A 57,671-nucleotide genomic window follows, 5' to 3' on the forward strand; every position below is an offset into this window, starting at 1 on the left:
AAGCCAACCTTTGGTTGGGTTCCCCAGTGGCCCGCCAGCGCCATGAGTACACTTTCCCATTTAGGGCCAATGACCCGCACAGCGGCCGACAGTGCGCTAATGCTTAGCGTGATGGCGCAGCCAGATGCCAGGGATGGTTACTCCGGCAATCCCCTTGGGCCAGACTGGCTAACGCCGCCTCCTGCTAACCTAAAGGGCTGGCGCATCGCCTATAGTGCAGATCTTGGCTACGTAGAAGTAGCCTCAGACATTGCTCGAAAGGTAGAGGAAGCCATTGCTTATTTCGAAGAGCTGGGCGCCACAGTAACTCGCGTTGATCCTGGCTTTAGCGATCCAATCAAGACGTTTAACACCCTCTGGTTTGCAGGTGCTACCCAAGCGCTAGAAAAACTGGACGAACAACAGCAGGCATCACTCGACCCAGGGTTTCTCGATATTGCCCGACGCGGACAGGATGTATCGCTTTCCGACTATCTCGCCGCACGGCGTCAGCGTAGTGAATTAACCGCTCAAATGGCAGCCTTTCATGAACGCTATGACTTGTTGGTTACACCCACGATGCCCATCTCCCCCTTTGCAGCGGGCCATAACGTACCACCAGGGGGAACCTACCGAGACTGGATGGACTGGACGCCGTTCAGCTACCCCTTCAATCTCACCCAGCAGCCCGCTGCATCCCTTCCTTGCGGTTTGGATAATCAAGGGCTGCCAGTAGGCCTTCATTTAGTAGCGGGCAAATATCAAGACCTCAAGGTGCTGCATGCCGCCCAATTACTTGAGCGCTACTTGCCACCGCTGACACCACCCGCGATTGCCCAAACAGTGTGAAATATGGCTTATAGTACGACGTCATACCCCTCAAACTTAGGTGGGCCAAGATAGATACCTTCCGGCGCCTTGGCGTTAGCATGAGCCTTGCGGAACGCTTCTGACTTGGTCCAGGCGCGGAAGGCTTCTTCTGATTCCCACACACTGTGGGAGATAAACACGGTGTGGTCTTCCTGGCTTTCGCCCTGCAGCATTTGGAATTGTGTAAAACCCGGCACTTCATCCAAATGAGAGTCGCGGTTGCGCCACACCTCTAAAAAATCCTCTTCGCGGCCTGGGGCAATCCGAAAACGGTTCATGGCGATATACATGCACTCTCTCCTATTGAGTTTGTCTAACACGCTAGCGTAGCGGCCTGCCGCTTACGACGTCTATCCCTTGATGGTAACGTCATGGTTTTATGACGAATAAGCTGTATGGCAAATAAGTTCTATGGCAAATAGGCGTTACGCCGAGCAAACCCCAACCATCAGGATACGGCATGGCTAAGGCACCCATCCAGGTCGTTTGGTTCAAACGCGATATGCGCATTCATGATCATGCGCCGCTTTCCAGTGCATCGGCGGCTGGCCCTGTGCTGCCTGTTTTTGCGATTGAACCTAGCCAGTGGCAAACACCTGATAGCGCCCTGCGCCACTGGCAGTTTGCCGCTGACGCTCTAATCGACCTTTCCAACGCATTGGAGACCATTGGCCTACCGCTATGTATTTGGCAAGGTGATATTGTCGATTTGCTGAACGCCCTAAAAGCTCACTACGGCCACATTGCCCTTCACTCTCATCAGGAAACGGGCAACGCCTGGAGCTTTGAGCGGGATAAACAGGTGCATGCTTGGTGCCAAACCAACGGTGTAGCTTGGCGGGAAGCCCTCCAGCACGGTGTAGTACGAGGACTTAGCAGCCGCTCTGGGCACCAAACCCGTTGGGAGAGCCACTGGGAAACGCTGATGTCTGCCTCGACCTGCCACGCGCCGCAAAACGCCCAAGCAGCCCCAGGCTGGGAAGCCTTTCACCACCTTAACGTTCAGCAACTACCTACCTTAACGCTGGGATTTGATACCACACCCTGCCCCCAGCGCCAGCGGGGCGGGCGCAACGAAGGCCGCGCACTGTGGCGTAGTTTTGTGCAAGCACGCGGGCGGCGTTATCGCGGCTCGCTGTCTAAGCCGCTGTTAGCGTGGGAGTTTGGCTCACGGATTTCACCGCATTTGGCCTGGGGCACGCTTTCCATGCGCGAAGTTGTCCAGTCGTTACGCCGTCAGCGGCAGAAGCATGCCGATGATACCGCCTGGGCCCGCTCACTACGCGCCTTCACCTCGCGACTTTACTGGCACTGCCACTTTATTCAGAAGTTGGAAAGTGAGCCAAGCATCGAGCATCAAACGCTGCACCCGGCGCTGCGCGGCCTGCGGGAGCGCGATCCCAACCACCCCAACCTCATTGCCTGGAAGAACGGCCAAACCGGCGTGCCGCTAGTCGATGCCTGTATGCGCAGTCTTATCGCTACCGGCTGGCTTAACTTTCGCATGCGCGCCATGCTGATCTCCCACGCCACCTTCGGCCTGGGGCTGCACTGGTATGAACCCGCGCTGCACTTGGCACGTCTGTTTACCGACTTCGAACCGGGCATTCACTACCCCCAGGTGCAGATGCAAGCAGGTGCCAACGGCACTAACGCGCTGCGGGTGTATAACCCGATTAAACAAGCGGAGGATAACGACCCCACAGGCGAGTTCGTCGCCCGCTGGGTGCCAGAACTAGCGCCCCTGCCCTTCGAATGGCGCGCCAAGCCCTGGGCACTCCCCGAAAGCCTACGCCAGAGGTTCGGCTTTCAACCCGGCGAGCACTATCCGCTACCCCACGATTTTGAAGCCGAAGCGCGGCACTGGAAAAAGATGCTATACGAACTAAGACGCACGCCAGAGGCCAGGGAATCCAGCCAAGCCATTGTGGATAAGCTCGCCAGTCAGCGACGACCTCCCGCTAAGCGCGCTAAAAAAGCAAAACCCGCCAATCGCCAGCAGCTTTCGCTGTTTTGCGATGACGGGCTGGGTGATGCCTAGAAGGACGGTTTAGCTAAGCGCTTCTAGAGACTCCTCGATAATGCTCAAGCCCTCTTCCAGCACTGCAGAAGAGACCGTCAGCGGCACCAGAATGCGGATGCTGTTGCCGTAGAAACCACAGGAGAGCAGGATCAGACCTTTCTCGCGAGCTTTGGCACAAAGGGCACCGGTGAGTGCTGTATCTGGCTTACCTTCGCTATTGAGCAGTTCAAAAGCAGCCATGGCGCCTAACTGGCGGCCGTGGGCAACGGCGGGGAAGCGCGCTTCCCACACCGCAAAACGCTCGGCCAGCATCTTGCCCATCTGTTCGCTGCGCGCCAGGATATCTTCTTCTTCGATTACCTCGATGACCGCCAGCGCCGCTGCGCAGGAGAGCGGGTTGCCGCTGTAAGTGCCACCCAGGGAGTTGGGGCCAGAGGCGTCCATCACTTTGGCACTACCCACAACCGCCGATAGCGGCATGCCGTTCGCCAGGCTCTTGGCGGTGGTCAGGATGTCCGCTTCAATACCGCTATGTTCGAGCGCAAACAGCTTGCCGGTACGGGCAAAGCCAGACTGCACTTCATCGGCGATCAGCAGAATACCGTGCTCATCACACAGCGCACGTAGCGCTTTCAGGTAATCCGGTGAGGCGATGTAGAAACCGCCCTCGCCCTGTACCGGCTCAATCACGATAGCCGCCGTGCGATACGGGGCAATATCGGTTTTGAACAGCGTACGAATGGCGTCTAACGACGCTTCTTCGCTGATGCCGTGCAGCGGGTTGGGGAACGGTGCGCGGAAAACATCACCCGGCATAGGGCCGAAGTCGTTCTTATAGGGCAGTACCTTACCGGTCATGGCCAGCGTCATCATGGTACGGCCGTGGAAAGCACCGTCGAACGTGATAATGCCTGTACGACCAGTCGCCGCGCGGGCGATCTTCACGGCGTTTTCCAGCGCTTCCGCACCGGTATTAACCAGCATTGCTTTACGCTCGGGGCCACGCACCGGCGTCAGTTCACAAAGTTTTTGGCACAGCTGCACGTAAGGGGCGTAGGAGATCACCGCCGCGCTGGTGTGCATGACTTTCTTGAGCTGCGCTTCAACTGCCGCGACAATTTTCGGGTGGCGGTGGCCCAGGTTTAATACGCCAATCCCCCCCGCAAAATCGATCCAACGGTTGCCATCGGCATCCCATAACTCGGCGTTTTCAGCGCGCTCGGCAAACTGGGTGGTAGGCGTGGCGGCACCGTTGGCCACATAGCGATTTTTCAGTTCGTTCAATTCTTGGTTATTCATCATCGTTTTCCTTATAGACCGCCAACGCAGACGTATTTCAGTTCAGTAAACTCATCTAACCCGTGGTGGGAACCTTCGCGCCCCAACCCAGACTCTTTCACGCCGCCAAACGGCGCCAGCTCGGTAGAAATCAGGCCTTCATTGACACCAACCATGCCGTATTCCAACTGCTCCATGGTGTGCCAGATACGGCGGTAACCCGTGGCGTAGAAGTAGGCCGCCAAGCCAAACGGGGTATCGTTGGCCATGGCGATCGCTTCTTCATCACGCTGGAAACGGAACACTGGCGCGACGGGTCCGAAGGTTTCTTCATCGGCCACCGCCATCTGGGTGGTTACGTCAGCAAGCACCGTGGGTGTAAAGAAGCGCTCGCCTGCGGCGTGGGGCTTGCCACCGCAGAGCAGTCGCGCACCATGATTCACCGCGTCGTCAACGTGACGCTGTACTTTTTCCACCGCCGCTTGGTTAATCAGCGGGCCGATGGAGCAGCCTTCCGTTAAACCATCGCCGACCTTCAGCGCGCTAACTCGCTCGGTCAGCTTGCTGACGAACGCATCGTAAACACCGTCCTGCACCAGGAAACGGTTGGTACACACGCAAGTTTGCCCGGCGTTACGGAATTTTGAGGCAATCGCCCCCTCCACGGCGGCGTCCACATCAGCGTCATCAAAGACGATAAACGGTGCGTTGCCGCCCAGTTCCATGGCGGTTTTCTTCACTGTGCTAGCGCACTGAGCGAGCAGGTGTTTACCCACTGGGGTCGAGCCAGTAAACGAGACTTTACGCACCCGAGAGTCGGTAGTGAGCACTTCACCCACCGCTGCCGGTTTTGAGGCGGTAATCACGTTAATGGTGCCGGCTGGCAAGCCCGCTTCAAGCGCCAAGTAGGCCGTTGCCAACGCGGTTAACGGCGTGGCTTCGGCGGGCTTAATCACCACGGTGCAGCCTGCGGCCAAGGCCGGGGCGCACTTGCGGGTAATCATCGCCAGGGGGAAGTTCCACGGGGTAATTGCTGCCACTACGCCGACCGGCTCACGCAGCACCATTAGGCGCTTATCCGCGCCGTGACTGGGTAGGGTTTCCCCAGCCATACGCTTGGCTTCTTCAGCGAAAAACTCAATAAATGAGGCGCCGTAAGTCACTTCGCCCTTGGCTTCTGCTAGCGGCTTGCCCTGCTCCAAGGTCATCAAGCGGGCTAAGTCATCGGCGTGTTCATTGATCAGCTCAAACCAGCGGCGCAGCAATGCCGAGCGCTGTTTCACTGGTGTTGCGCGCCACGCGGGCCCGGCGGCATACGCTGCGGCCACTGCGTCGCGGGCGTCATCAGCGCCTAAGTCGGCAACCCGGGCAATCGTCTCGCCGGTTGCGGGGTTATCGACGGCAAAGGTCTGTTGCCCCTTGCGCCACTCGCCACCCACCAGGGTGGGTACTGCATCGTGTAACCACTGTTCGATAAAGCTCATGATCTTCTCCTGATCTGCAACATGGTATGCACGCTAGCAGTAATGCGCTGGTGAACGAATGCACCACTTTCGCGTTCAACCAGACCACTTTTCTGTTTTACTATCTAAACGGGGAGCATCATGACAATAAGAGGATGTGAATGGACCGCCAGGACGTGTTACAGCAGCTTGTAAAACACTATGCGCAGCAACCTGAGCGTTTAAGCAAACAAGTACGACTGGAGCAGGCATTGAGGCAGGCGGTTACTAAGGCGTGGCCGAACCAAACTCGATTGCCGTCGCACCGTCAGTTGGCATTAACGTTGGGCGTTGCCCGACATACGCTAGCGGTGGCGGTTTCGACACTTGTTGAAGAGGGACTGCTAACGACATTTCATGGCAAGGGCACCTGGAGTTGTAAGAAAGAGGCTTCTGTCGCTCCCACGTCACAGAGTGTTCAGCTTTCAAAACGTGCTCAGCAAGTATTGCGTTGGCCTGGCGCCAGCACCGTGCAAAGCGGTGCCTTTGTGCCTGGCATACCGGATATCGCCCAGTTTCCAATGCGCAAGTGGCGTCAGCTGTATGCCAGCGTCACCGTGCCACAAAATGCCTTATTGCTCTCTTACTCTACCGGTGGCTATGGGCCGCTTAAGCGCGCAATCCGGGAGTTTCTGGCGCGCTGGCGTAATATTCATTGTGATATCGAACAGATCATCATCACCGATGGTACCCATAACGGTATTGAGCTATGCGCCATGGCATTGGCCGATGTAGGCGATACCGTGGCGATGGAGTCGCCCTGTTATTGGGGGGCGCGCAACGTATTCACAGCCACAGGGCTTTCGATTGAGATGCTGCCTTGGTTTTCCGATAGTGGGCATGTGTTTCCGCAGACGACCGGTAATATTGCGCTCGCGTATTTGACCGGCTCTCATCACTATCCTCTTAGCGTGCCCACACGCGCTGCTCATAAGCAGCAGCTCTGTGATGCTTTATCGCCCACCTATGTAGTAGAGGATGACTACGAATTCACCCGAGACGATCACACTAACCTGCTGTTTGATCCCAACTCGGAACGCCATTTACTGGTAGGCTCGTTCTCTAAGATGATGTTTCCCGGCCTGCGGCTTGGCTATTTGGTGGTGCCACGCCATTTGGCAGGGCCAATGAACCGCTTACGCAGCGAGTTATTTCGCGAAGGCCGTATGCTTGATCAAGCGGTATTGGCGCAATTTATTTTTGATGGTGACTTAGACGTCTGGTGTCGCCGCATCCAGCGCGACTATTTAGGCCGCCAGCAGGTGCTGCACGACCAGCTCAGCTCACTACCCAAAGTACGCAATGTGTCCCCCCCGACTAGCGCGATTAGCTTGTGCGTTGAGTTTGAAGCAGGGGTTAATGATGTAGCACTTGCCCAAGCATTGCTCAAAGAACACTTGATTGTTCGCCCGCTAAGCCCCGTGTGCGCTGACAAGGACTCACGGACAGGATTGGTAATGGGCGTGGGCATGCTATCGGGAGAGACATTAGTGCGTGAAGCCCAACGGCTGCGCCGCTGTTTAGAGTTACTACTTCGCTAGGCGGGGTAGGCTTAGAACGTGTTCAGCATCACACTGTATGCCTAGTTACAAAAACTTATTCACAAGGATTTTGCCATGCGCCACCCTGTTGATAATTCGGTGCTCTTCTCAACGCTTCGCCTATTGATAGCGCTGTGCGCTGTACTGGTTGTTTCAGGCTGCGCAACCTTTGCTCCTAACCCGCCTGAAGATCAGAGCAATATTTGTGAAATCTTTCGTGAGCAGCCGAGCTGGTATGACTATGCCCGGGAATCAGAAGAGAAATGGGGCACACCTATTGCCACACAGATGTCATTCATTCAGCAGGAATCTTCATTTCGCAGCCATGTGCGCCCGGACCGCAAATATTACCTAGGCTTTATCCCCGGCCCACGCCCCTCCTCCGCCAAAGGCTATGCCCAGGCCCAAGATCCCGTTTGGGAGGAGTATGAGGATCAAGCGGGCAGCCTGTTTGCCCGCAGAACCCATATGAAGCACGCTACGGATTTTATTGGCTGGTATAACCGCCGCTCACAGCAGCAGGCAGGTATCTCGCTGAGTAACCCTGAACACCTTTACTACGCTTACCATGAAGGCGCAGGTGGCTACCAGCGAGGCTCCTACCGCAGCAAACCCCACGTGCTGCGTGCAGGCAGCCAAGTGTCTGCCCGCGCTAACCGTTATCAAGCGCAGCTCAACGCTTGCGAAGCAGAGTTTCAGTGCCGCAAGTTTTATCAGGTCTGGCCGTTTTGTCGTAGTTAAGAGCCCCGCTCATGTGTCTAATGAGCGGTTTGGCAGGGGTGTTAGTGAGTGGTGTGTTTTGAATATCACTGCTGTCTGGCGTGTTTGGCATGGTCAAACAATAAACGGTAGCCATGCCAGTAATATCAGAACGCCTTACCGGGCGTAGCGCAGCTAATTATCTTGCAGGGGGCATCACTAATATTTCGGAAACGATGCGGAACGCTTGTCTTGAAATAATAAGACTCCCCCGGCCCTAAGCGCCTGGCGGTGCTGCCAACAATGATTTCAATCTCGCCTTCTACGACAAAGCCAGCCTCTTCACCGTAGTGAGTAATCATGGCTTGCCCAGTGTCCGCACCCGGCAGATATCGCTCCACCATAAACGCCAGCGCACGGTTAGGCCGATTTGCCCCGACAAGTTTGAAGGAAATATCGCCGGATGCGATATCAACCAAGTCATCCGCCGAATAGAAAATCTGCTCCTGACTATCAAGATCCATCGTAAAAAAATCACCGACGCTCATAGAGAATGCGTTTAGGATTTTCTTCAGGGAACTGACTGATGGGCTAACTTTTCCTTGCTCTATTAGCGAAAGACTTGAGTGGGTGACCCCACACAACTTTGCCAGTTCACGCTGCGAAATCCCTCGCTGCTTGCGCAAGGAGCGCAAGCTCGCACCCACGTCATCCGACATGCTTTTTTCACTCCCTATCAATAAGTAAATTAAATTACGTTGGCGGTCTATTGATGGGCACATAATAGCGCAAAAAAAACCCCACGGCTGTGGGGCAAACTCTCAATTAACGTGGCGTTTTGAAAAATAATCGTTTTAATCAGCTTCAGCCATTCTGTTCCGTTCAGGCGCTACGAACTCCCGCTAATCCCGAGTCGCCACTTACCGTTTTCGGCCCATCTTCATAGGCGATACGGAAGCCGGTAAAGCCATAAATAATCGCGAACATCGGACTCAGCAGCGCCAGAAAGGCGTAGGGCGCATAGCTAAAGGCACTGACCCCAAGCGTGGCAAACATAAAGGCACCGCAGGTATTCCAGGGCACCAGTGGTGATGTCATGGTGCCTGCATCTTCCACTGTGCGAGACAGGTTTTTCAGTTTGAGCGAGCGACGCTTGTACTCGCTGGCATACATACGGGCAGGCAGAATAATACTGAGATACTGATCGCAACCTACGACGTTAGCGGCCATCGATGTTGCTACCGTGGTAGCAATCAGGCTGCCAGTGGTCTTGGCCAGTTTGAGCAGACTTTCCACGATGGTGCGAAAGAACCCTGCTGACTCAAGAATCCCGCCAAAGCTCATCGCGATAATGATCAGCGAAACCGTCCACATCATGGCGCTAACGCCGCCGTTAGTTAGCAGGTCGTCCACCGTAACGTTTCCAGTATCTACCGCGTAGCCTTCCACAAAAATAGTAAAGCTATCGCCTAACGGGACGCCCTGAACCACAATCGCACAGACAATCCCCATCAGCGAGCCAACAGAAAGCGCGGGAATGGCGGGTACTTTCTTGATCATCATTACGATGACGGCCGCTGGCACCAGTAGCAGCCAGGGGCTAATGATAAACAGCTCATTGAGGCTCTGCTGTAACTCGGCTACCTGTGCCGCGCCATCACCGGAAGGCGTCATGTTCAGGCCGATAATGGTGTAAAGCACCAGAGCAACCGCTAGCGCAGGAACCGTGGTGTAGAGCATATAGCGAATGTGTTCAAACAGATCAACACCGACCACACCTGGCGCCATATTGGTGGTTTCGGAAAGCGGAGAAATCTTGTCGCCAAAATATACGCCGGAGATCACGGCTCCCGCGACCATTGCTGGATTAAGGCCTAGCCCTTCACCAACGCCCATCAAGGCGATACCAATAGTGCCAGCCGCCGTCCAGGCATTGCCACCAGCCAACGATACCAAACAGCAGATTAAGCACGCCGCGACCAAAAAGTAATCCGGTGCCAGAATACTCAGGCCGTAATAGATCATCGTGGGCACAATCCCACCGGCAATCCAGTAGCCAATAATGGTGCCGATAATGATCAGAATGACAATCGCCTGAGTCGTCAGGCCAATAGAGCGCATGATACCCGCTTCAAGCTTTTTCCAGCGGCTACCCGTCGCAATGGCCACCGCCGTTGCCACAATCGCACTTAAAAACAGCGGCAAGTGCGGATCCGTTTCGAAGTAGCCAATAAATACGCCCAAAGATGCTGCCATAAACACAATGGGGATCATGGTCGCTTTTAAACTTGGCCGTGGTATTTCCTGATCTTCCTTAACAGTGGTGTCGGTCGACATAATGTCCTCACTCAGCATTTGCTTGTTGTTGGTGTTGATAGTGATGTAACCGCGTTAGAAGCCGTTGTGCTGGTCATCGCTGAGACCATTGCAGAGACCATCGCAGAGATTGTTATTACCTTTCTGATACGGCGCTCAGGCACAGGGAAGCCATGGCCAGAGCCACCGTTTATACGGCGGCGTCTGGCGCTGTGGATGACTCAAATCAATACGTGGTGATGCCTTTAATCGCTGTTCGCGGGTCACGAACAAAAATGTTTTAAGGGCTAAGCGACATCCATACCGTCTTCACTTCACAGTATTTCTCCTGTGCGTGAAGCGATTTATCGCGTCCATTGCCCGACTGCTTAACACCGCCGAAAGGAACGGTCTGATCGATACCGGCCCAGTTATTCACATATACCTGGCCGGATTGCAGCCGCCGAGAGACCCGCATGATGCGGTCAATATCTTGACTCCAAACGCCGGCAGCCAGGCCGTAGTCGCTGTCATTGGCCAGAGCAATCGCTTGCTCTTCGCTGTCGAACCCAAACACACTCAGCACAGGGCCAAATATTTCTTCGCGGCCAATGCGCATTTCGGGAGTCACATCATCGAAGACCGTAGGCGGCAGGAAGTACCCATTGGAATCGCTAGGTTCGCCGCCCAGTTTCAGGGTGGCACCTTCGCTTTCGCCTTGGCGAATATACTCCAGTACTCGTTGGTACTGCGCTTCATCAACCATGGCACCCATGAAGCTACCTGGATCGAGCGGATCTCCCGGCTGCATATGCTCAGCAGCTTTCACTACCCGAGCCACAAAATCTTTGCGAATGCTGTTTTCCACCAGCAGGCGCGAACCGGCAATACAGACTTCGCCTTGGTTGTGGAAAATAGCTTCCGCAGCGCTTTGGGCGACGGCATCTAGGTGCTGGCAGTCAGCAAAAACGATATTGGGGCTTTTGCCACCGCACTCCAGAAACACGCGTTTCAAGTTGGATTGTCCGGCGTACTGCATCAGCTGTTTACCCACGCCAGTGGAGCCGGTGAACGCCAGACCATCAACCTGCATGGAAAGTGCCAGAGCCTTGCCCACCGTATGGCCGTACCCTGGCAGCACCTGAAAGACGCCATCGGGAATACCCGCTTCCTTGGCAAGGTGGGCCAAGCGCAGCGCTGACAAAGGTGATTTTTCCGACGGCTTGAGAATGACGCTGTTGCCCGCCGCCAGTGCCGGAGCAATCTTCCACGACGTCATCATTAGTGGGAAATTCCACGGCACAATGGCAGCGATAACGCCCATTGGCTCGCGCAGCACCAGCCCTAGCGCACGATCGCCAGTAGGAGCCACTTCACCGTAAAGCTTGTCGATACACTCCGCTTGATAGCGCAGACAGGCGACGGTGCCTGCCAAATCCCCTAGCGAACTGGAAATCGGCTTGCCCATGTCCAACGTATCTAACAGCGCCAGTTCATCGCGGTGTGTCTCTACCAACTCGGCTAAACGCAGTAGCACCCGTTTGCGCTTACTTGGGTGGCAACGTGACCAGACACCACTTTCAAAGGTTGCACGGGCTGCTTGCGTCGCAAGCTCAGCATCTTGCGCATCGCAGCTGGCTACCTCAGCAAGAACATGTCCGGTGGCAGGGTTGATACTGCTCAGCGTGCTGCCATCAGCGGCAGCGACAAACTCACCATTAATGAAAGCGCGCGTTTCAAAGCTCAGTGATGCGGCTTTTGATTGCCAGTCGGCGAGGGTTTTCGGTGTATCTGCCGCCATTATGCACTCTCCATAGGGTGTGTTATCGCCAGCTTTTCAGCGGTTTTATCCAACGCCAAACGCGCCTTACTGACCAATTCATCGATTTCATCGCGGGTGATAATTAGCGGCGGAGACATCACCATCGTATCGCCCACTGAGCGCATCACCAGGCCATGCTCAAAGCACAAATCACGACACAAGTTGCCCGCGGAAAGAGACTTATCGAAGCGTTCACCGGTGCTCTTGTCGGCGACCAGTTCTAGTGCCCCAATCAAGCCCAACGAACGGGCTTCACCCACCAGCGGATGCTCAGCCAGTTCCTGCCAACGCTTAGCCAGATAGGGCCCCAATTCATCGCGGACTTTCTCGACTACCCGTTCACTTTCCAGCAATTCGAGGTTTTTAAGCGCAACCGCTGCACAGACCGGGTGACCAGAGTAAGTAAAACCGTGGAAGAACTCACCGCCGTCTTCGATCAGCGTATCGGCCACTCGATCTCCCACCAGCACCGCGCCAATGGGCAGATAGCCCGACGACAATCCCTTAGCAATCGGCATCAGGTCAGGCTTTAACCCATAGTGAGTACTGCCAAACCACTCGCCTAAACGCCCGAACCCGCAAATCACTTCATCGGCAATCAACAGAATGTCGTACTTGGCCAACACCTCTTTCACCGCAGGCCAATAGCTGTCCGGCGGAATGATCGCACCGCCTGCGCCCTGCACCGGCTCAGCAATAAACGCCGCCACCTTGTCTTCACCCAACGCCAGAATTTGCTCTTCCAACGCTTTGGCACACTGCTTGCCAAAGGCTTCCTGGCTCATATCGCGCCCTTCACCAAACCAGTAAGGCTGGCAAATATGGCTAATCCCCGGCACACACGGGCCGCCTTGATCATGCATCGGCGCCATGCCGCCAAGGCTCATGCCCGCGACAGTTGAGCCGTGATAACCATTTTCACGCGAGATGACCCATTGCTTCTCCGGCTTGCCTTTGATCGCCCAATAGCGCCGCACCATGCGCAGCACGGTATCATTGGCTTCAGACCCGGAACCCGTGAAAAACACATGATTGATATGCTCGGGTGCCAGCTCACTCAGTTTGGCGGCTAGCTTTACCGCCGGAGGATGGGTGGTTTTAAAGAAGTTGTTGTAATACGGCAGTTGCTGCATCTGCTCGCTGGCGGCATCAACCAACTCCTGTCGCCCGTAACCGAGATTGACACACCAAAGTCCCGCCATACCATCAAGAATACGATTGCCTTGGCTGTCGTAAATGTATACCCCATCGGCGTGGGTGATGATGCGGCTACCCTCTTCGCCAAGTGATTTAAAGTCAGTGAATGGATGAAGGTGGTGTTGGCGATCCAACGCCTGATAGTCCTGGGTCTGCATAGGTCGGCTCCTGTTCAAGTCGTTGCAACAAGCATTCAGCTATTAACTGGCTGGGCGGCGCGTTGGGTACGATGCTGACGGCAGGCCGCCGCAAACCCCTGAAATAGTGCGTCATAGAAAGGATGTTCTTTAGGACGCCACTCGGGGTGCCACTGCACAGCCAGGGCGAAAGCAGCAGCGTCGCGCACAGAAATTGCTTCAACTAATCCATCAGGTGCCCAGGCTTCTGCATCCAGACCTGGTGCAAGCTGATCAATCCCCTGCTGGTGCAGTGAATTCACCTCAGCATGCTCGCTGCTATAGAGCGCCGCCAGGGCGCCATCCGGGCGGATCTTTACCGTATGAGAGGGCGCATAATGGCCCGCCATGTCGTCAGCGGGCGGCTCACGATGATCGAGCATGCCTGGTAGCGTTTGAACTGCCTGATGCAGGGTGCCTCCAAAGGCGACATTCATTTCCTGAAAGCCGCGACAAATGCCAAATAGAGGCAACGCCTGACGTAACGCCTCGTGCACCCAGCAAAGCGCCGCCTCATCGCGCCGTGCGTCAGCACGGGTATTCTCTGGGGCGCGTTCAGCCCCATAGCGGTCAGGAGCGACGTTGGTATAACTGCCAGTTAGCAGCAAGCCATCCAGGCTGCCCAACAGAGCAATGGCCTGTTCAGCATGCTGCTCGGGCGTCAACGTATCGGCGGCTAACACAGGAAGAATCACCGGCGTGATGCCGTAGTGGTAAAGCGCCTGCAGGAATTTATCGGTCACTATCTGCGCGGGATGGCCTTCCACTTCTCGGCAGCAGGCGATAACACCCACCAGTGGGCGTGGGGAATGCGTTGCTTGCATAGTCAAACCACTTTGTCAGTTGTTATGTTTTATTCAACAGTCACTTCAACATAGCGTGGCTTGTTTTATTTTCCAATAGCAAAATAGCATTTTTATGAAAAAACATATTAAACTATTGATAAACAAAGAATTAAAAAACACATCCGTTACCGACAAAAAATAATGACACTATTTTTGTTATTAAATATTTGACACAGGCGGCTGCCGAAGCAAGGATACTGTTAGCAGAAACACAACTAAAACGGCATAAAAATAAGGTACAACGTATGTCCTCTGCCAATAACACAGACGCTCAAAACGTAGCCTCGGACTTTCTTGACAGTCACCCAGAGATCACCAGCATTGACCTGTTAATCAGTGATCTTAACGGTGTCATTCGTGGTAAACGCATCCCTAGCGATAACCTTGGCAAAGTGTTTGAAAAAGGCATCTATTTGCCTGCTTCGGTATTTGCGTTGGACATCAATGGCAACACCGTTGAAGAGACGGGGCTGGGGCTTTCCAGCGGCGACGGCGACCGCGTATGTCGCGCCATTCCCGGTACGCTCAATCCGGTCACCTGGATGAATAACAACCAGTATGGCCAGCTATTGATGACCATGGAGGAGATGGACGGCGCGCCATTTTTTGCCGATCCTCGCCAGATTCTGCGACGCATTCTTGAGCAGTTCTCCGAGCGTGGTTTAACCCCTGTCGTCGCCCTTGAGTTAGAGTTTTATCTGGTTGATCGTTTACGCGACGAAGAAAACTTGATTCAGCCACCGCAGTCTCCCTGCAGCGGCGAGCGGGCCACTCAAAGTCAGCTGTATTCGGTGCTTGAGCTAGACGAGTACGCTGAGTTTATCAATGACTTGCAGAGTGCCGCCCAGGCGCAAGGCTTGCCGCTGGATACGGTATTGAAAGAGTGTGCACCCGGCCAGTTTGAAGCCAATCTGATTCACACAGATGATGCGTTAAGCGCCTGCGACCACTCGGTACTACTCAAGCGATTGATCAAGGGCGTTGCATTAAAGCACGGTTTTGAAGCTACCTTTATGGCCAAGCCTTACGGCTTAGAAGCGGGTAGCGGCACCCATGTTCACGTCAGCTTGGTAGATAGCAACGGACACAATATCTTTGCCGAAAACGGCGACGATCCGCTGGAGAGCACCGCACTGCAACACGCCGTAGGAGGACTGCTGGAGCTGATGCCAGACTCCATGGCACTGCTGGCTCCCAACCTCAACTCGTTCCGCCGTTTTCAGGAAGGACTCTATGTGCCCTTGGCACCTACCTGGGGATACGATAACCGCTCTGTGGCCATACGCGTTCCCGCCGGGCCAAAAGAAGCGCGGCGCATAGAACACCGCGTAGCGGGTGCCGATGTTAATCCCTACCTGTTACTGGCCACCGTACTGGCCTCTATCCACCATGGCCTAACTCAGCAGACTACACCTGCGGAGCCAATCATCGGCAACGCCTATGACCAAATCGCACCTCAGCTAACTAACAGCTGGACCCAAGCGCTGCACCTGTTGAACAACAACCGCGTACTTGGCGAACAGCTTGGCGAAGACTTTATTGAAGTGTTCATTGCCAACCGCCAAGCAGAGCGCGCCGAAACCATGCGCGAAGTTAGCGCCATGGAGTATGACTGGTACCTGCGCCACGTATAAGCTGATAAACCACCAATAGAACCCACCAAGAGAATAGAGAGAGGCGCTGCTCGGCGTCTCTCTTTTATTGCTTCTGCCTATCTTATGCTGCTATCCCCGTCCTTCTATTAGCTTTTTATTCCGTGTTATCCGTGAGCATCCGTGGCAAATAAAAACGGGCTGACGAACGTATTCGCCAGCCCGCTTCCAAGCAATCCTCAAACTAATCAGCGCTAAACTGCCAGCCGGTCACGCATGGCGTAAAACCACGCTCCCATCGCGGAAAGCGGAACACGTAACAACCGTCCACCGGGCATTGGCAGATGGGAAATCTGCGCAAAAGCTTCAAAACGCGTCTCTTCACCGCTAATCGTTTCTGCCACTAACTTGCCAGCCAGATGAGAGCACGTTACCCCGTGGCCAGAGTACCCCTGGGCGTAGTAAACGTTGCTATTAATGCGGCCAAACTGCGGCAGGCGGTTGAGTGTCAGCAAAAAGTTACCGCTCCAGGCGTAATCGACGCGGACATCGCCAAGCTCTGGAAAAGTAGCCAGCATTTTCGGTCGAATAGCTGCCTCAATACTGGCGGACTCCTGCCCGCCATAGTTCACTCCGCCGCCATATAGCAAACGGTTATCGGCGGTCAGGCGGTAGTAATCCAAGAGATAATTACAATCCTCTACCGCTTTATCGTTAGGTAGTAATCGTGCTGCTAACTCTGCAGACAGCGGCTCAGTGGTAATGATCTGGGTGCCGCACGGCATCGCCTTGCTTTCCAGCTTGGGTAGCAACCCTTGCAAATAGGCATTGCCAGCCATAACGACCCGTTGAGCGGTCACGCGCCCCTTGGGGGTATGCAGCGTCACCGGTTCACCGTGCTCTACGCGAGTCACAGGGGAGTGCTCAAAAATCTTGCCACCCAACGACTCCAACGCCGCCGCCTGCCCCAGCACCAAATTGAGAGGGTGAAGATGCCCACCAGAGTGATCTACCAATGCCCCCACATAACGATCGCTGCCTATTTCTCGTCTAACCTCTTCACCTTCCAACAGCTCAAGTTTCTGATGGCCGTAGCGCTCCCATAAGGCTTTTTGCTCCTTTAAGCCTTCCCACTGCTTCTTGTTACAAGCGGCAAACAAGTTGCCTTCTTTTAGGTCGCAGTCGATCTGATACTTTTCAATGCGCTGACGGATAATCTGGTTACCCTCAAATGCCATTGCACCCAGCGCCCGAGCGGTTTCAGCGCCGTTTTGTTTCTCAATAACATCCATATCACGGCTATAGCTATTAACGATCTGGCCACCGTTGCGCCCGGACGCCCCAAAGCCAATCGCCACGCTTTCCAGCACCACTACCCGATGACCACGCTCCGCCAAATGTAGTGCTGCAGAGATGCCCGTAAAGCCAGCCCCCACGACACAGACATCACATTCAACATCCCCCTCCAGCATGGGCCTTTGAGATGTGGAGTTTGACGATGCCGCGTAGTAAGACGCGACATGGCCAGAAGACGCTTGAGGTTGCATTTGCCACCTTCCTTTTGTTGATTATTTTAACCAACTCGATCATATAGACCGACGTACAAATGCGCAAGCAACAGCATTCAATGGGCTTACAGAGGCGAACAGCACCTTTTTCCATAAGATAAATGTTATTAAAAAAGCAACACTCGGGCATAAAACACACGTTCATCACGCTGAAAACAGTCACCACACGTTTTTATGCACCGCTCCCATTGAGGGCGAGATTTCATGCTTCCTGTTTGCGCCTTATTACCGGGTACGATTGAGGCACAACTCGCTGCTATTGCTAGCGTTGATAACCACAGCGGCGTAACGCTAGAGCAGCTGCCTATACTCACCATAGCCCCCACCGGAGACCGCTATGGATTATCAACACTACCGCACCGCCCTTGCCGAGACGCTTGCCCAAAGTGAGCTGCCCTTTGCGCCTGCCGAATACCAAACGCGCCTAGACAAAGTGCGCCATGCAATGACACAACGCGGGCTAGATGCATTACTGCTCACCGACCCTGCCGACATTAACTACTTAACCGGCTATCACACCTTCGAGGTATCGGTACACGCCTGCTTAGTGTGCACACCTACACAGCTGGTACTGCAGGTGGCATCCATTGAAACAGGGGCGGCAGTGGTCACCGCCCGTGTCGACGAAATCATTGGTTACCGATGGGAAAACCTGGATGAGATCATTACACCGCTCGCGGACTTACTCACTTCTTGCAAGCAAATTGGCATTGATGGCTGGAGCAGCGGTTTGCGAGTGGGCGTGATGGACGCGCTGGCCCGCTCAGTAGGTAAAGAGCGCTTCTGTGAAGCAGGCGACCTGCTCGATACGATTCGCATTGTTAAAAGTAGCGCCGAACTTGAAATGCTCAGCGAAAGTGCACGAATTACTGCGGCAGGTTTAGAAGCTGCGATGGCCGCTATTCGCCCTGGCATGACTGATAACGATATTGCCGCTATCGGTGCTCAAGCGCTGCTAGAGAACGGCAGCGAGTTTATGAGTTTGCAGCCTATCGTGACCAGTGGGCACCGCATTGGGGTGATTCACGTGAACCACAAGCGCCGCGTCATACAGCCCAATGAACCGATATTTTTAGAATTCGGTGCCGCTTACCAGCGCTATACCGCGCCGATGATGCGCACTGCCGTGACTGGAAAACCTAGTGCTGAATTAACCGCCACCCGCGACTTGTGCCGTTCGCTGTTCGAATCGCTATGCAGTTATATGAAACCGGGCCACACCTTTGATGATGCCGCGAAGGCAGCGGATGCATTGCTGGCAACTACCCGTGATCAACTGTTCTTCTCGGGGGTGTTTGGCTACGCGGTGGGTGCGCAGTTCCCTCCTAGTTGGGTTGAAGGCACCGGCTATATTGCCCAAGGCCTACATCGTCCCTTCGAAGAGAACATGGTCTTCCACTTACCGCTCTGCCTTCGCGTTCCTGGCCAGTGGGGCGTAGGGATCAGTGATACCGTGGTGGTCACTCAACACGGCGCCGAGCCACTCACTAACAACGACTGGCAGCTTTATCAGGCAATGGATAAGTAGCGAATAGAGAACCACACTTATAGCCCAAGATTGACAGTACGATTAACCAGCGCTATCGTCACCAAAGATGCAAATGAGAAACACTATCTTTTCATGATCTCATTTATCTGAGGTGACGATCAGTTGAGGTAACGATAAGTACTATGAATGAGCTCTATGAGTAAGTTCTATGGATAAGTACTAAGAGTAAGCACTATGGATAAGTACCATGACTAGTGAACAGCGCCAGCTTCGCCAAACGTTGATTTTTCTACGCACCTCTTTCGAAGCAGTGCAACACTCGATTGCCGGTCGGCTAGACGACCCGCTGCCCTGCTGGCTAGACACCAGCATGCTCACCCTACTGTCACGGGAACTAACCCGCTGCAGCCAACAAGCGAAGCCGCTCTTCGCCCCTCCCGTCACCGAGCAAATATTCATTGCCTCACAGCAGTGTGACTTACTCCTCAAGCAGTGCCCCGGCGTGCTGAGCAGCGCCGTTTGCCACCGCCAGTTAAGCGCTATCATGCTGGCGCTGACCAACGCTATTGAACAGATCAATACGCCAGCCAAGCGTCGCTGGCCTTGGCAGAGAGCCTAAGCAACCCTTTACCTATACTCCGGTTTATTGCGTTGCCGGGGGTTTGTTTTGCCTTCAAAAACCTTATCCCATGACTGCGCCGTAGCGGCTGGCAATTACTGAGTTAGCATTTACTAGTAAACTGGTCTATTCTGTTCGCCACGATTTAATTGACCGCTTCCAAAAGGAGTCTGTTCATGGCGTATGAAGCGCTTTTCACCCCTCTTCAATTAGGTAGTTTGTCGATCCCAAACCGAGTCATCATGGCTCCCTTGACACGCTCGCGCACCCCAGACAGCGTGCCGGGCACCTTGCAGGAAGCCTATTACGGCCAACGGGCAGGCGCAGGGCTGATTATTAGTGAAGCAACCAACATCTCCCCCACAGCCAAGGGTTATGTGTATACACCTGGCATTTGGACGGATGAACAAGAAGCTGGCTGGAAAGGCGTGGTGGATGCAGTGCATGCCAAAGGTGGTCGTATCGCGCTGCAGCTGTGGCACGTTGGGCGTGTGTCACATGAAATGGTGCAACCAGATGGACAACAGCCTGTTGCCCCTAGCGCGCTAAAAGGCGAAGGCGCTCAGTGCTTTGTTGAATTTGAAGACGGCACTGCTGGTCAGCACCCCACTAGCACGCCTCGGGCACTGGAAACCGATGAGATCCCCGGCATTGTTGATGACTACCGCCAAGCGGCTGTTCGTGCCAAACGCGCAGGCTTCGACATGGTGGAAGTCCACGCGGCTAACGCTTACCTACTTAACCAGTTCCTGGCGACCGGTACCAATCAGCGCACCGACCAGTACGGCGGCTCGTTGGAAAACCGCGCGCGCTTCCCGCTAGAGGTGGTCGATGCGGTAGTTGAAGTGTTCGGTGCACAGCGCGTGGGCATTCGCTTGACGCCCTTTATCGAACTGTTCGGTCTGACTGATGATGAGCCAGAAGCCATGGCCTTCTATCTGGCAGAGCAGCTGTCCAAACGCGGCTTAGCCTATTTGCATTTAAACGAGCCTAACTGGATCGGTGGCGATATCACTTTCCCTGATGGCTTTCGTGAGCAAATGCGCGAGCGCTTTAATGGCAGCCTGATTTATTGCGGCAACTACGACGCAGAACGCGCGGAGTCACGCATTAATCAAAACACCGCCGATGCCGTAGCCTTTGGCCGCCCTTATATCGCTAACCCCGACCTGCCGGAACGCTTCCGAGTGAATGCCCCCCTTACCGAGCCGAACCATGAAACGTTCTACGGCGGTGATGAAAAGGGCTACACCGATTATCCGTTTATGGATAACGGCTACGATCGTATTGGCTAGATTTCTTGTTAAGCCGGAACCCTTATGAACGAAAAGCATCACTTAGGTGGTGCTTTTTTTATGTCTGAACGCGTCAAAACGCTGCTAGGCTATTGATTCTATCGTTTTCACATACTGGTGAGTCATGTTCGGTTCGCTGTTCGCCCTGCTGGTGTCACTCCTGCTTGTTGGCCTTACTGCCACCACGGGAGCACGTTTCCGCCCTGATGACTGGTATCGCAAACTGCGCAAACCCAGCTGGACACCACCTGATATCGCCTTCCCGATCGCCTGGGGCATCCTTTATTTATTGATGGCCATTGCGGCGTGGCGCATTTATATGGCCGATGACTCTCCGTTTCGCGCCGCCGGTCTGGTCGTATATGGCCTGCAATTACTGGCCAATGCGGCGTGGTCATGGCTGTTCTTTGGGCGAAAGCAGATCACCACAGCGCTGGCAGATATCGTGCTCCTGTTGGGATTAATTACACTAGCCATAGTGCTATTTGCTAATGTGAGCCTGTTAGCTGCTTGGTTGATGGTGCCTTACTGGCTTTGGGTGGCGCTTGCGTTAACACTGAATGCCGCTATTTTACGACTAAATAATAGGGCCTAAGCGCCGACAGATAGGACTCAATGAGATGGATATCACTTCACTTCCGTTCTTACTCGCTGTTGCTTCATTAGTGCTGGGGGTCGTGGCTGCGGCTATTTTCGTTTACGTGGTTCTTCCCAAACAACGCCGCGCCAAAGCAAAGGCCGCCACGCCGCCAGCACCCAAAGCAGAACCACAGACTTCCTCCCCTGAACCAGAAGAACCGGTGCCCACCAAGCGCACCGCGAAAGTAAAGCAGCACTCTCTATTTGTCATTTTTTCTCATCCCGATTCGACGACAGACGAACGCCTGGCCGAGTGGCTACGGGGAAAAGAAGCCAGCTATGATGCAGTCAAAAAGGTTTTCTTTATCAAAGGCAAACAACCCTCGAACCCAATCACGATCGCCAACGCCTTTCCACCTGGAGAAATGCCCGACCTACTTCAAGGCGAAACCCACGAACCCATTCGTGGGATTAGCTTGCTGGTTAAGCCGCCACTACATAAACGTCGCAATCAGCAGATGTACGTTTATGTAGAGCTCGCTAAAGAGTTAAACGATGCCTTTAGCGGCAACTTACTCGATGCCGAGCAGCAACCCGCCTCCGAGTCGACTTACGCACACATTATTGGTTGACCTGGCTAGCGATCAAACAACGCCTTGGCTACGCAGGTAGTCGTCGTAGCTGCCGCTAAAGTCGACAAGGCCCTCGGGCTGCATATCAATAATGCGCGTGGCCAGCGAGGAAACAAACTCGCGGTCGTGGCTGACAAATATCAGCGTGCCTGGGTAGTTCTCCAGCGCTAAGTTCAGCGCCTCAATCGATTCCATATCCAGGTGGTTGGTCGGCTCATCCATTAGCAGCACGTTCGGGTTGGTGAGCGTTAGCTTGCCAAACAGCATGCGCCCCTGCTCGCCACCGGAAATGACCTTCACCGATTTACCAATATCGTCGCTGGAAAACAGCATCCGGCCCAACGCGCCGCGCACCACCTGCTCACCGCCTTTGGTCCACTGGCTCATCCACTCGAAGAGCGTGGCATCAACAGGAAAGTCGTCGGTGTGATCTTGGCCGAACATGCCAACTTCCGCTGCATCGGTCCACTTCACTTCACCGGCATCGGGGTGCAAATCACCCGCCAGGGTTTTCAGCAGGGTGGTTTTACCAATGCCGTTGGGGCCGATAATAGCAATGCGCTCACCTGCTTCTACGGTCATCGAGAAACGCTCGAAGAGCGGCTTCTCATCATCGTAGCCTTTGGTAATTGCATCTACATTTACGGCATTGCGGTGAATCTTTTTATTCTGCTCAAAGCGGATAAACGGACTAACCCGACTCGAAGGCTTGATATCTTCCAGCTTGATTTTGTCGATCTGGCGCGCCCGTGAAGTGGCCTGTTTGGCTTTGGAGGCGTTGGCCGAGAAGCGGCTAACAAACTGCTGAAGCTCGGCAATTTGGGCTTTTTTCTTGGCGTTATCCGAGTGCTGGCGCTCACGGGCAGCAGTGGCGGCTGTCATGTAGTCGTCGTAGTTACCGGGGAACAGGGTAATTTCCCCGTAATCCAGATCCGCCATGTGCGTGCACACGCTGTTCAGGAAGTGGCGGTCGTGGGAGATGATAATCATGGTACTGCTGCGCGCTTTGAGAATATCTTCCAGCCAGCGGATAGTATTGATATCCAGGTGGTTAGTCGGCTCATCGAGCAGCAGCACATCCGGGTCGGAAAACAGTGCCTGGGCCAGCAGCACACGCAGTTTCCAGCCGGGAGCAACTTCACTCATCGGGCCGGTGTGCTGTTCAATGGGAATACCTAGCCCCAACAGTAACTCCCCGGCGCGAGACTCAGCGGTATAGCCGTCAAGCTCAGCAAAGCGTACTTCCAAGTCGGCCACCGCCATGCCATCCGCTTCACTCATTTCTGCCAGGGAGTAGATCCGTTCGCGCTCGGCGGCCACTTTCCACAGTTCAGCGTTCCCCATGATGACGGTGTCAATGACTCGCTCGTTCTCATAGGCGAACTGATCCTGGCGTAGCTTACCAAGCCGCGTGCTGCTATCCAGCATGACCTGGCCGGACGAAGGCTCAAGCTCGCCACCTAAAATCTTCATAAAGGTGGATTTACCGCAACCATTGGCGCCAATCAAACCGTAGCGATTGCCGTTATTAAATTTGACGGAGACATTTTCAAACAGGGGCTTGGCCCCAAACTGCATGGTGATATTGGCGGTTGCGATCAAGATGTGAGCCCTGGTTAACAGTGTAATTGCGCATTCAAAGGCTCGCGATTCTACGCGCCTTTGGGCAGCGTTACACCTCCCACCTAGTGCGCATTGTCTAGCGTAGCCGGAAGTTCGAGTAGAAAGCGTTCACCATCAAGTGCTTGGCGCAGCCGTGCGTGCAGTATCGCGACGATGTCAGGGTGTTCGCCAACCAGCCCTGTGGTTGTCACACTCAAACCTGGGTGGCGCTGTTCAGCGGCGGCACAAATCTCGGCGATATCGCCACCTTCCCCCGCATGACGCCCAGGCGAGAGAAACAGCATCGCTAAGATGACCGGGCCTGCTTGGAACTCCGGCGTATCCAATAAATGCTCCAACAGCGGCTCGTTAAAGCGATATTCGTCACCTTCACGGCGTTCCATGGAGGCAGCCGCCACACAGGCCACGTCATCACCAAGCAGTACACTAAGCTGTCCCGCCAAGCGATTGCGCACGGCGGTCACTTCAGGAATCGGGCTACCGTGATCGACCAGCGCTACATGCGGTGTAGTCCCCGCTTGGCGCTTATCGCGCACGTTGTCGGCCAGCAGTTTGGCTAAGCGCAGGTCATTATTGCCCCGCTCATCCACCAGCGGCTGGGCCACACGAACGCTCACCTGAGGAAAACGCGTCTGCAGTGCTGCCATGCGCTCTGGCAAGTAGCCCGTCAGTGCTTTGCTTGGGCCAAAGAAGAACGGCAGCACAATGATCTCTGTCGCCCCATTCTCGGCACTGCGCTCAGCAGCCGGGCCCAGAGTCATCGCGGGGATGCCGTCGACCTCTTCGGGAGGAATTTTATTAGAGTGCAGCAAGGAAGCCGCCTGTACGGTTTCTCCTAACTGCTGGCTAAGCGCAAACGCTACGCGGCGCAGGTTATGGGTTGCCTGAGGCCGTAATGAGCCGTTATCGACGAGAAAAATAGCGCGCATGTCGGTCTCCGGAGATGGTCAAGTAAGTAATCACTAAAGGCATGATAAGATGAGCGCTTTAACCGATGTACCGTACTCATGATGCTTGATAGCGATGTTTGATACTACCGCCCTGAACCAGCAAAGAAACTTCTTCGATGGCCATACCGATATCTGGCTTTTTGGTTATGGCTCGCTGATCTGGAAGGCCGACTTCGCCTACTTGGAACGCCAGCCCGCCTACATTACCGGCTGGGCGCGGCGTTTTTGGCAAGGCTCCCACGATCATCGTGGCACGCCGGACGCACCGGGGCGCGTCGCTACGCTGATTCGTGCCCAAGGGGAAGTATGTCACGGCATGGCGTATCGCATTACACCCGACGTGCTGGCACCGCTAGATGTACGTGAAAAGAACGGCTACCTGCGTGAAAAAGTGCCGCTCACTTTTCTAGCGCAGCGTGGCAATGTGCAGGCGGCAAAGGCAACAACGGAAGGACTAATTTACTTAGCTACTGAAGATAACCCAGCCTTTCTGGGCGAGGCATCGTTGGATGATATTGCACACCAAATTGCCCATTCCCATGGCCCGAGCGGCTCGAATAAAGCTTACTTACTGAACTTAGCCCAGGCGTTACGCGAATTAGGCACAGACGATGCGCACGTTTTCGCCATTGAGGAGCAGCTACACCGCTACCAATAACGTGGATAACGGCGGTGGCGCGCTAAATTATTCACCAAAATGGCCACTACCAGCATTACCACGCACCCGGCACCAATGGGGATCAGCGGATACCACCAACCTAACTTGTGGACACTCGCCCCACCGGCTACCGCGATCAGCGCAGCGGCAGCCCCCGGTGGATGTACGGTGTGTGTCAGTTGCATCACCAGTATGGAAAGCGACACCGCTAGTGCCATCGAGATAGGCGTCGCGCCCAGCAGTTGGTAGCACCCCACCCCCACCAGCGCCGACAAAACACTGCCAAACAGTACATGGCTTGGCTGGGCGAACGGGCTTTCAGGCGCTGCATAAATCAATACCGACGTTGCCCCAAAGGAGCCCACGATTAATAACTGCTGCGAGAGCCAAGCAGAGCTTAGCCAGCATATAACGGCCATGCCAGTAAAAGCGCCCAGCCACGACCAGCAGGCATCTTTCCAGCCGACGCGGGGCCGCGGCGTTGGTTCTCCTCGCATCTTGCCAAGATAGGCTTTCATTGCACTCTCTCTGCACAAAAAGAGTGCAGATGATGGCAAAATGCACCAGATAAGCAAATGACAATCCGTCATACGCTGATGAAGCACTTTCAAGAACGCGTTAAAAAACGTCCTTAAACCCACTTTCAAACACATTCTCAAACACACTTCCAGGATGACAAAGCAGCTAATGTCTAACGCCAGCAGTACCCCGTTAAACGTCACCCCTTCTAGTTTATTGCTTGCCGTGGTGGCAGCTGTCGGTATGGCAACCATCGGCGTTATTTCGCGTATTACCGGGCTAAATGCCGAAAGCATTACGTTTTATCGTTTAGGCCTTGGGGCGACGTTTCTGCTGGCGTATTTAGTGCTGACAAAACGCCACGCCGCACTCAACGCACTGCCTGGACGGCAGGTAGTCATCAGCGGCGTACTTCTGGCGTCATTTATCCTCTTTTACGTTCAGGCCATGAACTACACCCAGATGGCCAACGCTATTTTGATGATCTACCTAGCACCAATTATCGCCGCCGTGGCAGCTCACTCCCTCTATGGTGAACGCCTTACCACTGAACAAATTGGATTGATTGGTTTGGCGCTGTTTGGGTTCGCGATGATGCAAGAGTTTCGTTTGAACCTTGATGATCACCAAGACATTATTGGGATGGGCTATGCCTTAGCCGCCATGTTTGCCTATAGCGGCTTTATGCTCATTAACCGTCGTTTGCCAAGTCATTTAGACAGTAGGGTCTGCGCGTTTTGGCAGCTGCTAGTAGGTGCGCTGGTCATATTACCGTTTGCTCTTTGGCAGCCCGAAGGGCTAACCGCCGCGGCTTGGCAATGGCCTTGGCTGTTAGTAGCCGGCTTCTTACCCGGTTTTTTAGCGTTACTGTGTGCCGTGATGGCGATTAACCGACTGCCCACCGCCCTGTATGGAACCCTGGCTTACTGCGAGCCGGTGGCAGTGGTGATCTTTGGCTGGAGCTTATTCGGTGAAACGCTTTTGCCACTGCAGCTTGCCGGATGCGCACTGGTATTAGCCAGCGGCATCATGCAAGCAGGGATGGGGAGACGCAGGCCTACATCATTAGCCACGACAGGATAAACAGCGCCAGCACAATACGCACGATGGCTCCTAGCAGGGAGCCTCGCAGCAGCGCTCGAAAGCCGCGCCATAACAGCCACAAGCCAATTACCAACACCAGAATGCTAAAGAACGACGCATTGATACCCAGGGAGCGGGTAAGGCCATCAATGAAGTCATCAAACGCGCCGAAAAAGTTAGTGAAGAAGCCCAATAAAAACTCCACCACCACGCGAATAGCATCGCCAATCGCTTCGCCTACACCATCAAAAAATCCGTTTGCCTGCATGCGTCTCGTCCATCGCTAAAAAGTTTTCGATATTGTCAGTTAAAACCACGCTATTGCAAAGCATGCCGATAAAGCAGCGCTTCCTTCCCTTTTACGCCCCCTTAAGACGTTTACCCTATTTCACTTTTTCGACTGACGCGTTACAACGTTGTGAACGCAATAGCGGGAGAGACTGGTGCTAGCCACCAGCGCCGAAGGAGCAACGACCCCGGAAACTCTCAGGCCACCGGACCGCTATTGTTACGGTATTTACTAGAACAGTAATTACTAACACTTTCCGAAGAGCGGTTGATGACTGCGTCACTCAGCCCACCGAAGGAGCAAGCGCTTCAATAGATGCGTGAATCTCTCAGGTTCCATGACGGAAGGGGTACGCCTAGCCAATGTTGCTAGGGGTATCGCTTGACGCTCATACAATCTGGAGAGACACATGCAACGCATTGCTATTATTGGCGGTGGGATCACCGGTATTACAAGTGCTTATGCCCTGGCAAAGCGCGGCTTTGATGTGACTGTTTTTGAAAAACACCGCTATGCGGCGATGGAAACATCTTTTGCCAACGGCGGGCAGCTGTCGGCCTCGAATGCTGAAGTGTGGAACCACTGGCCGACGGTGCTTAAAGGCCTGCGCTGGATGCTAAAAAACGACGCGCCGCTCCTGGTCAACCCTCGCCCTAGTTGGCACAAACTCAGTTGGTTTGCAGAGTTCATCGCCGCCATCCCCCGGTATGCCGACAACACCACAGAAACCACTCGGTTAGCGATTGCTGCCCGGGAACACTTATTCCAGTGGGCGAAAGACGAGCAGATTGATTTCGACCTCAAACAGCAGGGCATTTTGCATATCTACCGCGACAAAGCTGGCTTTGACCACGCAGCACGTGTGTCGCAGTTGCTAGCGAAAGGCGGCCTTGAACGCAGATCGGTCACGCCGGATGAAATGCGCGCCATCGAGCCAACCCTGGCAGGTAGTTACTATGGCGGTTTCTATACCGAAAGCGACGCCACTGGCGATATCCATAAATACACCAACGGCCTAGCCCAAGCAGCCGCCAAACGTGGGGTGCAGCTTAACTATGGCCACCACATTGACGATATTGGCGCTGACGAGAATGGGGTTTGGATAAGCGCCACGGTAGATAACAACAGCATGAGCCAACGCTTTGACAGCGTAGTAGTTTGTGCGGGGACCGGTAGCCGCGCCATTGCCGCCAAATTAGGCGATCGCGTTAATATCTATCCCGTAAAAGGCTACTCCATCACCGTACAGCTAGATGACGAGGCCTCTCAGCAAGCCGCGCCAACCGTCAGCCTGCTAGATGATGAAACCAAATTGGTGACCAGCCGTTTGGGGCACGACCGCTTCCGCGTGGCTGGCACCGCTGAATTTAACGGCGCGAATCGCGATATACGCAACGACCGCATTCAACCGCTGATTCGCTGGGTAGAAGAGTGCTTTCCTGGCGTGAGCACCCAACGCGTAGTGCCCTGGGCTGGCCTGCGCCCAATGCTACCTAATATGCTGCCCAAAGTTGGGCCTGGCCGTTTACCCACTGTTTTCTATAACACCGGCCACGGCCACCTAGGCTGGACACTGTCAGCCATTACCGCCGAAATGCTGGCGGACGCGGTGGAAGAGAAAAATATCCTCCGCGAGACAGCCCCCCAACCGCTTAGCTAGTTCCAACCATGACAAGTCCGGGCAGGCTTCCGGTAAGATATAGAACACCCCAACATAGGCGTGTTTTATGCTTAACCAGCGTGCATTAACCTACCTCAATGAAGTGATTCGGCGCGGCTCGCTCAGGCGTGCCGCCGCCCACCTGAATGTCGATGCCTCTGCCGTTAGCCGCCAACTAAAAGCATTAGAAGAAGAACTGGATACCCAGCTATGCGAGCGGCACGGAAGAGGGATGCGTGCCACCGCAGCGGGCCAGCTACTGGTGCACCATTTTCATGCCCAGCGGGCTTCAGAAGAAGCGGTGCTCTCCCAACTAATGGCACTTCAAAGTCTAGCGAAAGGGGAAGTTCGCATTGCCGTGGGAGAAGGGTTTATTGCTGACCTGATCGCCGCACCGTTAGGCACTTTTATGTCAGCGTTTGACGGTATCAAAGTTGAAATCCGCATGGCGGGTGTCAATGAAGCGATGTCGTTACTCCACGATCGCGAGGTGGATATAGCGCTACTCTATGCACCGCCGGTAGACCCGCAACTTTTCTGCCACGTGGAAACGCGCCAGCCGCTCGATGTCATTGTCCCCCCCAATCATCCACTAAGTGATCTTAACCGCCCGGTAACGCTGCATGACTTAAAGGAATGGCCTCTGGCGTTAATGGACAATCCTTTTGGTATGCGGCAAATGGTTAATATGGTGGCTCACCAGGAGCGTATTCATCTTGAAGCACGCCTGCATACAAACTCTGTTTCGGTGTTAAAGAACTTCGTCCGCTCAGGCATCGGCGTTACGTTTATGCCCGAACTCACCGTAGCGGATGAGATTGAGCGCGGTGAGATCTTCACACTCCCCATGCAGTACCCGGTGATGAACGGTACGCGGGCACAAATTGTTAGCCTGAAAGGACAGGAACTTCCAGTCGCCTCAATCACTTGCATCAATCACTTACACAAAGGCATGCGCTTTTTCTCCGCCGATGCACCACGACTGTTGCAATAAAAGCCACAGTTTAGGTATTGCATAGTCAACACCTCAATACATAGTCTTCTAGTAGGCACTCCTTATAAATCTAATAACGCGCCCATAGCGCCCCGTAGCTCACGACAATAAACCAGGAGACTGACTATGTACCCAGCAAAATTGAGCCAACACTTTTCGCCTAAACAGCTTATTTCCGCGTGCCTAGTAGGCTCTGCTTTGATGGCAGGGAACGCGCTTGCAGCGACTACGATTAATCTAAGTTACAACGGTGCCCCAGACCCCGAAAAGAATGCTGTCCACGTCTTTGCAGAGAATCTTAAAGCGTTGGTAGACGAAAAAACTGACGGTGAGATCCAGCTTAAGCTCTATCCGAATAGCATGCTCGGCGAAGAAGAGGAGCGCATGGAACAAACCATGAATACGCCCATGCTCAATGTGGCGTCATTTGCGGGTGTCTCTCCTCTTGTTGATGAAATCTTCGTTAGCGCTATTCCGTTTCTGTTCGACGATTTTTCTGCAGCCCACACTTTCTTCGATGAGGGGGAGTATTGGCAGGAAGTCAGCAACGCTCTGCAGGAGCGTGCCGGTATCGATATGCTAGCCGTTGTGGAAGAGGGCGGCTTTTTGGCGTTCACCAATAACGAAAGGCCGATCAGTCACCCTGACGACTTCGAAGGACTCCGCTTCCGCGCTATGGATCCTAGCCAGGTCGCTCTCTATGAAGCCTTCGGCGCCTCCGGCACTCCCATCCCCTGGACAGAGACCTATATGGCACTGCGCACCGGGGTGGCAAACGGCCAAATGAACCCGCCGATGTATATCATCTTGGGCAGCCTTTACGAAGTGCAGGACTACCTGACCCTTGCCAATATCCAGTACTCCGACCAGTTCCTGGTAGGCAACAGTGACATGATCGCGGGTTGGGATGATGAGCTTCGCAGCGCCTTTATGGAAGCCGTCTCCGAAGCTAATCACAATGCCCGTGAGCACAATGAGGAGCAAGTAGAGGCGCGTATCGCCTATTTGGAAGAGCAAGGCATGGAAGTAATTCGCCCCTCTGAAGAAGAGCTAGCCGCTTTCCGTGAAATTGGCCAGCCTGCCTACCTTGAGTGGCTCGGTGAGCGTGATATCGAGCAGCGCTGGATCGATATGGCGTTGGAAGATGCAGGCATGAGTGAACTGCTCGACTAACGGCTGTTAACAACAGGGGCTGGCATCATGCTGGCCCCCTATTTCCAGTACTTAATACTCCAGTACTTAAGACCCAAGTACTTAATGTTCAAGTGCTTAACGTTTCTGTGCTTCATGGAAGGCTGCCATGTTTAATACGCTTCGATCCCATCTTTTAGCGATCAGCCGCCCTGTTACCTTAACCCTAGCGGGCGCACTGTTATCGCTCAATGTTGCGGCCATTCTGTTTGGGGTGTTTGCACGCTACATCGCTGGTGGCGCGCCTATCTGGACAGATGAGCTTTCACGTTTCTTGATCATCGCCACCGTGATGCTCGCGGCGGGCGCTGTCTGGTCTGAAGGAGGACATATGCGCGTTGGCCTGTTAGAGAAGCGGCTGCCCGCCCCCTTTGCTCGCTTGCTCAACGTGTACCAATGGCTACTCACCTTGCTAATTGCAGCGGGGGGTGCATGGGTTAGCTATCGCTATGCGCTATCGGTCAGCATGTTTACCACCTCTGGGCTCGGCATTAGCCGCACGGTGCCACTGCTCTCGCTACCTATTGGCTTTTTGCTACTAGCTTGGCATGTGCTTCTCTATGGCCCTGCGCCACTCAAGACCATCGAGGACGACCTATGATTGTCACTATGCTGGTTGTTTTCCTGGGCCATGTCTTGCTTGGGCTTCCTCTGTTTATCGCCCTGCTTACCACCGCAATAGTCGGCTTTTTGTTTGTCGACCCCTCAATGATTCCACGCATGCTGCCCCAACAATTCTTTGGTGGTATCAATGTATTCTCCTTGATGGCGATTCCGTTATTTATCTTCGCTGGCAACCTGATGAACGTCAGCGGCTTAACTGAACGCTTGATGGGGCTCGCCCGCCTGATGGTAGGGCATTTGCGGGGCGGCATGGGTCACGTCAATGTGGTGTCGAGCGTATTCTTCGCGGGTGTTAATGGCTCAGCGGTGGCGGACACCTCGGCACTTGGGTCGCTGTTAGTGCCTGCTATGGAGAAAGAGGGCTACTCACGAGCCTTTGCCGCAGGGTTGACCGCAGGTAGCTCGTTGATCGGCCCGATTATTCCACCCAGTATCTTTATGATCCTCTACGCCTCATTGACCAACACCTCAGTCGGCGATCTATTTCTGGCGGGCGTTGTGCCAGGGCTACTGCTGGGGGTTGCCTTTATGGGCATGAACGCTTGGTATGCCTGGCGCCATCGGTTACCCAAAAGTGGCCAGTTGCCCTCGCTCAGCCAACTTGGCGTAGCCTTCGTAGCCGCTCTGCCTGCACTTATTGCTCCTTTTATTATTGTTGCTGGCATCGTGCTTGGCTTCGTTACGCCGACCGAGTCAGGCGCATTAACAGCGCTATATGTCGCGTTGTGCGGGGTCGTGTTGGGAGGATTGCGTTTTAAAGAGTGCTGGAAAGCTATCGTCGATACGGCACGCTTAACCTCGGCGATTTTTCTGATTATGGCCGCCTCAGCGACGATTAGCTGGCTACTATCCTATGCGCAAGTGCCCGCGCAATTTGTCTCGCTGTTATCTCCTTACATAGACAACGCAGTAGTGATTCTACTGTTACTGAGTGCCATTACCTTTATAACGGGCATGTTTATGGAAGAAGTGTCAGCGTTGATGCTACTGACGCCGATCTTTGCGCCAGTGGCTATGATGGCGGGTATCGACCCTATTCACCTGGGCGTCATCATCACGCTTAACATTACCATCGCGTTAATCACTCCGCCGCTGGGTGCCTGCGTGTTTGTCGCCGCCGCGGTCAGTCGGCTTGAGATAGTGTCGCTGTTCAGAACCATTTGGCCCTTTGTACTGACGGCGATTGCGGTGCTTATTCTACTCATCCTGTTTCCGCCACTAACGCTTTGGCTTCCTACACAGTTTGGATAGTGCTCTTCTTGAATAATCCTTTACTTGGATAACATGATGCCTTTGAACACACTATTGAAGGCCTTGCCGCCTCTACCCAGCCACCTAGCTCCAAACTGGGAACAGCTGCGCCGAACATCTATTGAAGATAACGGTGAGCGCTTGGTGCCAATGAGCCTCGCCCCCGCACCGGTTAGCGTATTCCCCGCCTATGCTCGGCTGGGCATTCCCGGCGCGGTACCGGAGTGTTTCGTTCGGGAAAGCGTTTATCGGGCGCTACTCGCCGCAGCACGCAGCCTCCCCGAGGGGATCGGCTTAATCGTACTCGACGGCTGGCGTCCATGGCGGGTGCAGCAGTACTTATTTGATACCCTGCACGAAGCTATCCAACATCATCAGCCCGACCTCAGTGAAGCGGAGCTACTAGAGCGCACACGGGAGTTTGTCTCAGTCCCCAGCCGCGACCCATTAGAACCCAGTCCACATCTCACCGGCGGCGCCGTCGATGTCACGCTATGTGATGCCGATGGCCTGCCGCTGGATATGGGGACGCTGTTTGATGAAGCGATACCTGCCTCTCATAGCGACTATTTCGAGCGCCTGGGAACGCTAACGCCGCAGCAAGTTAACGCCCGCGATCATCGCCGCCTGCTGTATCACACCATGCAACAGCAAGGCTTCACTAACCTGCCTAGCGAGTGGTGGCACTTCGATTACGGCGATCAATTATGGGCCTACTACGGGTCACATCAGCAGGCGCATTACGGCCCGACAGAGTTGGACACCATTGAGAATCGCTGGCGCCGACAGCTGTAGTTGACTAGGCACGATGCCACTCCAGGTAAAGGGCATCGTCGCCTAGAACTCACACCACCTTAGCAAGGATGCTCAGATTGCGTTTCCCGCTACCGCATGCTTGCTACCGATAGACGAGTTTGCTCTTGCTACCCAAAGCCGATAAAGCGCTGGAGTAAAGAAAAACGACACCAGCGTTGCCAAAAGCAGTCCAAATCCGACGGTTTGCGCGAAAGGTGGCCACAATCCACCTGCCGCCATCATCAATGGAATTAATCCGGCAAAAGTGGTGATCGTCGTTGAGATAATATGACGACTAGTGGGGCCGCTAATGACCGCTAACATGGCATCGATATCGCCTTGGCGTGCCGCTTCATCGTCGTCAAACGCAGCAATGATGATAATAGTGGCATTAATCGCCACACCCACAAGCCCCATAATGCCGACAATAATGACAAAACCGAATGCATGACCACTGAGCAGCAGCGCTACAATGCCCATGCCCATCGCCTGGGCACCGGCAATAAACACAATGGCAGCGCGGCGAAAGGAATTAAACGCCAGCACGACCGTTGCCACCATGGCAATCACCAACAGTATCACCGAGGCCAGCAGGTTACCCACGGCTTCGTTGCGTTCGGCGGCCTCACCACCGGTTTCAATGCGATAGCCAGAAGGGAGGTGAATTTCTCCTGCATTGAGCGCGTTCTGCAACGCGTCCTCTAGCTGTGCCATGGAAACTGCCGGCAGCGCATCGGCCACCAAGTAGCCTTGTACTAGCTGCACCCGTTCAGCATTACGGCGAGTAATCACGCTCCAGGCTGGCGTTAGCGATACCTCCGCCACTGCCGCTAGCGGCAACCCCTCTGCGACGCTATCGCTGACTAAGCGCAGCGCGGCAAGTTGTTCAGCGTCGGTGCGCCACTCACCCACATACCGTACCCGAACAGGGAGCTGCTGAGTATCTTCCAGCAGCATGCCTGCAGACTGGCCCGACAGTGCAGCACCAACCTGTTCCGCTAGGCGTTGTGGCGTTAAACCTGCATCGTGAAGCGCCGTTTGGTCGATATCCAGCGTTAGCCTGGGCAGGTCGCGCTGCATACCTGCGCGCACATGGGTCACCTGAGGCAACTGATGCATTAGATTCGCGAGTTCAAGCCCCAGCGATGACAGTATGTCCAAGTCATCGCCATAGACCCGTAGCTCAATCGGTGCTTTAAACGGAGGCCCCTGCTCATACTTACGCACCACGCTTTGGGCCTGCGGAAAGTGCTGATCAAGCACCTGCTGCAGCATTGGCACCCGCTGATTAGTCACCGCTAACGACTCGGCATCGACAATCAAGTGTAAAAACGCCGGGTTGTTATCCTCATTGGTCAATACGTTGTAGTACATCATGGGGGCACTTTCGCCGATAAATGCCGACACCCGCTTGATGCCCGGCAGCTCTCGGATAAGGGTTACGGCTTCATCGGCCAACGCAGCGGTATTGGCGATGCTGCTAGCCGGTGGCAAGCGTACTTCAATGTGGAATTGGTCACGGTCTGCCGGTGGAAAAAACGCGACGTCTAACGTTGGCATTAGCGCGATGCCACTCACAGGCACGCATAAGGTAATGATCATGGCAGCCACCGGATGACGCAGCGAGCTACGTACGGCACGCCGAAAACCACGCTTGACCACGTTATCTTGTGAGCCTGACGGTTTCCTCGCCACGCTGGCCAGCAGCATCGGAGAGAGCGCTGGCACTAACAGCAGCGATACCAAGTAAGAACTCACCAGCGCTACAATAACGGCCATGGCTAGCGGTCCTACGAACTCTCCGGCGGGCCCTGGCATTAGCACAATTGGCATAAACGCTAGAATGGTCGTCAGGGTGCTGGCGAGTAACGGCACGGCTAAATGGCGCAAGGCATCTCGGGTCGCGGCAATCACTGAGTCCCCTTGCAAGAAGCGCTCACGAAGGGCGTTGGTCATGACAATGGCGTTATCCACCATTAACCCCAGTGCCACAATAATGCCGGTAATGCTCATTTGGTGGATATCAATACCCAGCGGCTTGAAAAACGCCAACGTGAGCAGCGCCGTGGCGGGAATCGCTAGTCCCACGGTGATCGCCGAGCGCCAGCCCATGCTTAAAAACAGAATAGCCACTACCAGCACTAACCCTATCAGCAAGCTGCTAGCGACATCGCTTAAGCGCTGATTGGTGTAACTGGCTTGTTCAAACACCACTTCAACATCAAGGCCCACGGGCAGCTCGTCAGCAAACGCCATGAGTTGTTGCTGAGCCCGTTCAACCCAAACATCAATACGCTGGCCGGGAGCCATACGGACACCCACAAACACGGCTCGTTCGCCGTTAAGCAGCGCCATGGCGGCGGGCGGGTCCTGCACGCCGCGGCGCAGCTCGGCAATCTCACCTAGCCTAACCGTTTGACCTTGCCGGATAGCCACGTCGACATCGCGCAACCTGTCCAACGTATCAAATTCACCGCTCAGTCCGACCGTTAGCCGATGGCCTCGAGTGACCACTTCGCCTGCCGTGCGGCGGCCATCACTTGCTTCAATGGCGGCGGCCAATTGGCCTACAGAAAGCCCCAACGCATTTAGCTCTAAGGGGTCGACCATGACCTCGACCTGCTCCCCTGCGACACCAAACAGATGGGTGTACTCCGTTCCTGCAACACGCCTAAACTGATCTTCCAGCCGTTCGGCGTAGCGCTCCATCAACTGCGGGTTGGGCGAAGAATCTAGTGTCCAGCGCAGGGCAGCCACCATGCTAAAGGCGTAACCGCGGTCATCCAGCAGCTCTGGTGTTTGCACACCGGCTGGCAAGGTTGGCGCGATATCGCCTAATTTATCTCGTACTCGGCTCCACACAGGGGTGACATCAATAACCGCGTCTTCTAATTCAAGACTGATAACAGCGATGCCCTGGCGCGACGTAGATTCAAGCACTTGGATTTCTGAAATAGTGCGCAACTCGTTTTCAATAGGCCGCGCTACCAGCGCTTCAACCTGCTCAGGCGTAGCACCAGGAAACGGCGCAAGCACGGTAGCCATACGCGCAATCAGATGAGGGTCTTCTGCCCGAGGAAGCGTTTGAATAGCCGATAGCCCAGCCACAACCAGCAACCCCAAGGTTAGTGCCACTAAACGGCGATTAAATAACCACTCAATGCGCTGCATAAGCCATATCCTCGCTGAGGGTGACCTGCTGCCCAGGGGTGATGCGGTGAATGCCGCTAGTAATTATCCTTATTCCTGGCTCAAGGGTTCCGCGCACAAAGGCTTGATCGCCTTCAGTGTGCAGTAATTCCACGCTCGCCCGTGCCACACGAAAATGCCCCTCTTCCAGCGGCTCTGCCACCATCACGTTCCATAACCCTCGCTCGGCAGCACGTAAGGCATCTAGCGGCACCCAATAGCCACTGGCAGGCTCTACCACTGCGTAGCTAAGTTCAACGAGATCACCTGGCACCGCGCTGCTTGAGGCGTCAAGCGAGACAACCAGCGTCTGCGTGCGACTGTCGCTGTCAATATGGGGTAGCCGAGCACGTACCTTACCGCCAATAGCGTGGTGATTAACGTTGAGTGTGACCGTCTCGCCTGGTGTAAACGTCGACGCTAACCGAGCAGGCAATCCCAGGTGCGCTTCGAGCTGCTCAATATCGATAAGCTCAAACGCGGCGGTGCCGCTAGCCACTAAACTGCCAACACTGACATAACGTTCAATCACGCGTCCGGCGAAGGGCGCTTTTAACGTGCTATCTTCAAGATCTGCGGTAAGGCTGTCTCGTTCAGCCGCCAGTGCCGCAAGGCGAGCTTGAAGCGTGAGCCGATCCGTGCGTGCTTGGTCCAACGTCGTACGGCTGGCAAAGTTACTTTGATTAAGCTGCGCTTCACGCTCTTCTTGGCGCTGAGCAAAAGCCAGACCGGCGCGGGCTTCCTCACTGCGTGCGGCCACTTCTGCCAAGCGGCTTTCAAGACGACGGGTATCCAGTGTCGCTAGCACATCGCCCTGCTCAACCGCACTCCCCCTATCAGCCAACACCTCGCTAACACGGCCAGCGGGTTCAAAGGCAAGCGACACTGACTGACGTGCAACCACTCGCCCCGTTAAGCGCACGTCCCGCTCCAGCTGTTCGGAGTGGGCAAGAGACTGCGTAACCACTTGCAACAAAGCGTTATCAGTTTCTTGCTGGTTAGCCAACTGGGCACGACTGTGCTGGCTAGTAAGCGCAACCACCGTAACTACCGTGATACTCATCATAATTAAGGCCGCCAACGTGCCACGACTCCGGTGGCGCCAGGAAGTATTGAAGGACGTGTCCATAATGGCCTCGAAATGGTTTATTCTTGAACGATACGGTTCACTATAATATGTGTACGGCAGCGTTCAATATTTATTTATTCGATAGGCACGGATTTTACGGAATGACGGACTCGCAACCTTTACCGCCTGACAAAAAACGCAGCGCCGGTCGCCCCAAAGATATGGCTAAGCACAACGCGATGCTAGACGCGGCGGCCTGCCTATTTTTTCGCTTTGGGCTCGAAGGGGTGACCATGGAAGCCGTTGCCCGTGAAGCGGGTGTTTCCAAAGTGACTGTGTACGGCCATTTTGCAACCAAAGAAGCGCTATTTGGCAACGTCATTCAGCGTGAAACCGCCCTCATTCGTCATGGTCTAGAACAGCTTCCCGACACTCATGAAGCCGTGCGTCAATCACTGATTGAAGTCGGCACAGGGCTCGTGCGCTTTTTGTTGGAGCCTCACGTATTAGCCGTTGAGCGTGTTATGAGTACACAGGGGAATCAGTACCCTGAACTGCTTCTGGCCTTTTTCGAAGCTGGCCCCTGGGCCACTAAAAAGTGGCTGCAGGAAAAGCTTGAGGGGCTAGCCTGCGCGGGGCATTTAACGCTTAACGCACCCACGCTAGCCGCTGACCAACTCTGTAGCATGTGGCAAGGCATGTTAGTTATGGAGGTGCGCATGGGGGTACGCCAGCCCCCAAGTGATGAAGAACTTCATCATCAGATTAGTCGCGCCGTAGATGTGTTTTTGGCGGCGTATGGAAACCATTGAGCGCACCACTAGTATGCAAAAAAGCCCCGTATCAACGGGGCTTTCGCAACGCTTAGGTTTTGATTTAAACGCCCACTGGCCCGCCATCGCGCTTCTGAATAACAACGGTAGATGCCCGAGGACGTACTTGGCCACTGGTCTCAGTGGTAGCATCTTGGGTCAGTGCGCCACCATCCGCGGGCCAGTTGCCGGGGTGCTGAATATTGATAAACAGCGCCGTTTTATCTGGCGTCGCAAAAATACCGGTCACTTCACAGCCGTTCGGCCCAACAGCAAAGCGTTTAAGTTGCTGTTGATTGCTGTTGTTAATCACCGGACCGGTACCCTGAAGCTCGTCTAGGCTGTTAGGTACCACGGCTAATAGCTGGTCGTTGGTGTGCTCGGTAATGCCTTCATAACCATTATCGGTCTGAATCCAGAGAATGCCCTGACCATCATCACGCTGGTCAAACCACAGACCATCGGGGCTGGCAAATTGGTTCATTTCAGTCAGGCCGGAATGATTGCCTTCATCATTAGTGGCGGCACCAAATACAAACACTTCCCAGCGAAAGGCATTCGGCAGGCGACTTTCACGCCAGCGGATAATGTGACCGGCTTCGTTATTAGCGCGTGGGTTAACGGCGTTGGCCGGGGCTGTCTCGTAGCCCACTCCTAGCTGAGCAATGTCATCGCCTTGATTGGTGAAAGTAGCCGCAACGGCATCTTCGCTACGCTTCGAATTATTGGTCAGCGTTAGATACACCTCGCCAGAGGAAGGATCCACGGTTGCCCACTCAGGGCGGTCCATCGGTGTCGCTCCCATTAGATCCGCTGCATCACAGGTGTTAATAATCACCCCAGCTAAATCATTCTCTGCCAACCCCAAAGCCGTTGCCAACGAGCGGCCATCGCGTGTTTGCGCGCTAGGCGTTAGTGGCAACCACTCACCGCTACCATCGGCATGGAAACGGGCCACATAGAGGGTGCCGTTATCCATATACTTACTACCAATAGCGAGACGGTCATACGCCTCGCCTGGGCGATTGGCATCGGCAGGATCCCAGGCAGCGTCAGAAACGTATTTATAGACGTACTCGTTACGTGCATCGTGACCAGAGTAATAAACCACCGGCTGACCGGCCTCTAGCTTGCCTAACCAACACCCTTCATGGCGGAAACGGCCTAGTGCTGTGCGCTTAACCGCGAGGGCATCACTATAGGGGTCGACTTCTACTTGGTAGCCAAAGGTGCGCGCTTCATTGCGGTAGTCATCTTCGGCACGCTCGCCCCGTGGCGTGATATCGAAACGGGCAAACTCATCATTTTCTTCAGAGGCATCACCCGCCGAGGTATCCCAACCATAGCGGCTTTTGTCGGTAGGAATACCTATCCGCGCGTCGTCCTGGAAAAGCTGGCCGTGATTAACAAACACATTGGGCCAGTTCTCTTCGCAGGCGATATAGGTGCCCCAGGGCGTTAACCCATTACCACAATTATTATTGGTGCCACGGGTTTGTGTACCCGCTGGTGAGAAGCGCGTTTTCACATAGTCACTGCCCGCCACTGGGCCTGCTATTTCCATTACCGTCGCGCTGGTAAGACGGCGGTTATAAGATGAACCTGGCACATGCGACCAATGGCCGTTAGCGTCTTTCTCAATTTCCACAATGGTAACGCCATGAGCATTGATTTCGGTGCGTGACTCCTCTGCCGGTCGTTTTCCCCTGGCATTTGTGGGGCCACCCTGGGGGGCCCAGAGCGCATCTTGTTCGATATATTCGTTGTTGAGTGCCAATAAAAATCGCCGCGAGGCGTTATCAGCATCCAAGGCAAAACCAGCCATTCCATCGTGGTTCATACCCACGCTAGCGGCTTGACGCTCGGCGGTCATTGGCTGGTCGGGCTGCCAGTTGTCACCAGCGCTCAACGGTGTTCCCCAAGGAACCAGCACTTGGGCAATATAGCCTTCAGGCACTACGACAGCATCCGTTAGCGATCCTTGAACCGCCTCAAACGCCAGCGTCAGCGGCGTTTTTTGCGCCCCGTTTGAGGCCAATGCTTGAGCGGCACCGCCAAAGCCAAGCATTGAAGCAGCGGCCAAGCCTAGGCCGCCCCGCATTACCGCACGCCGCGAAACATGCTGCGCTAACACATCCGCAAAAGGCTGGTTGCTGCTCTGGTTAAACAGGCGATGATCTTCAATTTCCTTGCTCATAACGGTCCCCTTGTCACGGTTAACACGCGCTAGTTTTAAGTTAAGGAGACACTAATAAATTTAAATGACAGGGTAATGACGAGCACTCTACTGTTATATGAACGTTCATTAGCAAGCTTTCACCGACTATTAAACCTTTAGTGAAGCGTCTGCACGTTAGTTGAGAACGGTGGTTGAGAGTGATGGTTGTGAGCGAGGGGGAAGTCTGCTAAATTAATGCTAATAGTTATCATTACCACAGGACATAACCTCTCATGCAGCCTAGGAAAAAAGATGTTTCGCCAGAAGGCTCACCTAGCGCATCTCGCGAGGTGACAAGTCAGGCGCTGCTTGATCAAGACGGTCAGTTGGTTATTCACCATGAACAGCGACGCTATGTGCTGCGACGCACGAAAAGCGGCAAGCTGATCCTAACAGCATAAACCTTTTAAAAATAACCACTTACCCACTACCACCCCTTTTAGCCAGCCAGGTAGCCCATCGCACCCAGCCAGCAACATTATCCATCACTTTCTGTTGGAACTGTCTGGCCCATGAAACCAACTCACACGTTAGGCTTTTGCCTTACCTTACTCCCTCTTCTACCTGCCCACGCCAATGAGTCGGACTTAGACCCCGTCACGGTCACAGGTACCCGAGCACCGACGGACCTGTCCCGCGCACCACTCATTATCGACATCATCGACCGCCAAGATGCAACGCTTGCCACCGCAAGCCGCGTTGAAGACGTGCTGAGTCGCCAGCCTGGCCTCCATGTGGCTGGCCAAGGACGCCGTAACGGCCAAACGCTGAGTATGCGTGGCTTCGGGAGAAATGGTGTACTGGTGCGTCTGGATGGCGTTCGCCAAGATATTTCTACCGGCCATGTGGGCAACTTTTTTCTAGACCCAGCGCTGATTCAAGAAGTGCAGATTGCCCGTGGCTCGCTTTCCAGTCTGTACGGTAGCAACGCCATGGGCGGCGTTGTTAGTTTTACCAGTGTAGAGGCCAGCGACTTATTAGCCCCAGGTGAAGATAGCGGTGCACGTCTTTCCCTAGGTGGGGCGACGGCTAACAACGAGCTACGCGGCAGCCTGACCGCGTTTGGCCGCCGCGACACAACTAATGGGCAAGTGGATGGGCTATTTTCTGTGGGCCGTAGCGAGTCAGGCGATATTCGTCGCGCGGGCGGTGATGAAGCAGTAGAAGATGCCAGCCTCAATAGCCTGCTTTTGAAAGGCGGCTGGAAACCAAGCGACGACCAACGGGTGTTTATTAGCTGGCAGCACTATGATGAGCGCGCCACCCAACCCGCTAATCCGCAGCAGCTATCAACCAGCGCTAGCAACCCATTACGCGACCGTGATGTTGAGAGCAATAACGTACAACTTGGCCACCGCTGGCAACCGAGTGGTGCCACTGAAATCACCTCGCAGCTTACCTTTAGCCAACAGGATATCGACGAGCCACAGGCTAGCCGCACCCTTGAGCGGGTCGGCCTGCAGAGCGATGGCTATCACAGCATCGACCATGGCTGGCTTTCACAAACGCTGGTGTTTGGCGCAGAGCTGGAGCAGGCTCGCCAACGGCCTGACGGTGAAGCGAATGGTTTCCCCCACGCTGATATCGATACCCAGTCGGCCTATCTTGACACCACGCTTACTGCGGGCCGCTATTTAGCAGAGGGCGGCGCGGGGCAGTTTGACGTCGGCATTGGCGCGCGCTATGACCGCTATGACGCCAGCGGTCAAAACGATGCCGACAGCGTGCACGACCAAGTGTCGCCGCGCTTCCGTCTTGCCTGGCGACCCGACGGCTCCTTGATGCTTTTCTCAGGCTACGCCGAAGCCTTCCGCGCGCCCAGCCTTTCCGAGCTTTACGCTAACGAGCGCCACTTTGCCGGGTTCTGCGCAGGACCATTTTTCTGTACGCCCGACAACTACTGGATTCCTAACCCTAACCTGTCGCCTGAAACCAGCCGCACCTGGGAAAGCGGTGTGGTATGGCACCAAGGCGACTGGCAGGCGCGCGCCAGCTACTTCGACACCCGTGCAGACGACTTCATCGACACTCAGGTCGATATCATGGCGGGCACGACTCAGGCCGTAAACGTGCAGCGTGCTCAGCTATGGGGCTATGACGCCCGACTTACTTGGCAACCTAGCGCATTCCCACTGCTAACCAGCTTTGTAGGTCTTTCAGAGGTATCCGGCAAAGATCGCGACAGCGGTGAGGCCCTGGGTAGCCAAACACCCCTGGAAATGACGCTGGGCAGTGACGTTGCACTTTATAACGGCGCTGTACGGGTCGGCTGGCAAAGTCGCTTTGCTCAGGCGTTCGACAAACAGGGCGACGATGAACGCCTGCCAGGCTATGGGCTGCACGATATCCACCTTGCTTGGCAAATCACCCCCGCTATTGATACCGCGCTGCGCCTCGCCAACCTCGGCGACAAAGTGTGGTATCGGCCCGATGGCAGTCTGGGCGACGGACGTAGCCTGTTCGCCACCCTCAACTGGCAGTGGTAACTCCTTGCAATGTTAAGCCTAGAGGTGACGTATGATTGAGTCCCAGCAGATCGCAATTCTTGAAGCCTTTGAAGCAGCACGAGCAGCACAGCCTCGCCTGCCAGCGATTGATATTGCCGAGCGCTTATCAATCAGTGAAGGCGAACTTCAGGCCGCGCGCTTAGGCCGTGACGTATGGACGCTGCCCCTCGCACCGAAAGACCTTGCGGCTCGCCTTCCCCAATTAGGCAGAGTCAAAGCGCTCACCCGCTCTCGTTTAGCCGTGCTCGAGCAAACCGGTGATTACCCTGACCTGGACGGCGGGCCGCAAACCGGCTTGCTGCTTGACCCAGGTGGCTTAGATTTACGGTTGCTGTATTCCCACTGGCACTGGGCCTGCCTAATCCGCGACCCTATTCATGCTCCTATCCATGGCTCTAACCGCGCCCCCCTGCCAACGGAGAATGAACAAGGCCAGTGGCGCTGGAGCCTGCAAATTTTCAATCAGCATGGCTGCGCCATTCACAAAAGCTTTGCGCTGGAAGATCCGCTGCCCCGCCCATGGGGCGCATTAGCTGCCCTAGGCACCATAGATACCCCCGCGTTTACCCAAAGCGCGCCCCGCTTAAAGCGTGCGCTTCCTGAAGCGCCGACACTCGCCAGCGAGTGGGCGGCGATGCGTGATGTGCACCAATTCTTCGCCCTGCTTCAGCGCCACCATCTAGAGCGTCTGGAAGCCAACCAGCTAATGGAAGGCCGTTATACTCGCGCGCTGCCCGTCGATGCCCTAGAAAATCTGTTAACCAAAGCAAGTCAGCGCGCACTGCCACTGATGCTGTTCGTGGCCAGTCCTGGCTGCGTGCAAATTCGCACGGGCACACTACCTAAACCTCAGCGCGCCCGCGGCTGGCTGAACCTGTTTGGCGAGCAGTTCACGCTGCACCTTAATGACACCGCCATTGAGCAAGTGTGGCAGGTTAGCAAGCCTAACCGCGACGGTGGCGTCACCAGTGTAGAAGCCTTTGATGCAGAGGGGTCTTTGGTGCTGCAAATTTACGCTGAGCGCCAGGAAGGTCGCTTGGAGCGTCCCGAGTGGCGGCAGTTGCTGAATGAACTCGGCAGCCAAGAGGCTGTGGCATGAACGTCACACGCTTCGCATGCCAGTCGTTTGCCGCGCTACTGATTGGCTGGTTAACCACTGGCGGGGCGCTAGCCAATGAACGCTGGGTCATTCTGGGCGGCGATATCGCTGAAACCATCGCCGCGCTTGACGCGGATATCGAGGTCGTTGCCCGCGATGATACGGTGCTCCACCCGCCCGAAATGGCCGCACTGCCCTCGGTAGGCTACCTGCGCCAGCTGTCGGCAGAAAGCGTACTCTCAGTGGCGCCGGATCATGTGTTAGCAGCGGGACATTCCGGCCCGAAAGAAGTGTTGGAACAGCTAGAGGCCGTGGGTGTAACGGTTGATGTGATTGATGCCCCAGCTGACCTTTCCTCGATTGCCGAGAAAGTCCGCACAGTGGCTCAGCACACGCAACGCCAACAAAGGGGTGACGAGTTAGCAACCTCACTCACCGCGACGCTTGAGCGCTTGGCGGCTCTTCCCCCGCTGCCTGATACGCGTGCAATGTTTATTCTTCACCATAGTGGCCTAACACCGCGGGTTGCCGGCAGCGACACCGCCGCCCATATAGCCTTGGATGCCGTTGGCCTCGACAATGCCTTTGGCGATATGGCGGGCTATCAAAGCGTTGCGGCAGAGGCGCTGGCAAAAGAAGCACCTGCGCTGGTGATTATGTCCCAACGGGGGTTAGACGCTCTGGGCGGTGAAAATGCACTATGGAAGTTACCGGGGATGCGCTTAACGCCCGCAGGACGCGAACAGCGGCTTATTGTGATTGATGATCAAGCACTGCTCGGTTTTGGCCCTCGCACGCCTGAGCAGCTATTTACCTTGCGTCAGGACATTGAGGCGCTGCTTGGCACAGAGCAGGTCAGCCGATGATCACCAGCGCTTCCCATGATCGTTATCGCCCCTTGTTACCGCTTAGTCGAACAGCACGAGTGTTAAGTGGTCTTACCCTGGCGTTATTGATCGCCCTTGGCTGGGGTGCTGCTTCAGGCGCGTTAGGTGTGTCGCCCTGGGCGCTCATTAATGGCAGCGCAGATGAGCTCAGTGTCCAAGTATGGTGGCAGCTACGCCTACCGCGCCTACTTCTGGGGGTTGCCGTGGGGGCGATGCTGGCGGGCAGTGGTGCCGCCATGCAGGGGCTATTTAGAAACCCATTGGCCGACCCAACGCTATTAGGCCTTGCCAGTGGCGCAGGGCTATTTGTAGCACTTTGGATTGTGCTATTTCAGGGCAGCGCTGCCGGTAGCCTTTACGGCCAGTTTGCAGCGGGCTTTCTCGGTGCGCTTAGTGTTTGCTTAGTGGTGTTTGGCATTGCCAAGCGCCAAGGGGGTGGCAGTGCCGCCGTCATGTCACTGCTACTAGCAGGCTTAGCAATCAACACGTTAGCAGGCGCTGGAGGCGGCGTACTGGCGTTTATTGCCAGCGACGATCAACTTCGTCAGCTCAGCTTATGGGGAATGGGCACGCTTACCAACGCTCTGTGGCGCACCACCGCCGTAGCCCTTGCCCTGATTGCTTTTGCCCTATGGCTGTTAATACGCAGCGCTCGTGAGCTTGACCTACTTCAGCTAGGCGAATCTACCGCCCATGCGGCAGGCCTGGATGCAACGTGCTTAAAACGCCGCGTGGTCGTTGCTACCTCGCTGGGTGTAGGGCTGTGCGTCGCGCTTACTGGCGTGATTGGCTTTCTTGGTTTACTCGTCCCCCACTGCCTGCGACTTTGGCTCGGGCCTGGCCATCGCCTGCTGCTACCCGCCTCTATGTTAGGCGGTGCACTACTGCTAGTGGTGGCCGACACCCTGGCGCGCACCCTCGGTGCCCCCGCCGAAATCCCCGTCGGGCTGTTAACCAGCCTACTGGGCGGCCCCTATTTTCTTTACCTACTAATGCGTCGGAACCGGGCATGCTAACCCTACATAAGGCGGGTTTTACCACCACGCCCTCAATCGCGCCTCTGGACGGCACCCTTCGCCCTGGTGAGCTACTCGCCATTGTTGGCCCCAACGGCGCGGGCAAAAGCACACTACTCAGCATGCTGTCGGGGTTTCGCCCCTGTGAACAGGGCGAGCTACATCTGGACGGCAAACGCCTGAGTGAGTGGCCAATCAACGAGCTTGCCAATCGCCGGGCGCTGGTCGCCCAGCAAGAATTGCCCGGCTTTGATTGGCAAACCTTTGAGCTAGTGAGCTTAGGCAGCAACCCCAGCAATGCACTGATTGCGGAACTGCTGCATGACCTAGATCTGACGCATTTAGCTAAACGCAGCGTACTTTCACTCTCTGGCGGCGAACGCCAACGGGTAATGATTGCACGAGGTGCCTGTCAGCTACTCTCACGGCACTCACCTACCGCCAAAGATGGCGGCCTTTTACTGCTGGATGAACCCACTAGCGCACTCGATATCGGCCAGCAGCAGCGCTTAATGCGTCAACTACGCGCCTGGGCAGAACGGCACTACATGGCGATTGTCTGCGTGCTGCACGACCTCAATCTCGCCAGCACCTACGCCGACCGGGTATGGCTGTTACATCAAGGTCAGCGTATTGCTCACGGCTCGCCCGCCCTAGTGCTTGACCCCGCCACCATCGCGGAGGTTTATGACGTAGAGCTGCTGCCTATCAATAGCCGTAACGCTGCAGCCCCTCTTCTCGCCCTAACGCCTTAAGATAACGGTCAGCAGCCAACGAGCTCTATCCCGCAGAGTGGCAAAGCCTTCATATAAGTCCATACTTATCCGTACGTAACGGGCAATATATGCATTACCGTGTGCCAATTGGGGAGCAAGAATGAGACTGATCAGCCTCATGTGGGTAATGCTGGCAGGGATGAGTTTTAGCATCGGCGTATTAGGCATTTTTCTGCCCTTATTGCCGACCACCGTGTTTATGCTAATAGCTATTTACTGTGCCTCAAGGGGGTCTCCACGTTTTGAAGCCTGGATTCGCTCCCGCCACTATGTCGGGCCACTGCTGGTTACCTGGGAACAAGAGCGCGCCATACCCAAGCGCGCTAAGATTTTTGCCGTTTGCACGATAGCGTTGAGTGCAATAATCACCGTTTGGTCACTCGGGCCTGGCTGGTTAAGCGGGGCAGTGGTGGCTCTCCTAATGCTGATTGCACTTTGGCTGGCTACCCGGCCAGAGCCTTCTTCTCATAGTTAAATGTGACTGGATAGTTCATCGTTTAGTGAGGTGATGTCATCAACGCCTCGCCACTTCCAGCTGTAGGGCTGCTTGGGCACGATATGGGCTGGTATATCGTGCGCTTGCATCACAATACCGCCATGGCTTTCAACCCTACCTGTCTATAACATTCATAAAGCGAGCCGCCAGGAGTTTGCACTTCTTTAACACTAGCTTCCAATAAGGACGGACTCTATGCGCGATGAGGAAAAATACACAAATTCAGAGGAGCAACTGCTCTATCTTCAAAAACGGTTAGATGAGGAAGATACCGCCGCCCTAAGCGAGCTGTTTACTGAACTCGATATCTTATCGATTGCGCGCACGCTTGAGTCTTTCCCAACCAAAACTCGCGACCGATTGTGGGAGCACATTCCGGAAGCACTGCTCGGTGAAGTGCTCGCCGAAGTCGATGAAGATATTCGTGCCGACTATATTGAAGACCTTTCTGCCAGCGATGTAGAACAAATCGTTAAAGGCCTAGATGCTCAGGAAGTGGCTGAAGTTCTCGACGTCGCCGACGAAGAGATCAAAACGACTGTCTATGCCAGCTTAGATCAAGAGATCCGCGCCCAAGTTGAGAACCTTCATTCTTATGAAGATGACGTGGTCGGTCGTTACATGGACCCAGAGACGGTCAATGTAAAACAGGGCGTATCGCTGGAAGCCGTACAGCGCTATATCCGCATTCATCACCTGCTCGACGATGAGTCACAACAGATTATGATTACCGACAAGGATAAGCGCCTGTTAGGCACGCTGACGCTCATTGATCTAGTCAAACAACCACAGGAGAGCGTCGTTGATGAGTATATGGTTGCCCCCTTCACACTTAATGATCAGATGAAGGTAAGCGAGGCTGCCGCACTGCTCCGCTCTAAAGAGCTGCCTTTTGTCCCTGTTTGCGATAGCGACGGGTTGTTAGTAGGCCAGTTGAACGCTGCTGATGTATTAGAAATCACCCAAGATGATGCAGACATGACGTTAAAGCACATGTCGGGCGTCAGCGACGAAGAAGAAGTCTTCACCCCGATACTCCGCAGCGCAAAGAGCCGCGGCATTTGGTTGGGTATTAACCTGCTCACGGCCTTTTTAGCGGCCTTCGTAATTGGGCAGTTTGAAGAGGTACTGGACCAAATTGTAGCGCTAGCCATCCTGATGCCGGTGGTCGCGAGTATGGGCGGGATTGCGGGCAGCCAAACCCTCACGGTGGTGATACGCGGTTTAGCGCTCGGTCAGCTCGCCGGTAATAACAAACAGTGGCTCTATAACAAAGAGATGTGGGTGGGGATGAGTAACGGCCTGGTGTGGGCACTCGTCGTTGGTGGTATTTCCTATCTGTGGTTCGGCGATCCGCTGATTACGCTGGTGATTACGTTGGCCATCTTTGTGAATATGAGCCTTGCTAATTTATCAGGCGTGCTGATTCCCTTAGTGCTGAAAAGATTGCAAATAGATCCCGCATTATCAGGTGCCGTCATTTTAACCACCGTTACTGATGTGGTCGGCTTTATGACGTTCCTGGGGCTAGCCACGCTGATTATTTTGTGATCAGAAGGCACCCACTGACGCTGAACCTGCCGTTTCAGTGCCAGTGGGCCTGCTTTAATAGCTAATCACGTGAAAATAGCTCAATGATTTAGCTGTGTAACTTTATACAGCTACCCACATACCTTGTTTATCTGAGGACTCAATCGCATCTATCAAACGATTCACCCGCGCGGCTTCGCGGAAGTCAGGATAGAGGGGGCGGTGGTTGATGATGCCCTCCACTAGGTCGCGCACCTCGATAATTTTCTGATCGTTATAGCCCAGACCGTGCCCTGGTGCGGGGCTGAACGCGGCATAGTCGGGATGTTCCGGGCCTGCTAACAGCGTAGTGAACCCACGCCTGCCGTGGGCATCGCCGTGGCGATACAGCTGCAGCTCGCTCATGCGCTCTTGATCAAACACAATGGCACCTTTGGTGCCCGTTAGCGTGTAGGCCAAGCCCATTTTGCGACCAGCCGCCACCCGAGACGTTTCGATATTGCCGATTAACCCTTTATCAAACCGCAGCATGGCCTGGGCCTGATCGTCGTTTTCCACCGCAGCCATAGCACTCCCGTCGGCATTGGGCCGAGAGGGGATGACAGTCTGTAGCTGGCCGCAAACCTCGCTAATCCGCTGCCCGGTTAAAAATTCGGCCATATTGAGGATATGCGACCCCACATCACCTAACGCACCGGCCCCAGCGGTCGCCCGCTTGGTATGCCAGTCATGGGGCTTGTGCGGGTCGAGCAGGTAATCCTCATTGTGCCGCCCACGAAAGTGAATCAGCTCACCAATTTCACCGCTGGCAACAATCTGACGAGCCAACTGGGTGGCAGAATTGCGAATGTAGTTAAAGCCTACCAGGGTTTTGACGCCCGCCTTTTCAGCCGCGGCGACCATCTCGTCGGCGTCTGCCGTACTCAGCGCCAGCGGCTTTTCAGCGTAAACATGCTTGCCAGCGGCGATAGCGGCCAGCGCCATTTCTTTATGCAGGAAGTTAGGCGCGCAGATATCCACCACGTCCACGTCACTATCTTCTACCAAGGCGCGCCAGTCATCGGTGGCACGGGCAAATCCCCAAGCACTTGCTCGGATCTCCGCAGTGGCGAGGTCGACATCCGCCAGCAGTTCGCAAACGGGCTTAGCGGGCAGCTCAAAAACGCTGGATGCTGCATTAAAGGCAATGGCGTGGGCTTTGCCCATAAAACCGGTGCCGATTAGACCAATCTTGAGGGTTTTCATTGTGGTTATCCCTGTTCTAAAACAATAACGCCGGGCTGGGCCCGGCGTTGAATGATGTCGTGCCCCATAGACTGCTTACATGGTCGGCATGGTGAAGTGGTTGGTCTCTTCACGAATGCCGCTGGGCCAGCGCTGTGTGATGGTTTTCATGCGAGTGTAGAAACGCACGCCGTCGGGGCCGTGCATATGCAGCGGGCCAAACAGTGAACGTTTCCAACCGCCAAAGCTGTGGAACGCCATGGGTACCGGAATCGGTACGTTAACCCCCACCATACCGACCTGGATCTGCTCGCAGTATTGGCGCGCGGCATCGCCATCGCGGGTAAAGATTGCCGTGCCGTTGCCGTATTCATGAGCGTTGATCATGCTGACCGCTTCGTCGAAGCTGGCCACGCGAGCAATCGCCAGCACCGGGCCAAAGATCTCCTCGGAGTGAATACGCATTTTTGGCGTCACATGATCGAACAGAGTGCCGCCAATAAAGTAGCCATCGCCTGCGATATCAACCGTTGTCTGGCGACCGTCGACCACGAGCTCTGCGCCTTCATCCACACCAACCTGAATATAGCCCGCCACCTTGTCGCGATGCTCGCGGGTGATCAGCGGCCCCATATCGTTATCAGGGCCATCAACCAAGCCAGGCCCGACCGTCAATTTATCCAGTTCAGCCACCAGCTTTTCACGCAGGCGGTTAGCGGTTTCTTCGCCCACAGGCACGGCCACCGAAATCGCCATACAGCGCTCGCCTGCTGAGCCATAGGCCGCGCCCATCAGGGCACCCACGGCTTGATCGAGATCCGCATCGGGCATAATCACCATATGGTTTTTAGCCCCGCCCAGCGCCTGAACACGCTTGCCATGTGCTGATGCCGTGGCGTAGATGTACTCGGCGATGGGTGTGGAACCCACAAAACTTACCGCCTGAACACGCTCATCGGTGAGCAGCACATCTACCGCTTCTTTATCACCATTGATGACGTTAAAGACACCATCCGGCAGGCCCGCCTCTTTAAGTAGCTCAGCTAAGCGCAGCGGCGTAGAGGGATCTTTTTCCGAAGGTTTCATGACAAAGGTGTTGCCGCAGGCCAAGGCAATGGGGAACATCCACATGGGCACCATGGCGGGGAAGTTGAACGGCGAGATACCGGCGCACACGCCCAGCGGCTGCATCATCGAATAGCTATCAACGCCGGTGCCGACGTTCATAGAGTGCTCGCCTTTCTGCAGGTGGGGAATGCCGCAGGCAAACTCGACTACTTCCAGGCCGCGAGTCACTTCGCCTTTGGCGTCTGAAAACACCTTGCCGTGTTCGCTGGAGATGAGCCGCGCCAGCTCATCGGTGTGCTCTTCGACTAGCGCCTTGAATTTAAACAAGATGCGCGAGCGCTTTAGCGGCGAGACTTTTGACCAAACGGCAAAGGCTTCGTCGGCGATGCGCACTGCTTCACGAGTTTCATCGGCGGTGGCTAGCGCTACCAGGGCGCTTTGTTCGCCGGTGGCCGGATTATAAACCGGCGCAGTGCGCTGGCTCTGACCGGTGGAGAACTCACCATTAAGATAATGGGATAACGTCTTCATACAAGCTCCTGATTAAAAGGCGGCGACTGGCACTGTTTAGCTGGCAATGTCGAAACCTGCCTGCTCGGCAAGTTGGCGCAAGTTGCGATACCCCAGGCGAGCATAGGTCAACGGATGGGCGACTTCAGGGTCTTGCTCGGCTTCAACCACTAACCAACCCTGGTAGCCCTGTTCGCACAGGTGGGTTAAGGCGGGCAGAAAATCTACATTGCCATCCCCCGGCACCGTAAACAGGCCGTCTAACACACCGTTTAAAAAGCTTTTATCGCGGTTGCGCACTGCGTCCAGCACAGGGAAGCGCAGGTCTTTGCAGTGCACATGGTGAATGCGCTGGCTGTAGCGTTTGGCGATGGCGAGCGGATCGCCGCCTGCACCGCGCAGATGACCGAAATCAAGCAGTAGACCCACACCTTCGCCAGTGTTGTCCATTAAGCGCTCAACGTCGGCCTGGCTTTCGATTACTGTGCCCAGGTGGTGGTGATACACCAGTTGAATGCCCTGGGATTTCAGGTAGTCACCCACCACCTCAAGGCCATGCAGCAGGCGCTGCCACTCTTGCTCGGAAAGGTGCGGACGCTGGGAGAGCGGACGCTCCTGATCGCCGTGTACACAGTGGGTAACTTCACATAGCACCATCACCTTAGCGCCGCACTGCTTGAGCAGGTTCATGTGATCCTGAATAGCGTCAATCTCTTCTTCAGGCGTGCGTTCCAACAGCTGCGCGGAGTACCAGCCCGACACAAGCGCCAAGTCGTGGGCGCTAAGCACCTGATTCAAGGCGTCGGGCGTGCGGGGAAACTTGTTACCTAATTCAAAACCACTAAAGCCTGCCTCGCGCCCCTCTTTCAAACAGGTTTCCAGCGGTGTTGCGCCACCCAGGCTGGGCAAATCATCATTAGTCCAGGTGAGCGGATTGATGCCTAAAGTAACCGTCGGCATAGCGTATTCCTTATCATTTTTGTCTGAGTATTTTTGGCGTTAGGGCGCTTTACCCTATCGCCGACTCTCTGATGTTCTGTATTTGATTAGCGGGCCTGGCGCTGCTTGGCTTCGCGGTAACCTTGATAGGCTTTATTGACGGCTTCACGCTCGGAAACCTCGGGCACGGCCACTTCCCACCAGGCACCGCCTTCTTGGGTGCTGGGCAGTGGGTCAGTATCCAGGGCAATCACATAGGTCGAGTTGGCGCTGCGAGCGCGCACCAACGCCTGCTCCAGCTCCGCAATGCCGCTCACTGACTCAGACTCACAGCCCAACGCTTTAGCGTGGGCGGCAAAATCGGTTTTCGGTGCACCAGCCTCAACAGTGCGGCAATCTTGCAGCAGGTTGTTGAACCCCGCGCCGCCAGTGGCGTGCTGCAAGCGGTTGATACAGCCATAACCGCGGTTATCCAACACCACCACAGTCAGCTTGTGGCCCAGCATCACCGAGGTCGCCAGCTCCGAGTTGTGCATCAGGTAGCTGCCATCACCGACCAGCACCACTACCTCGTTGTCAGGTTTAGCCATCTTGACGCCCAGCCCGCCGGCAATTTCATAGCCCATGCAGGAGAAACCGTACTCAACGTGGTAGCTGCCAGGGCCCGAACATTGCCAGAGTTTGTGCAGCTCGCCGGGCAAACCACCGGCAGCGCAGACCACGGTAGTATCGCTGCCAGCTTGGCGATTAACTGCACCGATCACCTGAGCATCGGTGGGCAGCGCTAGCCCTTGATCTGCGGTTACACGGCGCACTATTTCGGCCCATTCGCGTTTGCGAGTGCCGGTTTGTTCGCGCCATTCATCGCTACCGCGCCACTCGCCCAGCGCTGCGTCGAGTTGCCCCAGCCCGATCAAAGCATCGCAGCTAAGCGGTAACGCTTGATGCTTCAAGCTATCGAAACGGCCAACGTTAAGGGCGATAAGTGTTTTATCGCTGCTTTCAAACAGCGCCCGAGAGCCAGTGGTAAAGTCCTGCAAACGCGTGCCCACCGCCAGAATGACATCCGCCTGCTCCGCCAATTGGTTAGCAGCTGCACTACCGGTCACCCCAATGGCACCTACGGCACAGGGGTGGCTATCGGCCAGTGCGCCTTTTCCGGCCTGAGTTTCAGCCACCGGAATACCGCGTGTTTTGGCAAACTCGGCCAGGGCATCGCAGGCAGCGGCGTAATGCACGCCGCCACCGGCAATGATCAGCGGGCGTTTAGCCTGCTGCAACGCGGTAATGGCTTGGCTTAGCTGGTATGCATCCGGTGGCGAGCGACGAATGCGATGCACGTTGGGGGCAAAAAAAGCCTCTGGGTAGTCATAGGCAAAGGTCTGTACATCCTGAGGCAGCGCCAGGGTTACAGGGCCGCAGTGTTCAGGATCCAGAAGCGTAGCCATCGCTTGTGGCAAGCTGGTCAGCAGTTGCTCTGGGCGATTAATCCGGTCGAAGTAGCGCGACACCGGGCGGAAACAGTCGTTGACGCTAATCGTAGGGTCACCGAAATGCTCCACTTGTTGGAGCACCGGATCCGGTTCGCGGGTGGCAAAGGTGTCCCCCGGCAGCAGCAGGATCGGCAAACGGTTGGCATGAGCGAGCGCCGCGGCGGTCACCATATTGGTCGCCCCCGGGCCGATGGAGCTGGTCGCCGCCATTAGGCGCTGGCGGCCATTGGCCTTGGCAAAGGCGATCGCCGCGTGGGCCATGGACTGTTCGTTATGGGCACGAAAGGTCGGCAATTCGTCTTGCACGTGGTAAAGCGCTTCGCCTAACCCCGCCACGTTGCCATGACCAAAAATCGCAAACACGCCTTCAAACAGAGCCACTTCTTGGCCATTTATCTCAATACGCTGAGCGGAGAGATACTTGACCAGCGCCTGGGCCATGGTGAGTCGAATGGTGCTCATCTTACGCCTCCTCCGTGTGGGCCAGCGTTTGCGGCTGCGCCTGCCTTAGTTGCCGCCACGCCTTTATCAGCTCGGCATAGTTTTGGGCGACTCGCGCTACCAAGCTAGCGTCGTCGATACGCCCGGCCAGCCAATCACGACTCGCACTAGCAAATAGCGTGCGGCCAACGGTGAAACCCTTACAGCAGGCATGATTGGCTGCTGCTTCAAAGCCGCGTTTCATGTCGTCCATAGGGGCGTCGAGCCCGAGCAGTACAACCCCGCGGCAGTATGCATCCTCGCGCTCAATCGTCTCGCCCACCGCCTGCCAGGCAACATCCGTCATTGAGGGTAGCTTCCACCAGTCTGGGCGAATGCCTAGGTTGTAGAGTCGCTGAAGGCTGCGCGGTAGCGTCGTGTTATCGCTTTGCATATCAGCGGGAGGGATTATCTCAATCAGCAACTCCAGCCCATAAGTACAGGCCGCCTGATAGAGCTGACGCAGACGCTCCTCCTGCTCTAGGCGCAGTGAGAGTTCATCGTCAGGATGGTAGAACACCAAGCATTTAATGATCTGCTCTCTAGGCCAGTTTCGTAGGCAGGCACCTAAATCATCGCCATGCTGGAAACGCAGCGGGCGTGAGCCTGGCAGCTCTACCGGTCGACCAATCCACCAGCCTTTTCCACTGGCATGATTGAGTGCGTCCTGACCCAGCACGTCATCAACCAGGATAGCGGGAGTGGAGATGCCGCCCAGCTTGGCGCCCTCTTCAGCGGCGGTGACCAAGAGTTTTTTGAGTGCTGGCAACCGCACGCTGTCGGCATGCTCTTCGCGGGCCATATCGGTGAGCTGGCGACGGTGGTCAAATGCCAACCCCAACACTTCGGGCCACTGACTAGGCACCCGGGTAGTGACGCGGTGCAGATGATTAAGGCGTTGATCAATATCCGGACGGGGTACCTCACCCCGGCGCGCCAAGTAATCAAATAACTCGTCTTCGGTGGGCATGGCGGGGGCACAGCCGTGGCGGGAGACCACCAACGCGCCACAGGCATTGGCGTAACCGGCGCTGGTTTGCCAGGGTTCATTGCGCAGCCAGCCGCGTAGCAAGCCACTCATAAAGGCATCGCCAGCGCCCAGTACATTGAGCACCTCGACCTGAACGCCCTTGACCAGAATGCCGTCTTCAATGCGGTCAGGAATAGCGCCTTCAAACACGACACAGCCCATGGGCCCCAGCTTGCATACCAGAGTGGCTTCGCTAACCTCACGTACCGCGCGCAAAGCGGCTAAGGTGTCCGTGCTGCCACCGGCAATATGAAACTCCTCTTCGGTGCCCACAATCAGGTCAAAATCCGCCAGCCAGCGCTGCAGATCGGTGGTCACGGTTGCATCCGAAATAAAGCGGGTTTCACCATCACCAGGGTTAGTCAGCCCCCACAGCACTGGGCGGTAGTCGATATCCAGCACCCGCTTCACGCCATGATGGGCGGCGGCGTCCAGCGCTTTGCGGCACGCCCGGCGAGTGGTATCGGTAGAAAGATGGGTGCCGGTAATCGCCAGCGCCTTGGCCCGGGCGATAAATTCAGGGTCGATGGCGTCGGCGTCGATGGCCATATCGGCACAGTCGCGGCGGTAAAATAGCAGCGGGAAGCTTTCGCGATCTTTTAACGCCAGCAGTACCAAGCCGGTGTGGCGCTCGGGGTCGGTTTGTAGCGCGGAGGTATCCACCCCCACTCGTGCTAATTCCTCGCGAACAAAATTGCCCATTTGTTCATCGCCGACCCGCGAGAGCATGGCAGACTTCAATCCTAAACGAGCGGTGCCGTAAGCCATATTGCCCGAGCTGCCACCTAGGTACTTGGCAAAGCTCGCCACGTCTTCTAAACGGCTGCCAATCTGCTCGGCGTACAGGTCGACCGCCACACGTCCCAGGCAAATCAGGTCAAGCGGCCGGTGTTGACTATTGTTATTCAGCATAAATGTCTCCCCACGTCACAAATTCGTGGTATCGGGCAAAAGAGGGCACTGGGCATAAAAGCGTCTTGGGTGGCTATCGATGAGGCTTACCTAAAATGAGAAGGCGTCCCGAAACCGCTTGAGTGCTAGTTCGTCGTCGCCAGAGGCCCAACCTTCTAACCCCACCGTGCCGCGATAGCCTATGTCGTTCAGCGCTTGAGCAATGGCCGGGTAGTTAATCTCGCCAGTCCCCGGTTCGCAGCGCCCAGGCACATCGGCTACCTGCACTTCACCAATGTACGGCCCGCAGCGGCGAATCAATTCAATCAGATTACCTTCGCCAATTTGAGCGTGATAAACGTCCAACATAATGCGCAAGTTGGGCCGATCAACACTCTCCACCAGCGCTAGAACATCTTCCAAGCGAGCAAACGGTACGCCGGGGTGATCAACGTCGGTATTGAGGTTTTCAAGCACGAAGGTGACGTCACTCTTCTCGCCAAGATCTGCAAGCCGATTGAGCGTGTCGCGGGCTTTGAGCCACATAGCGCCCGTCATCTGCTGGCAAGGCTGAACGGGCAACCCATTACTATCTAGCCCGGTGCCATGCAGGTTAAGGCGCGGAATGCCAAGGCGCTTTGCTACCTCAACCGACTCAGCGGCGGTGCGTAGCAGTTCATCTGCCCCGGTGGCATCTGCCAGGGTGCCGGTGACATAGCCGGTCATGGATGAAAACGTCGCCCCGCTATTGGCCAGTGCGTCAATGTCGTGCTTCGTCCAGTCCCAGATTTCGACTTGA

General features: G+C 55.2%; 49 protein-coding genes and 2 riboswitches (2 of these 51 running past the window's edge). Of the genes, 27 read left to right on the forward strand and 22 right to left on the reverse strand.

What is annotated here, in order from left to right; genetic code table 11:
- On the forward strand, positions 1 to 828 hold the 3' portion of the coding sequence (locus J4377_RS16135; protein ID WP_253486156.1) for an amidase. It extends 582 nt beyond the left edge of the window; the window shows 828 of its 1,410 coding nt (coding positions 583–1,410); its start codon lies beyond the left edge, outside the window; the stop codon is at positions 826 to 828.
- Between the two features lie 8 nt (positions 829 to 836).
- On the opposite strand, the gene J4377_RS16140 is transcribed toward J4377_RS16135, so the two are convergent.
- Positions 837 to 1,139: an antibiotic biosynthesis monooxygenase gene (locus tag J4377_RS16140; protein WP_253486157.1), complete on the reverse strand. Its 303-nt coding sequence runs from the start codon at positions 1,137 to 1,139 to the stop codon at positions 837 to 839.
- A gap of 170 nt (positions 1,140 to 1,309) precedes the next feature.
- Between J4377_RS16140 and J4377_RS16145 the strand changes: the two genes are divergently transcribed.
- On the forward strand, positions 1,310 to 2,890 hold the full coding sequence (locus J4377_RS16145; RefSeq protein WP_253486158.1) for a cryptochrome/deoxyribodipyrimidine photo-lyase family protein: 1,581 nt from the start codon (positions 1,310 to 1,312) through the stop codon (positions 2,888 to 2,890).
- Between the two features lie 9 nt (positions 2,891 to 2,899).
- Here the strand turns inward: J4377_RS16145 and gabT are convergent, their stop codons facing one another.
- Together gabT and J4377_RS16155 are read right to left on the reverse strand one after the other, a co-directional pair.
- Positions 2,900 to 4,171 carry a 4-aminobutyrate--2-oxoglutarate transaminase gene (gabT, locus tag J4377_RS16150; RefSeq protein ID WP_253486159.1) on the reverse strand — a complete coding sequence of 424 codons (1,272 nt, stop codon included), beginning with the start codon at positions 4,169 to 4,171 and terminating at the stop codon, positions 2,900 to 2,902.
- Positions 4,172 to 4,182: 11 nt separating this feature from the next.
- Positions 4,183 to 5,634 (reverse strand): NAD-dependent succinate-semialdehyde dehydrogenase, encoded by a 1,452-nt coding sequence (locus J4377_RS16155; RefSeq protein WP_253486160.1) that lies wholly within the window; start codon positions 5,632 to 5,634, stop codon positions 4,183 to 4,185.
- A gap of 140 nt (positions 5,635 to 5,774) precedes the next feature.
- Between J4377_RS16155 and J4377_RS16160 the strand changes: the two genes are divergently transcribed.
- Positions 5,775 to 7,193, forward strand: a complete 1,419-nt coding sequence (locus J4377_RS16160; protein WP_253486161.1) for a PLP-dependent aminotransferase family protein — start codon at positions 5,775 to 5,777, stop codon at positions 7,191 to 7,193.
- A gap of 75 nt (positions 7,194 to 7,268) precedes the next feature.
- Positions 7,269 to 7,934: a lysozyme-like domain containing protein gene (locus J4377_RS16165; RefSeq protein WP_253486162.1), complete on the forward strand. Its 666-nt coding sequence runs from the start codon at positions 7,269 to 7,271 to the stop codon at positions 7,932 to 7,934.
- A 125-nt stretch (positions 7,935 to 8,059) separates the two neighbouring features.
- Here J4377_RS16165 and J4377_RS16170 read toward each other — a convergent pair whose 3' ends face one another.
- The 5 genes from J4377_RS16170 to J4377_RS16190 all read right to left on the reverse strand — a co-directional run bounded on the left by J4377_RS16170 (position 8,060) and on the right by J4377_RS16190 (position 14,206).
- Positions 8,060 to 8,611 carry a cupin domain-containing protein gene (locus J4377_RS16170; protein ID WP_051626371.1) on the reverse strand — a complete coding sequence of 184 codons (552 nt, stop codon included), beginning with the start codon at positions 8,609 to 8,611 and terminating at the stop codon, positions 8,060 to 8,062.
- 163 nt (positions 8,612 to 8,774) lie between these two features.
- Positions 8,775 to 10,229: a Na+/H+ antiporter NhaC gene (gene nhaC / locus J4377_RS16175; RefSeq protein ID WP_253486163.1), complete on the reverse strand. Its 1,455-nt coding sequence runs from the start codon at positions 10,227 to 10,229 to the stop codon at positions 8,775 to 8,777.
- 259 nt (positions 10,230 to 10,488) lie between these two features.
- A complete protein-coding gene (locus tag J4377_RS16180) occupies positions 10,489 to 11,988 on the reverse strand; it encodes an aldehyde dehydrogenase (protein WP_253486164.1) in 1,500 nt (499 codons plus the stop codon).
- Positions 11,988 to 13,364, reverse strand: a complete 1,377-nt coding sequence (locus J4377_RS16185) for an aspartate aminotransferase family protein (protein WP_253486165.1) — start codon at positions 13,362 to 13,364, stop codon at positions 11,988 to 11,990. The genes J4377_RS16180 and J4377_RS16185 overlap by 1 nt, the downstream gene beginning before the upstream one ends.
- Positions 13,365 to 13,399: 35 nt before the next feature.
- A complete protein-coding gene (locus tag J4377_RS16190; RefSeq protein ID WP_038478694.1) occupies positions 13,400 to 14,206 on the reverse strand; it encodes a gamma-glutamyl-gamma-aminobutyrate hydrolase family protein in 807 nt (268 codons plus the stop codon).
- 266 nt (positions 14,207 to 14,472) lie between these two features.
- Here J4377_RS16190 and J4377_RS16195 point away from each other — a divergent pair, with 266 nt between their 5' ends.
- A complete protein-coding gene (locus J4377_RS16195) occupies positions 14,473 to 15,861 on the forward strand; it encodes a glutamine synthetase family protein (RefSeq protein ID WP_253486166.1) in 1,389 nt (462 codons plus the stop codon).
- A 212-nt stretch (positions 15,862 to 16,073) separates the two neighbouring features.
- On the opposite strand, the gene J4377_RS16200 is transcribed toward J4377_RS16195, so the two are convergent.
- Positions 16,074 to 17,366: an FAD-binding oxidoreductase gene (locus tag J4377_RS16200; RefSeq protein ID WP_038478700.1), complete on the reverse strand. Its 1,293-nt coding sequence runs from the start codon at positions 17,364 to 17,366 to the stop codon at positions 16,074 to 16,076.
- A gap of 358 nt (positions 17,367 to 17,724) precedes the next feature.
- On the opposite strand from J4377_RS16200, the gene J4377_RS16205 reads away from it, so the two are divergent.
- The 5 genes from J4377_RS16205 to J4377_RS16225 all read left to right on the forward strand — a co-directional run bounded on the left by J4377_RS16205 (position 17,725) and on the right by J4377_RS16225 (position 22,001).
- Complete coding sequence (locus J4377_RS16205; RefSeq protein ID WP_038478703.1) at positions 17,725 to 18,915, forward strand: Xaa-Pro peptidase family protein; 1,191 nt, start codon at positions 17,725 to 17,727, stop codon at positions 18,913 to 18,915.
- A gap of 208 nt (positions 18,916 to 19,123) precedes the next feature.
- The gene (locus J4377_RS16210) at positions 19,124 to 19,495 is read left to right on the forward strand and encodes a hypothetical protein (RefSeq protein ID WP_038478706.1); all 372 of its coding nucleotides are present in this window, start codon (positions 19,124 to 19,126) and stop codon (positions 19,493 to 19,495) included.
- A 176-nt stretch (positions 19,496 to 19,671) separates the two neighbouring features.
- Positions 19,672 to 20,790, forward strand: a complete 1,119-nt coding sequence (locus tag J4377_RS16215; protein WP_038478709.1) for an alkene reductase — start codon at positions 19,672 to 19,674, stop codon at positions 20,788 to 20,790.
- A 124-nt stretch (positions 20,791 to 20,914) separates the two neighbouring features.
- Positions 20,915 to 21,385 (forward strand): TspO/MBR family protein, encoded by a 471-nt coding sequence (locus J4377_RS16220; RefSeq protein WP_038478712.1) that lies wholly within the window; start codon positions 20,915 to 20,917, stop codon positions 21,383 to 21,385.
- 25 nt (positions 21,386 to 21,410) lie between these two features.
- Positions 21,411 to 22,001, forward strand: coding sequence for a cell division protein ZipA C-terminal FtsZ-binding domain-containing protein (locus tag J4377_RS16225; protein ID WP_095603659.1), 591 nt, complete (start codon positions 21,411 to 21,413; stop codon positions 21,999 to 22,001).
- A 12-nt stretch (positions 22,002 to 22,013) separates the two neighbouring features.
- Here J4377_RS16225 and J4377_RS16230 read toward each other — a convergent pair whose 3' ends face one another.
- A complete protein-coding gene (locus J4377_RS16230; RefSeq protein ID WP_038478718.1) occupies positions 22,014 to 23,603 on the reverse strand; it encodes an ABC-F family ATPase in 1,590 nt (529 codons plus the stop codon).
- Positions 23,604 to 23,686: 83 nt separating this feature from the next.
- Positions 23,687 to 24,553, reverse strand: a complete 867-nt coding sequence (locus tag J4377_RS16235) for a sirohydrochlorin chelatase (protein ID WP_253486167.1) — start codon at positions 24,551 to 24,553, stop codon at positions 23,687 to 23,689.
- A gap of 94 nt (positions 24,554 to 24,647) precedes the next feature.
- Between J4377_RS16235 and J4377_RS16240 the strand changes: the two genes are divergently transcribed.
- Positions 24,648 to 25,232 (forward strand): gamma-glutamylcyclotransferase, encoded by a 585-nt coding sequence (locus J4377_RS16240; RefSeq protein WP_038478724.1) that lies wholly within the window; start codon positions 24,648 to 24,650, stop codon positions 25,230 to 25,232.
- Here the strand turns inward: J4377_RS16240 and J4377_RS16245 are convergent.
- Entirely contained in the window at positions 25,223 to 25,750 is a 528-nt protein-coding gene (locus tag J4377_RS16245) for an HPP family protein (protein ID WP_009722933.1), read from the reverse strand. The two genes, J4377_RS16240 and J4377_RS16245, sit on opposite strands and share 10 nt — an antisense overlap.
- Before the next feature lie 169 nt (positions 25,751 to 25,919).
- Here J4377_RS16245 and J4377_RS16250 point away from each other — a divergent pair, with 169 nt between their 5' ends.
- Positions 25,920 to 26,834 (forward strand): DMT family transporter, encoded by a 915-nt coding sequence (locus J4377_RS16250; RefSeq protein WP_253486168.1) that lies wholly within the window; start codon positions 25,920 to 25,922, stop codon positions 26,832 to 26,834.
- Here J4377_RS16250 and J4377_RS16255 read toward each other — a convergent pair.
- Positions 26,809 to 27,102: a hypothetical protein gene (locus J4377_RS16255; RefSeq protein WP_038478731.1), complete on the reverse strand. Its 294-nt coding sequence runs from the start codon at positions 27,100 to 27,102 to the stop codon at positions 26,809 to 26,811. The genes J4377_RS16250 and J4377_RS16255 overlap by 26 nt on opposite strands.
- Before the next feature lie 153 nt (positions 27,103 to 27,255).
- Positions 27,256 to 27,346, forward strand: a riboswitch (glycine riboswitch).
- A 23-nt stretch (positions 27,347 to 27,369) separates the two neighbouring features.
- Positions 27,370 to 27,477: riboswitch (glycine riboswitch) on the forward strand.
- A 55-nt stretch (positions 27,478 to 27,532) separates the two neighbouring features.
- Between J4377_RS16255 and J4377_RS16260 the strand changes: the two genes are divergently transcribed.
- The 6 genes from J4377_RS16260 to J4377_RS16285 all read left to right on the forward strand — a co-directional run bounded on the left by J4377_RS16260 (position 27,533) and on the right by J4377_RS16285 (position 33,638).
- Positions 27,533 to 28,783: a D-amino acid dehydrogenase gene (locus J4377_RS16260; RefSeq protein ID WP_253486169.1), complete on the forward strand. Its 1,251-nt coding sequence runs from the start codon at positions 27,533 to 27,535 to the stop codon at positions 28,781 to 28,783.
- A gap of 67 nt (positions 28,784 to 28,850) precedes the next feature.
- Positions 28,851 to 29,777 carry a LysR family transcriptional regulator gene (locus tag J4377_RS16265; RefSeq protein ID WP_120386251.1) on the forward strand — a complete coding sequence of 309 codons (927 nt, stop codon included), beginning with the start codon at positions 28,851 to 28,853 and terminating at the stop codon, positions 29,775 to 29,777.
- 126 nt (positions 29,778 to 29,903) lie between these two features.
- Positions 29,904 to 30,950: a TRAP transporter substrate-binding protein DctP gene (dctP, locus tag J4377_RS16270; RefSeq protein ID WP_120386250.1), complete on the forward strand. Its 1,047-nt coding sequence runs from the start codon at positions 29,904 to 29,906 to the stop codon at positions 30,948 to 30,950.
- Positions 30,951 to 31,077: 127 nt separating this feature from the next.
- Positions 31,078 to 31,569 (forward strand): TRAP transporter small permease, encoded by a 492-nt coding sequence (locus J4377_RS16275; protein ID WP_051626372.1) that lies wholly within the window; start codon positions 31,078 to 31,080, stop codon positions 31,567 to 31,569.
- Entirely contained in the window at positions 31,566 to 32,843 is a 1,278-nt protein-coding gene (locus tag J4377_RS16280) for a TRAP transporter large permease (protein ID WP_038478744.1), read from the forward strand. Before J4377_RS16275 ends, J4377_RS16280 begins: the two co-directional genes overlap by 4 nt.
- A gap of 33 nt (positions 32,844 to 32,876) precedes the next feature.
- Positions 32,877 to 33,638 (forward strand): M15 family metallopeptidase, encoded by a 762-nt coding sequence (locus tag J4377_RS16285; RefSeq protein ID WP_253486170.1) that lies wholly within the window; start codon positions 32,877 to 32,879, stop codon positions 33,636 to 33,638.
- A 72-nt stretch (positions 33,639 to 33,710) separates the two neighbouring features.
- Here the strand turns inward: J4377_RS16285 and J4377_RS16290 are convergent, their stop codons facing one another.
- Positions 33,711 to 36,809 carry an efflux RND transporter permease subunit gene (locus J4377_RS16290; RefSeq protein WP_253486171.1) on the reverse strand — a complete coding sequence of 1,033 codons (3,099 nt, stop codon included), beginning with the start codon at positions 36,807 to 36,809 and terminating at the stop codon, positions 33,711 to 33,713.
- Positions 36,796 to 37,956, reverse strand: a complete 1,161-nt coding sequence (locus tag J4377_RS16295; RefSeq protein ID WP_253486172.1) for an efflux RND transporter periplasmic adaptor subunit — start codon at positions 37,954 to 37,956, stop codon at positions 36,796 to 36,798. Before J4377_RS16295 ends, J4377_RS16290 begins: the two co-directional genes overlap by 14 nt.
- A gap of 101 nt (positions 37,957 to 38,057) precedes the next feature.
- Between J4377_RS16295 and J4377_RS16300 the strand changes: the two genes are divergently transcribed.
- Positions 38,058 to 38,708 carry a TetR/AcrR family transcriptional regulator gene (locus J4377_RS16300; protein WP_253486173.1) on the forward strand — a complete coding sequence of 217 codons (651 nt, stop codon included), beginning with the start codon at positions 38,058 to 38,060 and terminating at the stop codon, positions 38,706 to 38,708.
- Between the two features lie 64 nt (positions 38,709 to 38,772).
- Here J4377_RS16300 and J4377_RS16305 read toward each other — a convergent pair whose 3' ends face one another.
- Complete coding sequence (locus J4377_RS16305; RefSeq protein ID WP_083007345.1) at positions 38,773 to 40,905, reverse strand: PhoX family phosphatase; 2,133 nt, start codon at positions 40,903 to 40,905, stop codon at positions 38,773 to 38,775.
- 254 nt (positions 40,906 to 41,159) lie between these two features.
- Here J4377_RS16305 and hemP point away from each other — a divergent pair, with 254 nt between their 5' ends.
- The 8 genes from hemP to mgtE all read left to right on the forward strand — a co-directional run bounded on the left by hemP (position 41,160) and on the right by mgtE (position 49,258).
- Entirely contained in the window at positions 41,160 to 41,327 is a 168-nt protein-coding gene (gene hemP / locus J4377_RS16310; protein ID WP_009722942.1) for a hemin uptake protein HemP, read from the forward strand.
- A gap of 111 nt (positions 41,328 to 41,438) precedes the next feature.
- Positions 41,439 to 43,412 carry a TonB-dependent receptor domain-containing protein gene (locus tag J4377_RS16315; RefSeq protein ID WP_253486174.1) on the forward strand — a complete coding sequence of 658 codons (1,974 nt, stop codon included), beginning with the start codon at positions 41,439 to 41,441 and terminating at the stop codon, positions 43,410 to 43,412.
- Between the two features lie 31 nt (positions 43,413 to 43,443).
- The gene (locus J4377_RS16320) at positions 43,444 to 44,532 is read left to right on the forward strand and encodes a ChuX/HutX family heme-like substrate-binding protein (RefSeq protein ID WP_253486175.1); all 1,089 of its coding nucleotides are present in this window, start codon (positions 43,444 to 43,446) and stop codon (positions 44,530 to 44,532) included.
- Positions 44,529 to 45,398, forward strand: a complete 870-nt coding sequence (locus tag J4377_RS16325) for a hemin ABC transporter substrate-binding protein (RefSeq protein ID WP_253486176.1) — start codon at positions 44,529 to 44,531, stop codon at positions 45,396 to 45,398. Before J4377_RS16320 ends, J4377_RS16325 begins: the two co-directional genes overlap by 4 nt.
- Entirely contained in the window at positions 45,395 to 46,435 is a 1,041-nt protein-coding gene (locus J4377_RS16330) for an iron ABC transporter permease (RefSeq protein WP_253486177.1), read from the forward strand. Before J4377_RS16325 ends, J4377_RS16330 begins: the two co-directional genes overlap by 4 nt.
- Positions 46,429 to 47,190: an ATP-binding cassette domain-containing protein gene (locus J4377_RS16335; protein WP_253486178.1), complete on the forward strand. Its 762-nt coding sequence runs from the start codon at positions 46,429 to 46,431 to the stop codon at positions 47,188 to 47,190. Before J4377_RS16330 ends, J4377_RS16335 begins: the two co-directional genes overlap by 7 nt.
- A gap of 121 nt (positions 47,191 to 47,311) precedes the next feature.
- The gene (locus tag J4377_RS16340; RefSeq protein WP_232471422.1) at positions 47,312 to 47,686 is read left to right on the forward strand and encodes a YbaN family protein; all 375 of its coding nucleotides are present in this window, start codon (positions 47,312 to 47,314) and stop codon (positions 47,684 to 47,686) included.
- Between the two features lie 216 nt (positions 47,687 to 47,902).
- Entirely contained in the window at positions 47,903 to 49,258 is a 1,356-nt protein-coding gene (gene mgtE / locus J4377_RS16345) for a magnesium transporter (RefSeq protein ID WP_120386241.1), read from the forward strand.
- A gap of 102 nt (positions 49,259 to 49,360) precedes the next feature.
- Here the strand turns inward: mgtE and J4377_RS16350 are convergent, their stop codons facing one another.
- The 6 genes from J4377_RS16350 to J4377_RS16375 all read right to left on the reverse strand — a co-directional run.
- On the reverse strand, positions 49,361 to 50,482 hold the full coding sequence (locus J4377_RS16350) for a Gfo/Idh/MocA family protein (protein WP_038478774.1): 1,122 nt from the start codon (positions 50,480 to 50,482) through the stop codon (positions 49,361 to 49,363).
- Positions 50,483 to 50,557: 75 nt separating this feature from the next.
- On the reverse strand, positions 50,558 to 52,060 hold the full coding sequence (locus J4377_RS16355; protein ID WP_038478777.1) for a CoA-acylating methylmalonate-semialdehyde dehydrogenase: 1,503 nt from the start codon (positions 52,058 to 52,060) through the stop codon (positions 50,558 to 50,560).
- Positions 52,061 to 52,096: 36 nt separating this feature from the next.
- Complete coding sequence (iolE, locus tag J4377_RS16360; protein WP_120386240.1) at positions 52,097 to 52,999, reverse strand: myo-inosose-2 dehydratase; 903 nt, start codon at positions 52,997 to 52,999, stop codon at positions 52,097 to 52,099.
- An 86-nt stretch (positions 53,000 to 53,085) separates the two neighbouring features.
- Positions 53,086 to 54,933, reverse strand: a complete 1,848-nt coding sequence (gene iolD / locus J4377_RS16365) for a 3D-(3,5/4)-trihydroxycyclohexane-1,2-dione acylhydrolase (decyclizing) (RefSeq protein WP_120386239.1) — start codon at positions 54,931 to 54,933, stop codon at positions 53,086 to 53,088.
- Position 54,934: 1 nt separating this feature from the next.
- A complete protein-coding gene (iolC, locus tag J4377_RS16370; RefSeq protein ID WP_038478787.1) occupies positions 54,935 to 56,893 on the reverse strand; it encodes a 5-dehydro-2-deoxygluconokinase in 1,959 nt (652 codons plus the stop codon).
- Positions 56,894 to 56,983: 90 nt separating this feature from the next.
- Positions 56,984 to 57,671: the 3' portion of a TIM barrel protein gene (locus tag J4377_RS16375; protein ID WP_120386238.1), read on the reverse strand. It continues 110 nt past the right edge of the window; only the last 688 of its 798 coding nucleotides appear in the window; the start codon falls outside the window, past its right edge; the stop codon is at positions 56,984 to 56,986.

The organism is Halomonas sp. XH26 (assembly GCF_024138895.1).
In the GTDB taxonomy this organism is placed as follows: Bacteria; Pseudomonadota; Gammaproteobacteria; order Pseudomonadales; family Halomonadaceae; genus Vreelandella; species Vreelandella alkaliphila.

Bases quoted from the DNA above. Each gene is read 5' to 3' on its own strand.
- J4377_RS16140 (WP_253486157.1), bottom strand. From the start codon at position 1,139: ATGTATATCGCCATGAACCGTTTTCGGATTGCCCCAGGCCGCGAAGAG.
- J4377_RS16145 (WP_253486158.1), top strand. From the start codon at position 1,310: ATGGCTAAGGCACCCATCCAGGTCGTTTGGTTCAAACGCGATATGCGC.
- gabT (WP_253486159.1), bottom strand. From the start codon at position 4,171: ATGAATAACCAAGAATTGAACGAACTGAAAAATCGCTATGTGGCCAAC.
- J4377_RS16155 (WP_253486160.1), bottom strand. From the start codon at position 5,634: ATGAGCTTTATCGAACAGTGGTTACACGATGCAGTACCCACCCTGGTG.
- J4377_RS16160 (WP_253486161.1), top strand. From the start codon at position 5,775: ATGGACCGCCAGGACGTGTTACAGCAGCTTGTAAAACACTATGCGCAG.
- J4377_RS16165 (WP_253486162.1), top strand. From the start codon at position 7,269: ATGCGCCACCCTGTTGATAATTCGGTGCTCTTCTCAACGCTTCGCCTA.
- J4377_RS16170 (WP_051626371.1), bottom strand. From the start codon at position 8,611: ATGTCGGATGACGTGGGTGCGAGCTTGCGCTCCTTGCGCAAGCAGCGA.
- nhaC (WP_253486163.1), bottom strand. From the start codon at position 10,229: ATGTCGACCGACACCACTGTTAAGGAAGATCAGGAAATACCACGGCCA.
- J4377_RS16180 (WP_253486164.1), bottom strand. From the start codon at position 11,988: ATGGCGGCAGATACACCGAAAACCCTCGCCGACTGGCAATCAAAAGCC.
- J4377_RS16185 (WP_253486165.1), bottom strand. From the start codon at position 13,364: ATGCAGACCCAGGACTATCAGGCGTTGGATCGCCAACACCACCTTCAT.
- J4377_RS16190 (WP_038478694.1), bottom strand. From the start codon at position 14,206: ATGCAAGCAACGCATTCCCCACGCCCACTGGTGGGTGTTATCGCCTGC.
- J4377_RS16195 (WP_253486166.1), top strand. From the start codon at position 14,473: ATGTCCTCTGCCAATAACACAGACGCTCAAAACGTAGCCTCGGACTTT.
- J4377_RS16200 (WP_038478700.1), bottom strand. From the start codon at position 17,366: ATGCAACCTCAAGCGTCTTCTGGCCATGTCGCGTCTTACTACGCGGCA.
- J4377_RS16205 (WP_038478703.1), top strand. From the start codon at position 17,725: ATGGATTATCAACACTACCGCACCGCCCTTGCCGAGACGCTTGCCCAA.
- J4377_RS16210 (WP_038478706.1), top strand. From the start codon at position 19,124: ATGACTAGTGAACAGCGCCAGCTTCGCCAAACGTTGATTTTTCTACGC.
- J4377_RS16215 (WP_038478709.1), top strand. From the start codon at position 19,672: ATGGCGTATGAAGCGCTTTTCACCCCTCTTCAATTAGGTAGTTTGTCG.
- J4377_RS16220 (WP_038478712.1), top strand. From the start codon at position 20,915: ATGTTCGGTTCGCTGTTCGCCCTGCTGGTGTCACTCCTGCTTGTTGGC.
- J4377_RS16225 (WP_095603659.1), top strand. From the start codon at position 21,411: ATGGATATCACTTCACTTCCGTTCTTACTCGCTGTTGCTTCATTAGTG.
- J4377_RS16235 (WP_253486167.1), bottom strand. From the start codon at position 24,553: ATGCGCGCTATTTTTCTCGTCGATAACGGCTCATTACGGCCTCAGGCA.
- J4377_RS16240 (WP_038478724.1), top strand. From the start codon at position 24,648: ATGTTTGATACTACCGCCCTGAACCAGCAAAGAAACTTCTTCGATGGC.
- J4377_RS16245 (WP_009722933.1), bottom strand. From the start codon at position 25,750: ATGAAAGCCTATCTTGGCAAGATGCGAGGAGAACCAACGCCGCGGCCC.
- J4377_RS16250 (WP_253486168.1), top strand. From the start codon at position 25,920: ATGTCTAACGCCAGCAGTACCCCGTTAAACGTCACCCCTTCTAGTTTA.
- J4377_RS16255 (WP_038478731.1), bottom strand. From the start codon at position 27,102: ATGCAGGCAAACGGATTTTTTGATGGTGTAGGCGAAGCGATTGGCGAT.
- J4377_RS16260 (WP_253486169.1), top strand. From the start codon at position 27,533: ATGCAACGCATTGCTATTATTGGCGGTGGGATCACCGGTATTACAAGT.
- J4377_RS16265 (WP_120386251.1), top strand. From the start codon at position 28,851: ATGCTTAACCAGCGTGCATTAACCTACCTCAATGAAGTGATTCGGCGC.
- dctP (WP_120386250.1), top strand. From the start codon at position 29,904: ATGTACCCAGCAAAATTGAGCCAACACTTTTCGCCTAAACAGCTTATT.
- J4377_RS16275 (WP_051626372.1), top strand. From the start codon at position 31,078: ATGTTTAATACGCTTCGATCCCATCTTTTAGCGATCAGCCGCCCTGTT.
- J4377_RS16280 (WP_038478744.1), top strand. From the start codon at position 31,566: ATGATTGTCACTATGCTGGTTGTTTTCCTGGGCCATGTCTTGCTTGGG.
- J4377_RS16285 (WP_253486170.1), top strand. From the start codon at position 32,877: ATGATGCCTTTGAACACACTATTGAAGGCCTTGCCGCCTCTACCCAGC.
- J4377_RS16290 (WP_253486171.1), bottom strand. From the start codon at position 36,809: ATGCAGCGCATTGAGTGGTTATTTAATCGCCGTTTAGTGGCACTAACC.
- J4377_RS16295 (WP_253486172.1), bottom strand. From the start codon at position 37,956: ATGGACACGTCCTTCAATACTTCCTGGCGCCACCGGAGTCGTGGCACG.
- J4377_RS16300 (WP_253486173.1), top strand. From the start codon at position 38,058: ATGACGGACTCGCAACCTTTACCGCCTGACAAAAAACGCAGCGCCGGT.
- J4377_RS16305 (WP_083007345.1), bottom strand. From the start codon at position 40,905: ATGAGCAAGGAAATTGAAGATCATCGCCTGTTTAACCAGAGCAGCAAC.
- hemP (WP_009722942.1), top strand. From the start codon at position 41,160: ATGCAGCCTAGGAAAAAAGATGTTTCGCCAGAAGGCTCACCTAGCGCA.
- J4377_RS16315 (WP_253486174.1), top strand. From the start codon at position 41,439: ATGAAACCAACTCACACGTTAGGCTTTTGCCTTACCTTACTCCCTCTT.
- J4377_RS16320 (WP_253486175.1), top strand. From the start codon at position 43,444: ATGATTGAGTCCCAGCAGATCGCAATTCTTGAAGCCTTTGAAGCAGCA.
- J4377_RS16325 (WP_253486176.1), top strand. From the start codon at position 44,529: ATGAACGTCACACGCTTCGCATGCCAGTCGTTTGCCGCGCTACTGATT.
- J4377_RS16330 (WP_253486177.1), top strand. From the start codon at position 45,395: ATGATCACCAGCGCTTCCCATGATCGTTATCGCCCCTTGTTACCGCTT.
- J4377_RS16335 (WP_253486178.1), top strand. From the start codon at position 46,429: ATGCTAACCCTACATAAGGCGGGTTTTACCACCACGCCCTCAATCGCG.
- J4377_RS16340 (WP_232471422.1), top strand. From the start codon at position 47,312: ATGAGACTGATCAGCCTCATGTGGGTAATGCTGGCAGGGATGAGTTTT.
- mgtE (WP_120386241.1), top strand. From the start codon at position 47,903: ATGCGCGATGAGGAAAAATACACAAATTCAGAGGAGCAACTGCTCTAT.
- J4377_RS16350 (WP_038478774.1), bottom strand. From the start codon at position 50,482: ATGAAAACCCTCAAGATTGGTCTAATCGGCACCGGTTTTATGGGCAAA.
- J4377_RS16355 (WP_038478777.1), bottom strand. From the start codon at position 52,060: ATGAAGACGTTATCCCATTATCTTAATGGTGAGTTCTCCACCGGTCAG.
- iolE (WP_120386240.1), bottom strand. From the start codon at position 52,999: ATGCCGACGGTTACTTTAGGCATCAATCCGCTCACCTGGACTAATGAT.
- iolD (WP_120386239.1), bottom strand. From the start codon at position 54,933: ATGAGCACCATTCGACTCACCATGGCCCAGGCGCTGGTCAAGTATCTC.
- iolC (WP_038478787.1), bottom strand. From the start codon at position 56,893: ATGCTGAATAACAATAGTCAACACCGGCCGCTTGACCTGATTTGCCTG.